Here is a 45,051-nt window from a genome sequence, read left to right as displayed (position 1 = left end):
ATGGATTTTTATTTTACTCGACATTATTATATGAAATCTCTACGAATGAGTAAACAAGATATTAAAGATGAATTTAAAAATATGGATGGAGATCCACAAGTAAAAGGTCGAATTAGAAGAATTCAGATGGAAATGTCAAGAAAAAGAATGATGGCAAATGTTCCTGATGCTGATGTTGTTATTACAAACCCGACACATTACGCAATAGCTTTAAAATATGACAAAGAAGTTGATTCTGCACCTAAAATGATTGCAAAAGGAATTGATTTTATTGCAGTAAAGATAAAAAATGTAGCAAAAGAGAATGATATTCCAATTATTGAAAATCCTGCATTAGCAAGAGCTTTGCATGACCAAATTGAATTAGAACAGCAAATTCCAAGTGAATTTTATAAAGCATTAGCAGAGATATTTTCTTATGTATATGAATTAAAAAAGAAAAGGTAAAGTTTGAAAATTATAATACTTTTATTTATTTTATTAAATCTTGTTTATGCAAAAAAAGATTTTTATTATAGTTTTATAAACTCTAGTGGAGCGCAGATTTCAGAAAAGAGAAAACAGACTATTCGAGATGGATTTGATATAATAGAAAATGCAAAACTTCTTGCACGTGATGGTAAAATTGATGAAGCTTATAGTTTAATCAAAGATTACAAAGAAAAAAATAAAATTAATGTATTGGATTCAGATTTAACTATTTTATACTCTGAATTATCTTTAAAAAAGAAATCAAAAAGGTATTCATTAGAAGCTGCTACTTTACTAGAAAATGCTATTAATTCGTCTTCAATTAATCAATTTGATTTAGCAAAAGCATATATGTTATTGGTTGAATTAAAATTAAAAGTTAATAAAACTAAAGATGCAAAGTATTTTGCACAAATTATTATAAATAATTTTGATGATGAACTTACTAAAACATATGGAAAAATTCAACTTGCAAAAGTTTATAAATATCAAAGATCTTATCCTAAAGCTATTAAAATTTTATATTCAATTTTAGCAAAAACAAATGACCAACTTGTCGCAACAGTAGTAGCTAATGAACTTTTTGATGTATATATAGCAAATGATAATTTTGAAAAAGCAAATAAGTTGATATCAAATGTTTTAAAAAATAATATAGAATATTATGCAAATGATTCTTATTTAGCAAATGAAAAAGTAACTAAATTAATTAAATCAAATATGCCTGAACATGCAGCTGAAATATTAAAAGAGTTATTAAATAAAACTACAAAAGAAGAATCAATTGAAGATTTTAAATACAAATTAGCAAATACATATATGCTTATGTATGATAGAACTAACTTTTACTTAGAAAAAGCAAAAGAGTTATATAAAGATATTATTAATGATTATGCACAAGGTTCGTATGCTACAAAATCTAAAATGTTTATTGATGAAATTTTAATGAGACAAGGAAGAATTAAACCAGCTGTTATTGCAGCTAAATACCAATCTTCTGAAGCAATGCAGCAAAAAGCTTTATTACAAGAGTTAATAAATGATAAGCAAGATAAGAAATACAAACTTATTTTGAAATCTAAAAAAATCTATAAAAAGATATCAAATCAAATAGCAAAGAGATTTGGATATGATACAATCGATTCAATATTTGATGAAGTTAATATTGAGATGATAAAAGAGTTTTTAAGTTCTGAAAAATGTTTTGAATTAAATAAAGCATTAAAAAGTTCAAGAAGTGAAACTTTAGAAAAGTTGATTGAAGATGAAACGATAAAGTTTCAATTTTTTGAATGTTTAATTGAAGTGCCTTATGAGAAAGCATATTTACAAGTGAAAAATATTTTTAATACAAGTAGGGATCCTAACATATATTTATACTTAGAGCGAATGGCATACTCTTTAAATCTAATTGAGGACTCTTTAGATTATTCAGCAAAAGTAGAAATGGTAGATAATAGAGATGTTTTAATTAAAGAGTTTTTATATAGGTATCAAATACTTAAATCAAAAGGTGATAGTTTATCTTTAGACAAGTTCTTTTCTTATACTAATAAAAATTTAGATTTTATTGAATTAAATAAAAATAATCCAGTAATTGTAGACTTTTTTTACGATTATTATTTGTATTTGCTTAAAAAAGATGACATGAAAAGAGCAAATGAGATTTTAAATAGATTGTATTTGAAGCAAAAAGAATTAAAAGCAAATATTTATTCTCCTTTTGTTGAAATGGAATTATCTAAATTATCAAAAGATGGAAATAATTTACAAGAATCTATAGATTATTTATTAGAAGCAAAAGAGAATACTAGAAGATTAAAGCCAAATGATGAAGCTAAAATTTATTATGATATTTTAAAACTTTATGATACAACAGGAAATAATATAAAAAAAGATGAATACTTACTAAAATGTAAAGAAGTAAAAGATACAAAAGATAGTTTATATAAAAAAATGTGCGATGAGATGTAATGGATATTGAAAACTTTATCAATAATATCGACTCTACAAATCTCTCAATTGCATTTGGAAGAATTAAAAATATTTCAACAACTACAATAACAGCAACTGGTTTAGAAGTTGCTGTTGGTGATATAGTTAAAATAGAATCTGTTCAACATTCATCAACTGTTTTAGGTATGGTTGCATCAATTTCAAATGAGACTTTTACTATTGTTCCTTTCTCTTTTATTGAAGGGTTCAGAATTTATGATAAGGTTTATTTACAAAAAGAAGGCTTGTCTGTAAAGTGTGGATATGGTCTTTTAGGACGGGTTGTAAATGCATTAGGTGAACCAATTGATGATGCCGGAAAGATTCGAGATTTAGAAGAGAGTTCAGCAATTAATAAACTTTCAATGCCTCCTTTAGAACGTGGAATAATTGAAGAGAGATTTTCTACTGGTGTTAAATCAATTGACTCAATGTTAACATCTGGAAAAGGTCAAAAAGTAGGAATATTTGCAGGTTCTGGTGTTGGGAAATCAACACTTATGGGAATGATTGTAAAAGGTTGTGAAGCTCAGATTAAAGTTGTTGCTTTAATTGGGGAAAGAGGAAGAGAAATTCCTGAATTCATTCATTATAATCTAGATAATAATTTAGAGAATACTGTAATAATTGCAGCAACTTCTGATGAATCAGCATTGATGAGAAAATATGGTGCTTTTACCGCTATGGCTGTTGCTGAATTTTTTAGGGATAAAGGTCATGATGTTTTACTTATGATGGATTCAGTTACAAGATTCGCAATGGCTCAAAGAGAGATTGGCTTAAGTACAGGAGAACCTCCTGTTAGCCGTGGTTATCCACCTTCTGTATTTTCATTACTTCCTCAATTAATGGAAAGAGCTGGAAATAATAAAAAAGGTTCAATTACAGCATTTTTTACTGTATTAGTTGATGGTGATGATATGAATGACCCAATAGCAGATCAAAGTAGATCTATTTTAGACGGGCATATTGTTTTAACAAGAGAATTAACAGAACAAGGTTTTTATCCTCCAATTAACTTACTTAAATCTGCTTCAAGGGTAATGGATAAAGTAGTTGATAAACAGCATTATAATGACTTTTTAAAGTTAAAAAGAGTATTATCTTTAATAAAAGAGAATGAAGTTTTAGTTCGTGTTGGTGCATATAAACAAGGTATGGATCCAGAACTAGACAATGCAATGGCGAAAAAAGAACTAATACGAGAGTTTTTAGTTCAAGGAACTGATAAAAAATACAATTTCAATGAAATTGTATCAATGTTTAGAAAGGTTTTACAATGATTAATCAAACAGAACAAACATTATTTAGATTATCTAATTTAAACGCAGAACAAACAAGAATATCGTATCAAATGGCTACAGGAAAAAAGATTGATAATGGAAGTGAAGATGCTTCAACTTATTCAAGAGAAATATTTGTTGATGATAGAATAAGAACTTATGAAGGTCTAAAAACTCAAATTGAGAGAACTACTGCACAAAATAATGTTTCAGATTCTACAGTTGGAGAGATGAAGAAATTATTTGAATTAGCTAAAACAGAATTAATAAAAGCAAGTACAGATACAACAAGTGATGAGGGTAGAAAATCAATTGCACTTAATATTGCAGGTATTAAAGAAAATCTTTTAGATTTAGCTAATACACAGGTTGAAGGAGAATATCTATTTTCAGGTTCAGATTCTTCAATAAAACCATTTACTGAAGATAGCTCGGGAAAAATATCATATCAAGGTGATAATATTTCAAGAAAAATTGCTGTAGATGATGGTTCTTATAGAGAACGTGGTATTAATGGTTATGATGTGATGACTTATCCTTCAAGTACTGCATATGTAGGAGAAACTTTTAATTTCAAAGAAAGTGATACTATAATTGATGAAGATGGCTCAATCTGGGAATTTGTTCCTGGTTCTGAGGCAATTCCTGAAATTCCTGCTAGTGGTGGGAATCCTGCTGTGCCTGCTGTGCCAGAAGTTTTAGATAGTATTCAGAAATTTGACGAGTCTGGAAATACAATCGATACAAAATTTATTTCATCTAATGATGAATTAACTCCTCCAACTTATCAAATTGATGATATTGGAACAGATGATGGAACTAAGTTTGAAGCAAGATCTAGTATTTTTGATTTACTAGATACTTTAACTAATACATTAAATAAAGTTGATAGTACAGGGAATAGTTTAACAGATGAAGAAGCTAGTGCTTTATTAGCAGAAAATCAAGGAAACTTTTCTGAAGCTTATGATGCTTTAAATGTATCGCATTCTGAATTGGGAGCTAAAAATAAAATGTTTGAACTTTCACTAGAAAGAGTAAGTGCAAAATTAACGCAGTATAATATTTTATCTCAAGAAATTGGTGCAGTAGATTTAGCAGAAGTTGCTATTGAATCTAAAAATTTAGAGTTAACTTATACTGCATTATATTCAACAATTCAAAAAACAAATGAATTATCATTAGTAAATTTTTTAAAATAGTTAAATAAAAATAGTATATGAACATAAGAAAGATATTTAGTAAAGATTTATTTGTTGTTGCATTATTTGTAGCAATATTAACAATTATTATTGTTCCTTTATCTAAAGGGGTTTTAGATTTTTTTCTAATAATCTCTTTATCTTTATCATTACTTATATTACTTATCTCTTTATATATACAAAAGCCTGCGGATCTTACTACTTTTCCTACTATTATATTAATCTTAGCACTTTTTAGGCTTTCTTTAAATATTGCAACTACCAGGTCTATTTTAAGTGAAGGTCATAATGGTCCTGATGCTGTAAGTTCCATAATTTCAGCCTTTGGAGATTTTGTTGTTGGCGGAAATATGGTTATTGGTGTAATCATATTTATTATTCTTGTACTTATTAACTTTATGGTTGTAACAAAAGGTGCTACAAGAGTTGCAGAGGTAACTGCTAGATTTACATTAGATTCAATGCCTGGTAAGCAAATGGCAATTGATGCTGATTTAAATGCTGGGTTTATAGATGATAAACAAGCTCAAATAAGAAGAAAAGAATTAATTTCTGAAGCAAACTTTTATGGAGCTATGGATGGGTCATCTAAGTTTGTAAAAGGTGATGCTGTTGCTGGTATCATTATTACTTTAGTAAACTTAGTTGGTGGTTTACTAATTGGATTATTTCAACATGATATGACAGTAGCTCAAAGTGGTGAGATATATACAATTTTAACAATTGGTGATGGATTAGTAGCTCAAATTCCTGCACTTATTTTATCAACTGCAACAGCTATTATTATTACTCGTTCGAATATGGATGAAGAAAAATTTGCAAATCAATCTATTAATCAATTAATTAAAGATAGTAAATCTCTTATCTTAGTTGGTATTGGGATGGTTTTATTTTCATTAATTCCAGGCTTCCCAACTGGTATATTAGTAGTAATGGGATTACTATTAGTATTTATTGGTTATACAATTGGAATGATTAATGATGAAAAAGACAATACAATTACTAGGTTTTTCAAACCAGAATCTGCCAAACCAAAAGTTGATGAAAATGTTGATACATTAAAAGATAGAAAAAAACAAGCAGCTGTTCCTAATGAAGAACAGTCACTAGAAACTATTATGAAGCTTGAAGTATTAGAGTTAAAACTAGGTATTAGACTTTTACAATTAGTTCAAGGTAATTCTGAATTACTTGATAAAATTAAAGCAATTAGAAAGACAATTGCAACGGAATTAGGTTTTGTAATTCCACAAATCAGAATTTCAGATGATGCAACATTAGCACCTAATGAATATAGATTATTTTTAAAACGAATACCATTAGTTAGTGGAAAAGTTGAGATTGAAAAACTACTTGCTATGGGTGGATTAGGAAATGAGAAACTTCAAGGACTAAAAGTAAAAGAGCCTGTGTTTAATTTAGAAGCTACATGGATAAAACCTGAATTAAAAGAAGAAGCATTAATGAAAGGCTTTACTGTTGTTGACGCTCCTACAATTATCTCAACACATATTTCTGAAATAATTAAAAAGCATGCAGAAGATATTATTACAAGACAAGATATTGTAGATATTATTGATAGACTTAAAAAAGATTTTCCTATTGTAATTGAAGAGGCTATGAAGGTTACTTCTTATGGAGCTTTATTAAAAGTATCAAAAGACTTATTACATGAAAAAATACCTATTGTTGATATGCTTACAATAATTGAAGCAATTGCTGATATTGCTGAATTTACAAAAGCACCTGATATTTTACTTGAGCATGTTAGGTCTAAATTATTTAGGTTAATTACTGAAAAGTTCAAAGATAACGATGGTGTTTTACATATTATTACAATAAAGCCTGAATTAGAACAACAGTTTATTGGGAAGTTACAAGAACAACATGGTGTTTCTCAATTAATGTTATCAATTGCAGAGATTAATAACCTAGTTACAAAAACAAAAGAGTTATTAGATGAAATTGAAGTAAAAGGTTTCTCAAAAGTTACTATGGTTGTAGATCCTGTTTTAAGAAAACGAGTATCAGAAATTTATGAAAAGTTTGGTTTACAAGTTGCTGTATTATCTCATGCTGAACTTGATTCAAAAGCAAACTTTGCAATTGAGGGAACTTTAAACTTTTAGCCATGTTTTTAATTAAATACTTTATTCTATCAAGCATTTTTTTAGTTTCATTATTTTCAAATGTGCAGCTTAGTATTCCAAAAGATGTTGTACGAGGTGAAGCATTATTCTTTACAATTGAAATCACAGGAAAAGATGTATCTTTTCCTGATTTTAAAAATACTTCTTTATCTTCTATTCAAGAAGTATCTAGTTCAACTTCAACAAATATTATAAATAATCAAATTACAAAAAAAGTAAAAAAAATTTATTCTATGTACCCTACAAAAGATTTTATATTTCCTGCTTTAAAATTTATTGTTGATAAAAAAGAGTATTTTTCAAAACAGAGAAGTATAAGCTTAAAAAATGCAGAAAAAACGATTTCATCAGATTTTGATTTATCATTAAAAGCGGATGTCAAAGAGTTATATGTAAATGAAAACTTTATTTTAACTTTGATTTTTAAATATAAAAAAAATGCAAATATAGTAGATTTATCTTTTGAAAAACCTAACTTTGAAAATTTTTGGTATAAGCAATTGGATAGTTCAAAACAGTACGAAGAGGGTGAGTTTGTTATCCAAGAATTAAAATTTTTATTATTCCCATTAAAAAGTGGTATTATTAAAATAAACCCTTTAAAAATCAATGCTCAGATAATAGAAGCAAATAACTCTTTTTCTTTCTTTTCAAATGCAACATCAAGTGTAAAAATTTATTCAAATGACTTAGAATTTAATGTAAAAGAGTTACCTTCGAATATAAACTTAATTGGTAAGTTTGATATAAAAGCTAAAAGTGATAAAAGGCAAATCAATCAAGGTGAGGCAATATCTTTTAAACTAGAAATTAGAGGATATGGAAATATTGACGATATAGGTGATATAAAACTTGATTTAAAAAATGCTACAGTTTATGAAAATAAACCTATCGTAAAAGCTGAATACAAAGAGAATAAGTATCAAGGTATATATACAAAAGTATTTTCTATTATTCCAAATAAATCTATGACAATTCCTAAAATAAATTTAGAATACTTTGATAAAGAATTAGGTGAGGTAGTTTTAAAACAAAGCGATGCAATAGATATTAAACTTTTAAATACAAGTATTGTAAAAAAGCCTGAATTAATACAAAAGCTTAATATCGAAATTAAAGAAAAAGAAGTAGTAAAAGTAATAGAAAAAGTTTCTACTAAAGATAGAATAATATTTTTCTTCTTAGGTCTTTTTGTCGGATTATTAATATTGGGTTTATATTTATATGCTATAAAATACAAGAATAAAAATAAACTTGATGAAACATCTTTATTAAAGAAAATCAAAAAGTCAAAAAATAAAGATGAATTATTAAAACTTTTAGTAGTTTACATAAAAATTGATTCTTCTTTGGATGAATTAATTTTTAAAATAGAAAAAAATGATGATATTAAATTACTAAAAAAAGATATTATTATAAAAATAAAAGAATTGAAATTATAAGGATAAATTAGATGAAAATAGTTATATTTTGTTTTATATTAATTAACAGCTTATTTGCAGCAGAATATTATGCAAAATTAGAGCCAGTAGAAAGTTATAAAGTTAAAGCAGCAGTTGCTGGAAAAGTTGTTTTTTCAAATAGCAAAATGGAAGGGTTAAAAGCAAATAACTCAACAATAATTCAATTAGATTCAAAAGTTAACCAAATGGAGTTACAACAATCAAGAAGTAAATTAAAATTTATTAATGAAATGATTAAAATTGAAACTAATAATTATAATAGGTTAAAAAAAGTTTCTTCAAAATCAGCTTTTGAAAAAGATACACAAAAACTAAAAATAATCAATTTACAATCTTCAAAAGCTGATATGATTATTAAAATTGAGAATCTAAAAGATACTATTAAAAATAAAAAATTAATTGAAAAATCAAATTATATCTCTATGATTTCTGTAAAAGAGGGGGATTATGTAAATCCTGGTACTTTACTTTATGAATCAAAAGATTTATCAAAAGCTAAATTAGAGATATTTGTACCTATACAAGAAGTTACAGGCTTAAAAGAAAAAGCTGTTTATCTTGATGGTAAAAAAAGTGATGTAAAAATTAATAAAATTTACAATATTGCAGATACTCAACATATCTCTTCATATAAAGTACAACTTTTAGTACCAAATGTGAAAGTATTTTCTAGATTGGTGAAAATTGAATTCAAATAAAAAAGTAGCATGTCCTATGGACTGTTACGATGCTTGTCAAGCTGAAGTTGTTGATAATAACATTAAAGGTTCAAAAGATAATATAGTAACTAGTGGGAAACTATGTGTAAACTTCGCACAGTTATTAAAAGAAGATAATCTAAAAAATCCGATTTTTGATAATAAAGAAATTTCTCTAGATGAGTCTTTAGAAATATTGAGTGAAAAATTAAAAGAAGCAGATTCTTCAAATACTTTGTTTTATACAGGTAGTGGAAACTTAGGAGTTTTACAAAACTCAACAAAAAACTTTTTTACTCAATATGGTTCTGTATTAACTAAAGGAAGTTTATGTGATGGTGGGGGTGGACTTGGAATTGAACAGGGAAGAACTGCTGTAGTTAACCCTCCTATTGAAAAGCTTATTGACTCAGATATTATTATTGTTTGGGGTAGAAACTTTTCTGTAACTTCTTCACATATGTATAATCTTGTAAAAGATAAAACATTTATTACAATAGATCCTATAAAAACTGATATTGCTAAAAAATCTAAAATACATATGCAGATTAATCCTAAAACTGATTATGAATTGGCATTATTACTTACAAGATTTACACACATGCAAGATATGGAAGATGAAGAGTTTTTAGAAGAGTATACTGAGGGTTCTGAGTGGTTTTTTGATATTACTAGAAATCGTCCAGTTGTTTCTTATGAAGCAACTACAGGAATACCTTTATCTCAAGTAAATGAGCTTTTAGAATTAGTTGAGAATAAAAAAGTATCAATTGTTGTAGGCCTTGGAGTACAAAAGTATTTTGAGGGAGCTCAAATTTTGAGATGTATTGATTCCTTTGCTGCATATCTTGGCGTTCATAAAAAAGATTCAGGTGGTGTTTGGTACTTAAGTGACTCTGGCTATGGATATGAAAACCAAGTGAAAATTGCAGGGAAAAATAAAAAAGTCTCAGTGGCTGAAGTTGATTTTTCTTCTTATGATTTAGTATTTATTCAAGGTGGAAATCCTGTAGTTTCAGCTCCAAATACTAAAAGTGTAATTGAGGGTTTAAAAAATAGCTTTGTGGTTTGTTTTACAACAACATATAATGACACTTGTGAATATGCAGATTTAGTTATTCCTTCTTCTTCTTTTCTCTCTAAAAGAGATGTAAGACTATCTTATGGACATGAATATAAAGCATTTTCTGAAATAGTTGAGCCAGCACTTGAAAATACAATAAGTGAATATAAACTAGCTACATATTTAATAGAAAAGTTTGGATTTAAAAGTTTAAAATCAGAAAATGAAATAATAGATTATTATAAAAATACAAATGTAGTTCACGAAGAGTTTGAAACATTTGAGTTTATTGAAGAGTTAGATATTGAACCTTTATATAAAAATAAAACTTCTTCAAATTTTTATCTGATTACAGGAAAGAGTAAAAACTCTTTAAATTCTCAATTTACAATTGATAATCATGTATATTTACATCCATCAAGTGGCTTTAAAAATGAAGATAATGTAAAAATTACTTCACCTTATGGAGAGGCTGTTTTTACTGTAATGATAAGCGAAGATATAAAAGAGCAGTGTGCATTTTTTTATACTGGAAATAAAAAAACAAACTATTTAACACCAAATAAAGCTGATGAAGAATCTTTTTCTGCAATGTTCCAAGAGGTTTTATTAGAAATTGAATTATCGTAAGTTATTTACTGAACATAAAATAATTCGTGATTTATCACTAGTTCAATTTATCGCATATTTTGGAGCATGGTTTTCAAATGTTGCGATTTATACAATGCTTGTAGATTTTGGTTCTTCTGAATTAGCAATAGCAACAGTTACAGCTATGCACTTTTTACCTGCTGTTTTAATAGCTCCTTTTTCAGGAGCTATTATAGATAGATTTAAAATCAAACCTTTAATGCTTTCTTTATTAGTTGTAGAATTTATAATGACTTTACTTTTTTTAACAATTGAAAACCAAAGTCAAGTATGGCTTTTAATGATATTTATATTTATTAGAATGAGTGCTGCTTCTATATTTTTCTCAACGGAAATGTCACTTTTAGCAAAACTTTTAAAAGGTGAGGCCTTACAAAAAGCTAATGAAATACACTCTATTATTTGGTCATTTTGTTATGCTGCAGGAATGGCTGTAAGTGCACTAATAGTAAATTATATAGGAATAAAAGCTGCATTTATAGTGGATTCTTTATTCTTTCTTTTAGCATTTATAGCCTTTTATAGAATTGATTTTGTTGTAAGACCAAGTATTGTTAAGGATAAAATATTTACTTTAATTAAAGATGGCTTTTTATATATAAAAGAGAATAAAATAATCATGCATTTGATAATTCTACATGCTAGTGTTGGATTAACTTCTTTCGATACTTTGATTACGCTTTTAGCTAAAAGTGAATATAAGTATGTAATCTCAGTACCACTTGCAATTGGAATATCAAATGCTACAAGAGCAATAGCTTTAATGATAGGACCATTTTTTATCTCAAAATATGTTAATAAGAATAACTTACATTATTTATTAGTTCTTCAAGGAATTATGATAATGATATGGGGATTAACTCAATTTAATTTTTATATTTCACTTATTTCTTTATTTTTTGTAGGACTTTTTACAACTGTACTTTGGTCTTTTACATATGCCTTACTTCAAGATAAATGTGAAGAGAAATATTTAGGTCGAGTTATATCTTATAATGATATGTTTTTTATGATTTCTTGTATTGTAACTACCTTATTTATAGGATTAATGGCAAGTTTAACTTCCCTTGCTATAATTACTATTCTATTAGGCGTAGGATTCATTATTTTTGCCTATTATTATACTAGGATATTAAAATGGATATAAACGAAAAAATATTATTACTTGCAATATTAAAGAAAAAAGATGATGAAACATTAATGGATGTTGTTTCAACTTTAGAAAATACTCAACTTTTTACATTAAAAGAGGGTAAAAAACTACTTAAAAAATTAAAAAGTGAAGAGTTTCTTACTGATGGAATTTTGACATTAAAAGGTGAACTTATTGCAAAAGAAGTAGAGCAAGAATTTAAAATATAGCACTTTAAAATAAATACAAGGGAAATAAATGATTTTAGACTACAAAGATATTAATGATTTAAACAGATACAAAATAATGTCAGATACTGTTATTCCAAGACCTATTGCTTGGATTGTTACTGAAGATGAGGGTGTTTTAAATGCAGCTCCTTTTTCATATTTCATTCCAATTTCTACAAATCCTGCTTTGATTATTGTGGCAATTGGTGAAAAAGAAGAGGGTGTTCCAAAAGATACTTTAGCAAATATTCTAAAAAATAAGAAAGCTACTATTTGTTTTGTAAATAAAGATAATGCTGAGCAAGTAAAAAAGTGTGCAATACCTTTAGGAAAAGAAATCAGCGAAATTGAAAAGTTTGAAATTGATGTAAATGAAATCATGGAAGAATATCCACCAATGATTAGTTCATCTCAAAGTGCATTATTATGTGAATACTATAGTACTGTAGATATTCCAGGTGTTACAACTCCAATTATTTTAGAAATTAAACATCAATATTTAGAAGATGGAAGATTAGATGAAAAGTCACATGTAAATGTTGAAAATATTGGAAGATGTGGAGCTACATTTAAAGCTTTAGTAGATTTATAATATTAAAAAAAGAAAAATTAAAAGGCACAAAGCCTTTTAATTAATTTTTATACTTCTGTGTTCCCACAGTGAGCACATTTTTTAGCAGCAATTGGAATTTCCATTGCACAATCACCACAAACTTTTGTAGTTGGCTCTGCTGGAACTTCTTCTTCCTTCTTTTGCATTTTATTGTAAGATTTAATAAACATAAACATTACAAACCCTAAAATCACAAATGAAATTGTATCGTTCATAAATAAACCAAGTTTAATAGCTGGAGCTCCAGCTTCAGTTAATTTAGCCATTGTTTCATATGTTTTACCATCAAGTGCAATAAATAGTTGAGAGAAATCAACATTACCTAATAATAGACCAACTGGTGGCATAATCACATTTGCAACAAGTGATTTAATTAATGTAGCAAAAGCTGCTCCAAAAATAAATCCTACTGCCATATCTACCATATTCCCTTTAATAAGGAATTCTTTAAACTCTTTTAACATATATGTCCTTTAATAATTTTTGAGATTATATTTAAAAATTCTTATTATAATATTAAATAAATAAATAATGTATAAATAACTCGTAAGTTACAGTCAGGTTACAAGAAAATAATTCTTATTTTAATTTAAAACTTTTTCATTAATATTGTAAAAAAGATTCTGGAGTAGATGTGAATAATATAAAATTAAGAAATAAAATCCTTTTAATACTAGTTCTTCCAATTTTAAGTATTATATTTTTGTCACTTTCAATATTTGTTGATAAATATTATGAACAAGAAAAAATGAATAAAACTAATGATTTTATTCAATTGTCATTTCAAGCAAGTAATCTTATTTCAAGCTTACAAGAAGAACGATATTTTGCACTTAAATATATTAGCAGTTATGGCAATAAATATATTAATGAGCTAAATTCCCAAAATAATAAAACTAATATTAGTATAGAAAAATTTGAAAATTTTTTACTCAATTTCAATTCAGATTTATTAAGTGAACGATTGAATAAAAGTATTAATATGCACAAAAAGAATATGAAAGAATTAGCTGATTTTAGAATTAAAATACATAAACAATCTACAAGTAAAGATGAAATTACAAGATTTTATTCAAATGAAGTTGAACTATTAAATTCTTTTTTAGAAAATCTTATTTTAGTTTCAAATGATGGAATTATTTCAAACTATGCGGAAGTATATATCTTTTTATCCAAAATAATAGAAAGTTCATTTCATGAAAAATTACTATTAGAAGAGATTTTAGAAAAAGGGAAAATCTCAAATTCGGAATCTTTGTTATTAAGTTCTTTTGTAATTGAACAAAAAACTTATCAAAAAATTTTAAAGAATAATAGTATGAATAATTTCTTACAACTTAAAAAATGTACTACTTGTAATGGCGTAAAAGAAATAAGAAAATTGATATTCCAAAAAGATGAAAAAAACTCTTTATTATCAACAATAAAAGAGCTTTCTGGATATGGAGGCTTAATACATGACTTTAAGAATTATCTACTAAAGAATGATCAAAAATATTTAAAAAGATTTGAACAACAACATACAAATCTTTTAAGAGTACTTAAAAAATATAAAAGAATTAAAGGAATTACAAAAGAAGAAAAAAAACTTTTAAAGAAAATACAAAGAGTTTTTGATAGTTACTTATTTGAAATTAGCGAAATAGAAGAATATAGAAAAACTAAAAGTGTACTTGAAATTGATTCACTCATTAAAATTGATGACAATATTGCAATAAATGCAATTTCTAAATTAGAAAATGAAATCTATGGAGTTAGTTTAATTAATTGGACAAATCTATCATCTAAACGAATTACTATTTTAAAAAAAGAAAAGAAGAATGTTCATTTAAAACTATTAGATATTATTGATAATAATATTAGTAAAATCCAAAGTGTTTATTTACAATATATTATTATAATTATTACAATTTTTATTTTTGTATTCGCTTCTGCGTTGTTTATGACAAAGAGGATTTCAAATATTATGGATATCTTCCAGAAAAACTTAAATGAGTTCTTTGCTTATGCTTTAAGAGAAAAAGAGAGTATTAAACTTAAAGAAGTAAAAGGTAAAGATGAATTTGCTGTTATGAATTTAAATATGAAAAAAAGAGTTGATGAAATAGAACAAATAATAGAACAAGATAAAAAAGTTGTAAATGAAATTTCAGATGTAATGGAAAAAGTATCAAATGGCTTTTTTTCGTATTCTATTCATAAGATAGGTGCTACTAATGAAGTTGAATCATTACGAGTAATTATAAATAAAATGTTAAATAGAACTAAACTAAAAATTGATAATATAAATTTAGTTTTATCTAATTATACAAGAAGTAAGTATACTTTTTCGCTTGATGATAAGCAGTTAAAAGGTATGTATGGGGATATTGGTACTTTATATACATCCACAACATTATTAGGACAATCCTCTTCTGAATTAATTGCAATGATTACAAATGCAGGTAGTTTGTTAAATAAAAGTACTCAAACTTTAACTTTTTCTTCAAAGAAGTTATCAAAATCAGCTCAAGAACAAGCTTCATCTTTGGAAGAAACAGCTGCTTCTTTAGAAGAAATTACTTCAAATATTAAAAATAATAATGAAAATATAAATAGAATGTCAATAATTGTCGATGAACTAAATACCGCATCAAAAGATGGTAATAATTTTGCTATTCAAACGGTAACATCTATGGATAATATTAATGATAAAGTATCCCTTATTAATGAAGCTATTTCAGTAATTGATAAAATTGCCTTTCAAACAAATATTCTTTCACTAAATGCAGCTGTTGAAGCAGCAACTGCAGGTGAAGCTGGAAAAGGTTTTGCAGTTGTTGCTGCAGAAGTTAGGAATTTAGCAAATAGAAGTTCAGATGCTGCAAAGGAAATAAAAGATTTAGTTCAAAGTGCAAAAATTGAATCAAATGAAGGTAAATTAATTGTTGATAATATGATTAATGGTTATGGAGTATTAACTAATAAAGTTAACGAAACAAAAGATATCATTGCTAATGTAATAAGTTTTTCAAAAGAACAAGAACTTGGAATTATACAGATTAATAACAGTATTAATTTATTGGATCAAAAAACACAAGAAAATGCATCAACAGCTCTTAATATTGATATCTTATCTAAAGAAGCTTCTCTTTTATCTGATAAGTTATTAGATTTAACTTCTCAATCAGAGATTGAAGATATTTATATAAATATGGTTCAAGATATGGATTTACGAAATGAAGTATCTACTTATAAAAATGATCATATTAATTTTAAAGTAAAATATTTTGATACTTTAGATAGCTTTAAAACTTGTAATGTGACAGATTGTAAATCTTGTAATATGGGAAAATGGATAATTGAATGTGAGAATAAAAAAAGAAACTTTGTAAACACTAATCAATGGCAAGAACTAAAAAATGTTCATGAGTTAGTACATAATAATATTCAGAAATATTTAGATGAAAATGCAGCTGGAACTACTAATGCTATTTTAAGAGAAACAGCATTTGAAATAGAAAAGTCAACAATTAAAGTGTTTAATTCTTTAAATAAAGTATTAGAAGTTAATTCAAAAAATAAAAGTGTATAAAAGGCTAATTAAGCCTTTTATACGAAGTTTTTATTTTACAACTTGATGTAGTTTTGAGCATTTACTTAAGAATGTATCCATTCCACACATGTCATTATACATATCATCAAATGAGTGAAAATGTGCATCATAAACATAAACAAAGATTTCATCACCTTTTTGTAAATAGTTAGTTTTTCCAAACTCTGCATATGCTGTTGCGCCTGCTGCTATTAAAATACCTTTTGCGTCTTTTGCATTTTTTGTAAATTGTGTTAACTCTTCTAATGGTCCACAATCTTCTTGTGAATTTAATTTATTTATCATCCACTCTTTTAATTGATTAAAAAAGTAAGAATATGATTTAACAGATGATGTCATTCCATAATCATGAACAATTCCATCTCTTTTAATAAATGAAGCAATATGATATTTACTTAAAATTCCATCTTCTGTAAAATTATCAATTTCTATTAGTTCTTGAGAAATACCTTTTGTATTATTCCCCCAGTTTTTCTTTGTACTTAGCTTATTTCCATCTTGAATTCTAATTGAACAATCATTGAAAGCTGAAAAATATTTAGGAATAATATCTTTGAATTTTCCATCTTCATATACAAAGTCACAAATTAAAGCAACTTCTGCTTCTACTTGTAAGTTTTCAGCCTCTCTACCGTGAGTTATAATAGTTTCATCACATATAGGGTAAGTTCCTAAAAAACTTTCATGACCTTTTATATAAAAAGGAAACATTCCTTTTGGTGCATTTTTTTCTTCAGTTTTAATTACATCAAATTCATCTGCTTCTCCAGCTTCACCTAAGTGATTTGCAAAGTTTCCTGCAACTGCGAAACCTAAATAATCTTTTAAATCTTCTAATAACATTTATAATTTTCCTGTATTATTATTTATAATGAAATATAACATTAATCATTTTTTCTTAACGTCAAAAATGAAACATAGTTTTTTACTCTAAGGATAGTTTTATAGTAAGTAGTTTTGTAAGGATTAAGTAGTAATTATAAAGGCATAAGCCTTTATAATTAAATTGATCTCCATTTAGCAGGACCAGTAGTATGAATTGAAACACCCTCTGTATCAACTGCAACAGTAACAGGCATATCAACTACATCAAACTCATAAATAGCTTCCATTCCCATTTCTTCAAATGCAAGAACTTTAGCATCTTTAATTGATTGAGAAATTAAATACGCTGCACCTCCTGTTGCAATTAAGTACATAGATTTGTACTCTTTAATTAAATCAATAGTTGGTTGCTTTCTCTCAGCCTTACCAATCATACCCATGATTCCAATTTCCATCATATCTTTAGTAAATTTATCCATTCTAGTTGATGTAGTTGGTCCCGCAGGTCCTACTTTTTCATCTCTAACAGGATCAACTGGTCCAACGTAGTAAATAAATCTATCTTTTAAATCTACACCATTTGGAAGTGGCTTACCAGCATTTTTGTACTCAACAATTTTCTTATGAGCAGCATCACGTGCTGTTAAAATTTTCCCAGTTAATAATAAAGTATCACCTGATTTAAATTGAGATAAGTTCTCTTTTGTTAAATCTTCGATATTTACTTTTTTAATAGAATCTAATGGTAATTCAATATCTGGCCAAATATCTAAATCTGGCTTAGCAAATGTAGCAGCTCCCTCACCACCTTTTAATTTAAAGTGAATATGCCTTGTAGCTGCACAGTTAGGAATCATAGCAACAGGTAAAGATGCAGCATGACATGGGTAATCTAAAATCTTAACATCAACAACAGTAGTTAAACCACCAAGTCCTTGTGCTCCAATACCAATTTTATTAATATCTGTGTAAAGTCTTAATCTTAATTCTTCTAATGCATTTTGAGGACCTCTTGCTTGTAGTTCATGAATATCAACATGACCCATTAAAGATTCTTTTGCAAGAAGCATTGCTTTTTCAGGGTTTCCACCAATACCAATACCTAAAATTCCAGGAGGACACCAACCAGCACCCATTTCTCTTACATTTGCCATAACCCAGTCATAAACTGAATCTGATGGATTTAATACTGCAAATTTAGATTTGTTTTCACTCCCACCACCTTTAGCAGCAACCGTAATATCTATTTCATCAGAATTATCAACAGTTACATGAATAACAGCTGGAGTATTATCTTTAGTATTTGTTCTTGCACCTGCAGGATCAGAAACAACTGAGTATCTTAATGTATTATCTGGATTAGTATAACCTTTAGCAACTCCAGCGTTTAATACATCTACTAATTCTCTTGTAATTTCTAAATCAGCTTTTAAACCAACTCTTACAAAAATATTAACACTTCCTGTATCTTGACATAATGGTCTATGTCCTAAAGCACACATTTTTGAGTTAATTAAAATTTGTCCTAATGCATTTTTTGCAGCTTCAGATTGTTCATTTTCATAAGCTTCCACTATTGATTTTACGAAATCTTCTGGGTGAAAATATGAAATATATTGACATGCGTCAGCAATACTATCTATTATATCTTGTTCTTTTATTACGCTCATTTGTTTCCCTTTTTGCTTAGAAATTTTAATATTATACCAATGCACTCATGAAAGTGCTCTTTCTTTGATAGAATATTTTATGTTTTTAATATCTTATGTTTAGTTTTGTTATATTTTTAGTTTTTTATTACAATATCTGCTTTTAAAGAATTTTCTATTATCTCTTTAGAATTTAATATATCATTGCTTTTTATTTTCTTTAAAGCTTCATCTTTTGTATAACCATAATAAAGCCAACGCTTTAAAAGTCTTTTTTCTATCTCTTTTATATCTACATCAAGCATAATACTTAAATCCCAATACTCTTTTAATTTACACCAAGTAGGTCTATTTAAAAGTAAATAATTACCTTCAATAATTATAAAATCAAGATCATTTTTAATCTCTACAGCTGCTGCAATTGAAATATCTTGTTCTCTATTAAATAAAGGAGCTAGAATGTTTCCTTCTTTTTGTAAGCGTTTAATTAAAGATAAAAAACCATTAATATCAAAAGTTTCATAAGAACCTTTTCTTGAAAGTAAATTCTTAGACTCAAGGATTCTATTATCTAAGTGAAATCCATCCATAGCTATAACTTCACATTTATAATCTTTTTTAGCAAGGTATTTTAAAAGTTCATTTGAAAATGTTGATTTACCAGAACCAGGAGTTCCTACTATTGAGATAAGATGTCTTTTTTTGTTTTTTGGAAGTTTTTGTAGATGCTTAAAAATAAGATTAAAATTGTTTTCATTTTGATACATATAAAACCTTATTTGTAAAATAGAAAAAACAAAAGGCAAAGCCTTTTGTTTAAAAGATTAAGAGAAGAATCTGTCTTGAACTCTATCTTGTAATTTTGTTCCAGAGAAGTTTGCTCTTTGAACTAATTCCCAGAAATATCTGTAAGTTGCTCTATCGTGTAACTCACCATCATACTGGATTGGTCCCCACTCAGCATCTTGTGCAGCAATTAAAATATTTTGCGCAGCTTCTAATTCTGTAAAGTCTGGTTTCATTGCATCAACAATAGCTTGCACTTGTGTTGGATAAATTGACCACATTCTTAAGAATCCGAACTCATTTCTTGCTTTTTCAGCATCTTTATAAGTTTGGTATGGGTTTTTTAAATCAAGTGTAACATTGTGACACGGAATAATATGGTTTTGTAAAGCAGCTTGAACAACTTTTGCTTTAGCAGCACCAATTAATCTGTGATCAAATTGACCTGGAGATCTCATGTTTGAAGCTGGAATTGCTCCTTGGTAACCAGAAACAAAGTCCATTAAACCAAAGTCAAGAACTTGTACCCATGGTAAAGTTGCAGTTTTTTCAACATCCATTAAAGCACCATGTGTTTCAATTAAAACGTGAATTGGAATTTCTCTTGAAATTCCAGCTTTTTTAGCTGCTTCTTGAATATATTCAACTTGAGTTTTAGCATCTTCATAAGAAGTTGATTTAGGAATAGTAATATATGCTAATTTTTCACCAGCACCTGGTACTAAAATATCAATATCTTGTCTCCAATCTGGATGATCAAAATCATGGATTCTTGTTCCTGCCATTGCATATTTATTAGCATCAGAGTTAACAACTCTTACAATCATTTCAGCATGCTCAACTTCTTTACCAGTTTCAGCTCCATCTTCACAATCACAAGTAATATCAAATACAGGTCCTAATTTTTCTTGCATAGAAAAACCTTTTAGGATTAGCTTTTCGCTACCTGCAAAGTGCTCACAAGATGGGATAATTGGTAAGTTGTCTCCAGAACCAAATAGGGCTTCGTTAGGGTGTGTCATAATATTTTCCTTTTATTAAATTTAATTTTTTTATTCTTTGTTTATTTAGCTGTTTTTCTTTTAGGAATAACAACAGTGTAATCTAAATCAAGTACTACATTCTTTAAGTACTTTCCATCTTCACCTTTAGGATTAGATATTTCATCAGATTTTTGATTAGTAACAGCAACTGTTCTTAATCTTAATAATCCAATATCTTCTCTTTTATGGTCAATAGTTTCAATAACTTCAGTATATGCATAAATTGTATCACCTGCATAAGTAGGGTTTGCATGTGCTCCACTATTTATTGCATAGATCCATTGTGCATTTTGAAAACCATTAAATGATAATGCTCTTGCCATTGAAATAACAATACCACCATACATAAGTCTTTGACCCATAGGTGAGCTTTTCATCATATGGTCATTGAAGTGTACTTTTGCATTGTTTTGGTATAACTTAGTTGCAAGTGTATGATCACTATTATCAACTGTAATACCTTCTGGATGATTTAATCTCTCACCAGCTTCATAATCTTCAAAGAAGTATTTTCCACCAGTTGAATCAGTATTTACACACTTGATTTCTGGAAGGTTAATCACATCAGCAATAGGTGTAGTTTTTTCAAAAGTTGGAACTTCATTAATACCTGTAGAAGTTCCTTTATCTTTTTTATGAACCATAACCCATCTTTTGAAGTTTAATACTTCTTCATTATTCTGGTTATATCCAATAGAGTGAACATAAACAACTCCACTTTTACCATTTGAATTTTCTTTTAATCCAATTACAGTAGATGTCATAGATACCGTATCTCCAACATATGTTGGATTAGGGAATGAAATCTCTGCATAACCTAAGTTAGCAATTGCATTTAAAGATACATCTTGAACAGATTTACCAAATGTTAAGTGGAACATTAATGTATCATCAACTGGTCTTTTTTCATATCCCATTTCTTTTGCAACTAAATCAGATGAGTTTAGTGCAAATCTAGAACCAGTGAAAGCGATGTATAAAGATACATCACCTTCACTAATTGTTCTAGGTAGTGGGTGTACTATTTTTTGACCAATTGAAAAATCTTCGAAAAAGTTTCCAACGTTAATTTTAGACAATATAATCTCCTTATTTATTAAATAGGTTTTGACCTAATGATTTATATGTTTCATATAATGTAATCATTTTCTTAGCCCATTTAATTCTTGAACCATCAACTAATCTATCATTATGATAAATTACTTCCTTACCATCTTTTTTAGCAGCTTCATATTTGTTAATCATAACTTCATAATCTTCAACTTCAACTTGTTTAGGAGTAAAGATATCATTAATATATTCAATTTGAATTGGGTGAACTAATGACTTACCATCAAATCCTAAGTTAAATGCATCTTTAGTTGAATCTTCACAAGCAAACTCATCATGGATATCAAAGTGAGGACCATCAATAACTGTTTGACCATACGCTTTTGCAGCAAGTGCAATTTGCGAAAGGTAATTAAACATTGCTTTTGAACCTTTTTTAATATCAATTTGAAGTCTATTTGCAAGTTTATTAGAACCTACAACAATAACTTCAACTTTTGGACTTGCTGAACAAATTTCTTGAATATTTAGAACTGATAATGGTGTTTCAATCATAATCATTAAAGATAATTCAGGATTTACTTCTTCAATTAATTTAACTGCTTCAAGTACTTGAGCTCCAGTTTCAATCTTTGAGAATAATAAACCATCGATTTCAATCTCACCTGCTAGTTCTAAATCTTTTGCAATATCTTCGCTTCCTAAGTTATTAATTCTTAGAATTCTTTCTGAATCACCAAATTTTGAACCACTCTCTTTATAAACATCTCTAATTGTATTTCTAGCAACATCTCTTTGCTCAGAAAGAATAGCTTCTAAATCAAAGATAACAGAATCTGCTAAAACAGTTTTTGCTTTTTCAACATTGTGTCTATTATAAGATGGTACAAATAACATAGATCTTCTAGCTTTGTACTCTTTAATCTCTTCACCAGTCTCTTTTGAATGGTAAATATCATGTAAGTTTTTAACTAATTGTTTTCTTAAAACTTTACCATTTTTAGTTCTTGGATAATCGCTCATTCCAAAAATAGTTTTAGGTGCTTTATATTTAGCTAGATTTGCTTGAGAAAATGCTAATACCTCAGCTTCTTGTTCAGCGCTTAATTCTTCATGTCCAATTACAGCAATTGCAACAATTACCTTATCTTTTCCAATTTCTAAACCAAAAGCAACACAATCTGCAACTAGATCATGAGTTTTTACAACTCTTTCAATTTCGTGTGGAGATACTCTAAATCCGAATGTATTAATAATATCATCTTTTCTACCAATGAACCAGATATAACCATCTTCATCTCTTTTAGCGTAATCACCTGTAAAGAAGTAACCATTATGCTTAGCTTTTCTAGTCTCTTCTTCTAATTGCCAGTACTCTAAGAATAAACCTGGATCATCTTCACCAATAGAAATCATACCTTCTTCACCATCTGCTACTTCTTCTAAAGTATCAGGGTCAAGTAATTTTACAGTATGTCCTGGTTGAACAAAACCTGCACTTCCAGGTCTAATTGGATTATTTTTTGAATGTGAAATATAGTAAGAACACTCACTCATTCCAATTGCTTCAAAAATATCTTGCTTAAATCTATCTCTCCATAATCCAATCATTTCATCAGATAAGTGCTCACCAGCAGACATACAATATCTTAATGATGGACAATCAGCAGCTGTAAATTCAGTTTTTTGAATAATTTGTCTATAAATAGTTGGAACGCCTATAAAGATAGTACATTTATGTTTTTTAATTAATTCAATCCATGTTCCAGCATCATTACCACCTTCGTAAGCAATAACAGTATGACCATTAAATAATGGGTCCATTAATGCAGAACCTAATACATAAGTCCAGTTAAATTTACCAGAGTGCATGATTCTATCATTCTCTTTAAAATCAAACCAATACTCAGTTGCAGGAGTTCTTCCTACTAATGATCTATGTGAATGTAATACACCTTTTGGATAACCAGTAGTCCCTGAAGTATATACTAAATATGCAGGTTCACCTGATTTTGATTTATAATGATTTGGTGTTTTATCTGTTGTTTCTAAAATTTCACTAAATGAGTAAACTTTCATTCCTTTTGGAATATTTAACCCTTCCGTTGAATCAATTCCAGCAACAATAATTGTTTTTAAATTATCAAGGTTTTCTAAATATGGTACTAAGTTATCATACATAGAAGCTGATAATACAATTGCACTTGCTTGTGAATCTTCTGCTAAGTATTTAACTTCAGAACCTGATAATAAAGTTGAAGTAGGTACTGCAATAATTCCAGCTTTAATCGCTCCAAAAAATGAAATAGGGTAAGCAAGTGAGTTTTTTAAACATACTAAAACTCTATCTCTTGCTTCAAATCCTAAACCAGTTAAGAAGTTACAAATTTGATCAGATTTCTCTGCTAATTCTTTATAAGAAATTTCATCAGTACCTAAATTATCATCTTCAATAATCATAGCAGTGCTGTTTTCTTTAGCTGTTCCTACATGTTTAGATGTACAAGCAACACCAATGTTTAAGTATTCTGGTACTTCAATTGTTATATTTGAACTCATTGTTATAACTCCTTATTAAATTTGACCGTAAGGCCAGTTTTCTTTAAATGTATGTATTGGCATTTTATTAAGAACTGATAATGCAAAAATTTCATCTTCTTTTTCTAAACTTCTAAGTGCATAAGCTCTTAAAATATTTTGTAAAGATTTACCAAACATTGGTGGATCTAACATTTCACCTTTATATCTAATAGCACCAGATAATAATGCATCAGCTTTAATAGCTTCTTTTAAGATTTCTACATCTTTTGCGATCTCTTTAGGAGATGGTGTAAATGCAACCTTACATACATTAATATGATTTGGAGTAATAACTTGTTTACCAGTTAATCCCATTGCATATTCTCTTTGTGCATGAGCATAAACATGTCTTGATGCTTCATCACCATGAAGATCTAACCATCTTCTAATATCTTTCTTTTCAACACAGTGATCTGGTAATGAGTGTGGTGTTAATAAAACTTCAACTCCACCAATAACACCTTTACCTTTAACTCTTGCTTCCATAGTAAGAATGTTAAAGAATGTTTCTAACTCATCAATCCAACCTTGTGGTGTGATTTTATAAGCCATTGCTTTAGAGAAATCATGGATACCAAATACAACATGTTTAACAGTTGAATGTTCCATTAATCTATCAGCAATTTGAAGAGACTTTGGATGCTCAATAATTGGTTGAATAGTTAAATTACTTCCAATTGAAACTAACCAAGAAGATAAATCTCTAATCTCAGCAGAACCATAAACTTCTCCAGCTTTTGCTAAAACAATAGAATCCACATATTGGTGAATTTGTTTTAACATTTTTAAATCTTCTTCATACTCATCTGTTCTAAATGGATTTATTCTCACAGCTATTTGGAAATTTCTTTCAGGAAACTTTGGAAGTTCTTGAATTAATAACTCTCTTGACATAGCTTTTTGTCTACAACCATCTTCTAAATCAAATAATACAGTATGTGCTTTTGTTTTATAAGCATGTTTTTGTAATCTTAATTTAGCTTGCTCCATACTTTCGTATGTACCATCAAGTGGATTGAATTTAATTGGTGGGTAATAAATTTGAATACCAGGCCAGTATCCACCAAGAACCGGTGTTAAATCATCGTTTGCTGTTAATTTAGATAAATCTATTGCAGAAGTCATTTTTTATCTACCTTTCTTTTTGTTGATTTTGTGCTTTTTTAATCACTGTTTGTAACTCTATAAGTATATAGAATAAAACTGATGTGAAAGTTATACATTATTTAAAATGAATTGTTTTTATGTAAAAAAAAATAGTGTTTTAACTTAAGTTTAAATTCAAAAAACTCTAGTAAATACCTTTAATTGGGGAAAGTAAACTTAAATGAGAGGGTAAATATAGTTAAAATGATATGAAAAGCCATGTAAAATTAAGGATAAAAAATAATAAAAATTTGTAAATTTGCAAATTCTTTTGTAAATTTAGCTAAATTCTCTAAATTTAGTAAAATTTAAAGAATTTAAAATTAACTATATTTCCTGTAAAAATGAAAGCTTTTTAAAATACTTTTGTAAAAATGGTTTTGATACTTTTTCAAAATCATTTTTATCTTTATATAGATTAATATAAAACTCAAAATCTATATCTCTATTTTTTAAAGCTTCTATTGAAAGTAGGGTGTCATTTATGCATCCTAGTTTTGATGGGGTAATTAAAATACATTCACTTTCAAACTCTTTTATTAAATCTATAATAAATAAGTCCTCTTCTAAAGGTACAAGAAGTCCTCCTGCTCCTTCAATTATTAAAATATCACATAAAGAAGATAAATACTCTTTTTTCTTTTTTAAAAAATCTAAAGAGATTGTAGTTTTTTCTTTTGCAACATAAGGAGCAGCAGGAAGTTTAAATTGATAAGGAACGACATCTTCTATAGATACATTAAATTGTGGATTTAGCTCTTTTGTTAATTTTAACATTTTAGAACCATCAATAGGTTCATTTACAACACCAGTTTCACAAGGCTTAAAATATCCTACCTTAAAGCCTTTACTTGCAAAATATCTTAAAAATTTTTCACAAGCATAAGTTTTTCCAACATCGGTATTTGTAGCACTAATAAAAATTGATTTATTTTTGTAGTAGTTTATCTCTTTATTCATATAATTTCTTTTTTGGTATAATATTTTCTATATTAAAAATTAGAATGATATTTTATCATAAAAAAGGTTTTAAGTGAGTAATGAGATTGAAATAGAATTAGATGATGATTTAGATTTACAAGAGCCAAAAAAATATAAAGTTTTTTTATTAAATGACGATTATTCAACAATGGATTTTGTTATTGATGTATTAGTTAAGGTATTTAGAAAAAGTGTAGATGAATCAGCAAATATTATGTTAAACATACATAATAATGGAAGAGAAGTATGTGGTGTTTATACACACGAAATAGCAGCAACTAAAGTTGGACAAGTTAAAACTCTAGCTCGTGAAAAGGGTTTTCCTTTAAAAGCTGTAATGGAAGAAGAATAAAATGATAAGTAAAGAATTAAGAAGTATTTTCTCACAAGCTGTGGGTTATGCAAAAAGTAGTAAACATGAGTATTTAACATTAGAACATATTTTTTTAATGTTATTACATGATGAATCTATAGAAAATTTATTTATAGATTTAGGGGTAGATTCAAATAAACTATTTGATGATACAAAAAAATATATTGATGAGAATACACCAAAATTACCAGAAGATATTGAAGATGAACCTTTAGAAACTATTTCACTAACTTCTACAATTGAGTATATGGTAGCACATACTCAAACAAGTGGAAGAGGAAATGCAACAGTTGAAGATATGTTTGTAGCAATTTTAAAAGATGAGAAGTCTTATGCTCTTTATCTTTTAAAAACTTTAGGTATTGAAAGAATTGATATATTAGAAGAGATTTCACATAAAGAAGAAGATGAAGTAGTTGAAGAAGTAGAAGATAAGAGTAATAAAGTATTAGATAAAAACTCTACAGAATTAGTATCTGTTGCACAAAAAGGTGAGATAGACCCAGTTATTGGAAGAGAAAAAGAGATTTCAAGAGTAATTGAAATTTTAAGTAGAAGAAAGAAAAATAATCCAATATTAGTAGGTGAACCAGGTGTTGGTAAAACTGCTATTGCTGAGGGACTTGCTTTACAAATTGCACAAGAGCAAGTACCTGAATTTTTACATGATGCAAAAGTATTCTCTTTAGATATGGGTTCTATGATTGCAGGAACTAAATATAGAGGAGATTTTGAAAAAAAATTAAAATCTTTACTTCAAGAAGTTGTAAAAGTTCCTAATGCAATTTTATTTATTGATGAGATTCATACAATAGTTGGAGCTGGAAGTGTAGGTGGTTCTGCAATGGATGCTTCAAATATTTTAAAACCAATGCTTTCAAATGGAAAATTAAGATGTATTGGTGCTACAACCTTTGCTGAGTATAGAAATGACTTTTCAAAAGATAAAGCACTTTCTAGAAGATTTGCTAAAGTAGATGTAGAAGAACCATCAATTGAGGATTCAATCTTAATCTTAGATGGATTAAAATCAAAATATGAAGAATTCCATGGTATTAAGTATTCAAAAACAGCAATTAGAAGTGCAGTTGAATTAAGTAAAAAGTATATTACTGATAGATTTTTACCTGATTGTGCAATTGATGTAATTGATGAGGTTGGAGCTTCAAAGAAAATCTCTTTAGTTGCAACTTTAAAAACAAAATCTAAGAAAAATATAACAGTTTCTCAAGAAGATATTGAAAATACAGTTGCAAAAATGGCTCATATTCCAGCTAAAAGTGCAACTAAATCTGATTTATCTTTATTAAAATCTTTAGAAAAAAATATGCAAAAAAGAGTTTATGGACAAGATGATGCAATTACAACTATTGTACAGTCTATTAAGAGAAATAAAGCAGGACTTGGTTTAGATAAAAAGCCAATAGGAAGTTTCTTATTTACAGGACCTACTGGTGTTGGTAAAACAGAAGTTGCAAAAGAGTTATCTTTACAATTAGGTGTTCATTTTGAAAGATTTGATATGAGTGAATATATGGAGGCTCATACAATTTCAAGACTTATTGGAGCACCTGCTGGATATGTTGGATTTGAACAAGGTGGATTATTAACTGAAGCCATTAGAAAGCATCCTCATACAGTACTTTTACTTGATGAAATTGAAAAAGCACATCCTGATTTAATGTCAGTTTTATTACAAGTTATGGATAATGCAGAGTTAACTGATAATGCAGGAAATAAAGCTGATTTCCAAAATGTAATACTTGTAATGACATCAAATTTAGGAGCTACTGAAGCAAATGTTATGGGATTTGCAAAAGATGATAATCTAAATGAAAATAAAGCAATAGCAAAATTCTTTGCACCAGAGTTTAGAAATAGACTTGATAGTGTTGTTTCTTTTGAAAGTTTATCAATTGACGTTGTAACAAAAGTTGTTGCTAAATTTATTAGTGATTTAGAAGAGCAATTAAGTGATAAAAATATTAAAATTAAAATAACAGTAAGAGCTAAAAAAGAGCTTGCAAGTATTGGTTATGATAAAACAATGGGGGCACGACCACTTAATAGAGTGATTTCTGATAAAATTAAAAATGTATTAACAGATGAAATTTTATTTGGAAAACTTAAAAAAGGTGGACTTGTAAATATCGACTTTAAAGAAGAATTTATATTTGAATATATCGTTTAATAACACGATTTATATACAATTGTAAATTAAGATAATTAAAGTTTAATTACTTTCTTAAGATAAAGAAAGTAAAATTCGAAATTATTTTATAAAAGGATCAAAACAAATGACAAAGATTTTAATAAGTTCTGCAGTTGCAGTTTTACTATTAACAGGATGTGGTGAAGATAAAAAAGTTACAACTGAAGTAGCTAAAGCAGTTGAACCTGTAAAAACTGAAGTAGTAAAAGTTACTGAAGATACAACTACTGTTGTAAAAGAAGCTACAGCAGAAGTTAAAGAGACTGTAATGAAAGCAGCAACTGAATTAAAAACTACTGTAAATGAAGCAGCTACAAAAGTTGTTGAAAATACAACTGCAGCAGTTAAAGAAACTACTGCAAATGTAGTTGAAACTGCAAAAACAGCAATTGCAACAGGATCTATGGATTCAAAAGAAATTGCAAATGCATCAGTTGCTGCAGTTACAGCTAAAGCTGTTGAAGTAAAAGACTCAGCAAAAGAAGTAGTTACTTCAACAGTTGAAAAAGCAAAAGAAACTACAACAGCAGCTGTTTCACAAACAGTTGAAAAAGCAAAAATGGCAGTATCAGATGCTACAGAAAGTGCTAGTGCAAAAGTTACAGATACAGTTGCAGCAGTTACTGCTACAAAAGAAGCAACAAGTGAAAAAGCAGAAGCAGTTAAAACTGAAGCAGTTGCAAAAGTAGCAGCTGCAGCACCTTCAATTAATGCACAAGCATTATTTGGTGCGTGTGCTGGTTGTCATGGTCAAAATGGTGAAAAACCTGCATTAGGAAAATCACAAGTTATTCAAGGTTGGGATAAAGCAAAAGTTATTGAAGCTTTAAATGGTTATAAGGATGGCTCTTATGGTGGAGTAATGAAAGGTGTTATGAAAGGTCAAGTTGCGACTAAATCAGATGCTGAAATTGATGCATTAGCAGAATTTATTTCTAACTTATAATATATAAAGAAGGAACTCCTTCTTTATATAAACTTCTTTTTAGATATAATCTTTATAAAAATAAGGTTTATATTTGAATATCTACCCTTTAGATAAAAACTCATATATTTTTCCAAACCCAATTTATGCTGATGATAAAGGCCTTTTAGCTTATGGTGGTGATTTAAATCCTTCTCGTATTATGACTGCATATTTAAATGGAATATTCCCATGGTATAACGAATCTGATCCAATTTTGTGGTGGAGTCCAAATCCTAGATGTATATTAGATTTTGAAGATTTTAAAATATCAAAAAGTCTTAGGAAAGTTATAGATAAAAACATATTTGAAATTAAGTTTGATACAAATTTTACTCAAGTTATGAAAGAGTGTAAAAATATAAATAGAGAGAATCAAAAAGGTACATGGATTCAAGATGAATTAATTGAGGCATATACTAAACTACATGAAATGGGCTTTGCACACTCTTTTGAAGCTTATTTCAATGGTGAATTAGTTGGTGGTGGATATGGTATTAATATAGGAAATATTTTTTGTGGGGAATCTATGTTTGCTAAAAAAACTGATGCTTCAAAAGTTGCATTATATTTTTTAGTACAAAGATTAAAAGAAAAAGGTTTTTCTTTTATAGATTGTCAAATACCAACTCCACATTTATTATCTTTGGGTGCAAAAACAATAGATAGAAATGAGTTTATTTTAAGTGTGAAAAAATCATCTGAGAATTTAAAAGAATTCTAAATAATAAAGGAAAATTATGGCTGGTAATAATGAAAATAATCCCTTACATGGAATAAAACTAGAAATGATTCTAAATGAATTAGTTGATGAGTTTGGATGGGAAGAGTTAGATAAAAGAATAAAGATAAACTGTTTTTATAATAACCCATCTATAAAGTCATCTTTGAAGTTTTTACGAAAGACTCCTTGGGCTAGAACTAAAGTTGAAAATTTATATATTAGAACTTTTAAAAAATCATAATATATAAAAACTAATGAAGATTATACTAATATACATATTCAAAAATTTATAGGATATTTAAAATGATAAAAAAAATAGATACAAATAGTGAAGAGTTTCAAACTGAATTTGAATTAACAAAACAATTTACAGATAAAGTTGTTAAAAATTTTAACTTTGCATATAATCCAAATGATGAAGTAAATGAATCAATTCAAATGGGACTTGCTAGAAATAAAATGATATATGGAAAAAGGTATTGTCCATGTTTTATGGTTATTGGTGAGATTAAAGAGGAACAAAAAGCAGCTGATAATAGGTTATGTCCATGTAAACCAGCTCTTGAAAAAGAGATTCCAGAAACTGGAAATTGTCACTGTGGAATTTTCTGTACACCTGAATTTGCAGATAAAAGTGCAAAAGAAGAAGATTTACATGATGCAATCGCAACTCATTCAAGAGGAATTACTAAAGAAGAGTGTGAGCAGTTATTATTAAAACAAGAAGTAAATTCTCAAGAACTAGAATCATTATTAGAAGCACGAGACTTAGGTTTTGTAAAGTTCAATCTTATTGATACAAGAGAGTGGATGGAATGGGTAGGTACAAGAATTAAAGGAACAGATTATTTAGTTCCTACAACATCATTTTACCAAGCACTTGAGAGAGTTGATGACCAAAAAGATACACCTGTTATTGTTTACTGTTTAAGTGGTAGTAGATCTGCTTATTGTCAAAGAATTATGCTTGACTTAGGATATAAATCTGTTGCAAACTTAGATTATGGAATTTCAACGTTCCAAGGTGAAAGAGAAAGTGGAGAAGAATAAAATAGTTTAATTACTAAAACTTTTATTACTCTTTGGATGAATCTTTTTAGGATTCATCCTTTTTATAGTAAGATAAATTTTCTTTATTATCTTCAGTATATTTTTTTAATAAATGCATAATTGATATGAAAAATGTCACCATCGCAGGTCCAATAATCATCCCCCAAAATCCAAATGTTGAAAGTCCAGCTACAATTGAAAAGAATATTAAAATCTCATTTACCTTTGTAGGAGTTTTTACAACTTTTTGATTTATATATTTTATGATAATTGGTTTAGCAAAAGTATCAGCAAAAACTGAAATCATTAGTATTGAATAAACTGCTATTACAATAGCATTAGTAATTGAACCTGTCATTGCTTCATAAATTACTACAGGTAACCACATAATAATTCCTCCAATAACAGGAATTAATGATGCAAAACCATATAAAACACCAAGTAATAATCCATCATATCTATAAAATGTTAGAAAGAATCCAAATAAAAAGCCTTGAAAAATCGCTGTAATTAATATAGAGTATAAAACTACTGTCATTACATTTGATGATTCATAAAAAAGAGTAATGGAATCATCTTTTTTTATTGGTAATAATCCTTTTACAAACGTAGATAAACCTGTTGCATAAAGTGTAAAGAAAAAGAAAAATATTAAAATCATAACCATATCAATCATAAATCTAGCAGAGTTTTTACCTAAGTAAGCACCAACTGATAGTATGTTTTGAACAACTTCTCTTACATCTATTTTTGCTAAGATTTGAGTTAATTGTTCTTTTAAAAATAAGAAATCATCTGAAATATTTTCAACCCAGAATTTAATATTATCAAAAAGTCCAAATAAAGCTTGCTTATCTACATGATTAAAGAAGTTAGCAAAGGCAAAAATACAATACATTACTGGAATAAAAAATATTCCTGCAAGTGTAACTGTCATAATAACTGAAGATAAAGTTCTACTTTTTAATCTATTCTCTAGAAACAGTGTTAAAGAGTTTGTAGCAACTGCTAAAAGTAGGGCAACAAACATTGCTTTTAAAAATGGACTAAATAGCTCCACCATAAAAAATATTGTAATAGCTGCTATGAAGATTAAAAAGTAAACTGGTTTCAAAATAAACTACCTTCCTGATCTAATTTTTCGCTTGCTGGATATGAAAGTCTAAACATTTCATAAGTTTTTATTGAAGCAACTCTTCCTCTTGCAGTTCTTTCTATAAAACCATTTGCAAGTAAGTATGGTTCAATTGCATCTTCAATTGTACCCTCATCTTCACTAAGTGCGGCAGCCATAGTTGAAAGTCCCATAGGTTTGCCTTTATTTGAAACTAGAAGTTCAAGAAGGTTTATGTCCATTTCATCAAAACCACTTTCATTTACTCCTAGTTCATCTAGTGCAAATTTACATCTTGCTAAATTTATACTCTCTTCATTTTCTACTTCAGCAAAATCTCTTACACGTCTTAGAAGTCTTAATGCAACCCTTGGAGTTCCTCTACTTCTTCTTGAAATTTCATCTGCTGCATCATCTTGACAATATTTATTTAGTTTTTCTGATGCAATTTGTATGATCTTTGCTAATTCTTGATGATTATAAAATTGCATTCTAAAGTGCATTCCAAACCGTTCACGTAAAGGATTTGAAAGCATTCCTGCTCTTGTTGTTGCTCCAATTAGTGTAAATCTTGGTAAATCAATTTTAACAGTTTGTGCAGCAGGTCCTGAACCAATTATGATATCTAATCTATAATCTTCCATTGCAGGATAAAGTATCTCTTCAACAGCAGGTGATAATCTATGTATTTCATCAATAAATAAAATATCACCTTCTTCTAAGTTTGTTAAAATTGCAGCTAAATCTCCTGATTTTTCAATCATAGGTCCTGCTGTAATTTTAATATTTGTATTCATTTCATTTGATATTAAATACGAAATAGTTGTTTTTCCAAGTCCAGGAGGTCCATAGAATAATATATGGTCTAAAGCTTCATTTCTTTTTTTAGAAGCTTCAATAAAAACTTTTAAATTTCTTTTTATCTTTTCTTGACCAATGTAATCATCCCAAGAAGAGGGTCTTAAACTTATCTCATTATTATCTTCTTCAAAAGATACAGATTCAACTTCTACTATTCTTTCCATACTCTAGTATTCTTCGTCTTTTGAAGGGAATGATGAGTCTTGAACATCACTTCTATATTGATTTACAGACTCTTTTACTAATTGAGCACCATTTAAATAGTGTCTTACAAATTTTGGTTTAAAATCTTCAAAGAAACCTAACATATCTGACCAAACTAATACTTGACCATCTGTTACATTTCCTGCACCAATTCCAATAATAGGTATATTAACAGCTTCCGTAATTTTTAAAGCAGCATCACTCATAACACCTTCAACAACAATAGCAAAAGCACCTGCTTTTTCAACAGCAATTGCATCACGAATTAATTGTTCTGTATCTTCTTGTGTTTTCCCTCTAACTTTATATCCACCCTCACTTCTTACATATTGTGGCATAAGACCAATATGTCCCATAACAGCAACTGAGTTAGATGTAAGATGTTTTATAATATCTGCTCTATCTTCTCCACCTTCAATTTTAACAGCAGCAGCATTTGTTTCTTGATAAACTTTTACTGCATTTTCTAAGGCTTGATTTTCGTTTATATATGTACCAAATGGCATATCTAAAATAACAAAAGCTTTAGGAGCACCTTTACATACAGCTTTTGTATGATAAATCATTTGATCAAGTGTAGCTGAAAGAGTATCTGGCATACCTGCAAAACTCATATTTAAACTGTCACCTACTAAAATCATATCTGCAACTTCTTCAAAAAGTTTTGCAAAAAGTGCATCGTAAGCTGTTATCATTGTAAGTTTTTTATTGTTTTTAGAATTCTTAATTTTTGTTACATTCATTTTTTCAAAATCATTTTTTATAATACTCATTTTATATTTATCCCATTATTTAACTTAAGAGATATTTTATCACAAAAATCTTTTTTATAAATAAATAGCAGTATAAAGAACCTTTATAAAGTCAGATTAAACATGAGTTTAGATAATATACAAGCTATTAATTAATTAGGATATATTTTAATGAGTGAAAATATTGATAAAAAACTTGTAGGTTATATTACAGCCTCATACCCAGATAATAACTTTACAGTGGATTTAGCCTTAAGTATGAAAGAAGCAGGAGTTGATACTTTAGAATTAGGAATTCCTTTCTCTGATCCAGTTGCTGATGGTCCAGTTATTGAAAAAGCTAATTTAATTGCATTAAATAAAGGCTTTAAGTTAAAAGATCTTTTTGAAGTATCTTCAAAAACAGCACCACATATGGATACATTGTGGATGGGATATACTAATCCTTTTTATAGATATGGAATTGAAAAGTTTTTACAAAAAGCAGATGAATTTGGAATAAAAGGAACTATTATTCCTGATTTACCTTTTGAAATGGCAGAAAATCTTTTACCTTTATATAAAAAATATAATAAAGCAAATATTTCATTTGTAGCACCAACTGATAGCCAAGAGCGAATTAAAGAGATTATCACTGATAGTCAGAAATTTATTTATATGGTTGCTTATGCTGGAATAACAGGTAGTGGACAAAGTGAAGATTTATCAAAAATTATTGAAAATGTAAGAAAATATTCTAAAACACCTTTATATATTGGTTTTGGTGTTGATGAAAATACTTGTAAAGAAAAATCTAAAGGTGTTGATGGAGTAATTGTTGGAAGTGCTTTTGTTAAGCATATTATAGATGATTCTTTATCAAACAATGAAAAAATTTCAAAAATCACTGCAATAGCAAAAGAAATAAAAGAAAAAATAAACGAATAATTATGCATATTTTAAACAAAGATATTGAGTTTTTAGAAGAGCAAAGAGATTGCTCTTATTTTGAAGATAAAATATCTGATATTAGATATAAATATATGTTCTCATGTCCTCCTAGTTCTTATCAAGAGATGTTAGAGCGAGGTTGGAGACGTTTTGGGAAAATGCATTTTGTACCAGAATGTAGATCTTGTACAAAGTGTGTTTCAATGCGAATTGATGTTGCAAACTACAAGTTTTCAAAATCTGAAAATAGAGTTATAAATAAAAATAGAGATACAAAACTCTATATTAGACCTCCTTCTATGACAATGGAGCATTTAGAGTTATATGATAAGTATCATGAGTTTATGAATAGAAAAAAAGACTGGCCTTACTCTCCAATTGATGCAAATGAATATTCAAAATCTTATGTAGAATCTAAAGAAGAGTATGCAAAAGAGTTTTTATATATGAAAGATAATAAATTAGTTGGTGTTGCTTTAGTTGATATTCTACCTAATGCCATCTCTTCAATTTATTGTTATTATGATCATGATTATGCAGACTTATCATTAGGAAAATTTTCAATTTTAGCACAAATAAAAATTGCAAAAGAGATGAATGTTCCTTATATATATTTAGGTTATTGGATAAAAGATCATTTTTCTATGGGTTATAAAGAATCTTATACACCTTTTGAAATATTAGAGAATAGACCTAATTTAGATGAAGAAACTATATGGAAAAAATATGAATTATAATATTGTTGTGATTGTAAGTATTGTTATTTGTGCTATACTTTCTTTGTTATTAAGTTATTATGGAGTTCTTATAATTTTAGATGAAGATAGTTCTCTTTTTAAAATAACTCAATTAATCGTAGCTATAGTGTCAATGACAACATTTTATGCTCCTATAAAACATTTATTATTAAAGTATATGGATGTAGATGAGAGTGAAAGTGAGAATATAAATGATTAAATATTTATTTCCTTTTTTATTTATTTTAACAATTGTAAATGCAGAAAATATTAATACACAAGATGAAGAATTAGCTGATGAATACCCTATTGAAAATATAGATGAAACAAGAATTGATCCATCTGTTGATTGCTTGATTTTACAAGATGAAAACTCAATTATTTGTAAATTTGAAACAAATCGATCTACTAGTGATCAAGATATTGTAGTTCAATGGATTGATCCACAAGGTGATGTTTCAAGAAGTAGAAATATGATAGTTCCAGCAGGTCATGCTTCAATTTATGATTATAGATATATTAATGGTAGACTTTTAGGCTCTTGGACTTTTAAAGTTTTAGAAAATGATAAAGAGTATACAACTGATTTTGAATTAAAATAGTTAATTGTATAAGAAAATTCTTATACAATTAATCTTGTTATATTATAAGCAATAAATGAGAATATCCAGGCAGTTGCTGTCGTAAATACAAATAAATAAACTAAATACTTCCATCCCCCAGCTTCTTTTGCAAAAACCATTGATGCAGCTAAACAAGGTAAATATATCATTACAAATACTATAAATGATATGGCTGATGCAAATGGAATATTGTTTTTAATCTTTTCAAGTAAACCTTTAGAGTTCTCGTCATTATCCTCACCTAAACCATATAAAATACCTAAAGTAGAAACAACAATCTCTTTTGCTGCTAATCCTGTTTCAAGTGCAATTGACATTTTCCAATCAAAGCCTAATGGAGCAAAGAATGGCTCTGAAAACTTACCAATTTTTCCTAAGTATGAGTTTTCTAAGTTATATAATGCAAGTTTACCACTAAGATAACTTTGCTCTTCTTCACTCATTGCTTGCTCGATTTTAACTGAGTATTGTTCTTCAATAAGTGGATATTTTGGATAGTTTGATGCAAACCAGATTAAAATTGATGCCGCTAAAATATATGTTCCTGCTTTCTTTAAATACATATAAGCTTGATTTGAAACTGTATGTCTGATTAGTTTAAACGATGGCATTCTATATTTTGGCATTTCCATAACAAAAGGTTCATCTTCACTTTTAAATACTACAATTTTTAATACTTTTGCAGCAACTAAACCTAATAATGCACCTGAGATATAGATTATAAATATTACATTTCCTGCGTTTTCAGCTGAGAAAAAGGCACCAGTAAATAAAACATAAATAGGTAATCGTGCACCACAAGACATAAATCCTATAATAAATAGTGTAAGTAATCTATCTTTTTCATTTTTAAGTGTTCTTGCTGCCATATAAGCAGGAACTGAACACCCAAAACCTGTAACTAAAGGAATAAATGATTTCCCATGTAAACCAAATTTATGAAAGAATCCATCAAGTAAAAAAGCAACTCTACTCATATACCCAGTTGTCTCAAGTAAGGCAATTCCAAAGAATAAGATTACAATATTTGGTAAAAATAAAATAACAGCTCCAACACCTGCAATTGCTCCATCTGCGACAATAGAAGCAAATTCATTATCTCCTAATATTTCTTTTGTAGAATCAATTAAAGATGCAAAAAAACTATCAATCATATCCATTGGAATATTTCCAAGAACGAAAGTCAATTGGAATAATCCCCACATTAAAAATAGGAAAATTGGAATACCAAATATTTTATGAATTAAAAGTCCATCAATTTTTTCTGTAAGTGTTTTTTGCACTGAAACTTTTTGTTTAACAGTCTCAGTAACAGCACCTTTTGCAAAAGCAAACTTTTCATCATTAAAAATATCTTCAACATTTTTTGTATTATAATGGATATTTAAATGCTCAAATGCATTATTTAAAATAGGCTGTAATTTAACCCAAATTGGTTCATCATGAAATACTTTATAAGTTTGTTTATCTTCTTTTAAAAGTTTTAAAGCTAACTCTCTATATGTACAATGAGTTTTAAAACCAGTCTCTTTAAAAAGCTTTGAAATATTTTCTATTTCTTCTTCAATTACATCTGAGAAGATAAGTTTTGTAGGAAGTTTTTTATCTTCAAATTTTGTCACAATTGCTTCAATAACTTCATTAATACCGATATTTTTCGCAGCACTTGTTTTAAAACAAGGTTTTCCAAGAATTTTACTTAATTGTTTTTCATCAATTTGAATATCTTCTTTTTGTGCTTCATCTATCATATTTAAAGCAATAATCATTTTTTTGTCTAATGCTAATAATTCCGATGTTAAATATAAGTTTCTTTCTAAATTTGTTGAATCTAGAACATTTAGAATAATATCGTATGGCGAATTATCTAAAAACTCTTTTGTAACTTTTTCTTCAAGTGTATATTCATTTAGTGAATATGCTCCTGGTAAATCAGTAATTTCAATTTTATAATCTTTATACGTTAAAAAAACTTCTTCTTTAGCAACAGTAACTCCTGAAAAGTTACCAACTTTTAATCTCGCATTTGAGATTGAATTAATAAGCATTGATTTTCCAACATTAGGTTGTCCAACTAATGCAACTTTTATTGTTTTATTGTTCATCTTCTATCTCTATTTTCGCAGCTTCTGAAAATCTTATAGCTACTTTTGTATTTTTGATTTTAACTTCCATTGTACTTCTTGCAAGAGTTATCTCTTCAACTGTTACTTTAGAACCTTTTACCATACCAAATGAATAAAATCTATTTTTTAATTCACTTTCACAATTTACAGCCTTTATAACTGCAATATCTCCGATATTTAACTTATCTAGAGTCATTTTCTACCTTTTTAAAACTAATAATGATTATTATAACAAAATTTAACTTCTCATATCTTGATTAATATCAACTATCATTATGATGATTAATATTAAATGATAATAATTACTATTTGTTATTTTAAAAAACTTTAGATATACTACTTTAAATTAGATAATTATAAGAGGCATATTTACATGATTAATAGTGAAGAAGCGATTGAAGAGTTAAAAAAAATTGTTAAACAAAAAGGTCTTAAATATACTGAACAAAGAGAAATTGTACTTAGTATTTTAATTCATGCAGAAGATCACTTAAGTGCAGAAGAAGTTTATAATGAAATAAAAACAAAGCATACTGATTCAAATATCGGTATTGCTACAGTATATAGAGCACTTAGTTTTTTAGAAGAAGTAGATTTAATTACATCAATTACTTTTGGTAGTGATGGTAAAAAATATGAAAGCAATGCAAAATCACATCATGATCATTTGATTTGTACTGAATGTGGAAAAATAGTAGAGTTTTTAGATGATGAGATTGAAAAAAGACAAGAAAGAATTGCAAAGAAAAATAAGTTTAAAATTACAAATCATTCTATGCAATTATATGGAACATGCGAGGATTGTCAATAATATATTAAGAGTTTCCTCTTAATATATTTTAAATACTTTTATAAAATTTCTTCTTTTATATTTTCAACCCAATTTTTAATTCTTTCATCTGTTAAATCATCTTGATTATCTTCATCAATTACTAAACCTACAAATTTTCCATCTATTTCAGCTTTAGAATCATCAAACTCATAACCTTCAGTTGATGTAAATCCAACAATCTTTGCACCACTTGTACTTACTTGTTCATAAATAATTCCTAAGGCATTACAAAAATCATCTGGGTAACCATCTTGATCTCCTAAACCAAATAAAGCAAGGGTTTTATCAACTAAGTTAATTGTTTTAAATGAATCCCAAGCTTCATCCCAATCATCATTTAATTCTCCTTCACCCCAAGTAGAACCACCTAAAATAACTCTTTTATAATCATTTATTTTAGCTACATCAGTTTGGCTTAAATCAAATACCTCAATATCTCCTAATTCACTTGCAATTTTACTTGCGATTTCTTCTGAATTTCCTGTACTACTTCCATAAAATAATGCTGTTGACATTTTAACTCCTATATATTTTTTCTAATTATTGACCTTAAAGAATAAGGTATCGCTTTTATTTGATATGTTTTATATTTTAATTCATCTACAAAAACAGGTATATGTCTTGTAAAATCATTGTCTTTTGGATAAATCAAATATACTTGATTAAATTCACCTTTGTTTATCACTTTTATTGCATTATCTACTTCATTTTGTATATTTGGATTTTTTCTTTGGATATTTTTCCATGAAGTATATATTTTTAATGCGCAAACATCTTTTTGTTTTATTGATATTGAATCAGCTAAATCTTTTACTTCTTTGTCTTTATGTAATTTTCTTAATTTTTCTAAAACAAATTCATGAAAAAGTAAATTTTTATCTATTAATAGTTGCATTTTATTATTAATAAAACAGTGTGATATTAATTTTGCAGCTGGTAATAAGTTTTTACTATTTACAATAATTAACTTCTTTGTTTTTGAAGAAGTATAATTGTTTATAATATTCGTAGAATTTATACAAATATTAAACTCTTTATTTTTTGGTTTTATTCTTATATTGCATTGTGGTAATAGTACTTTTATCTTTGATTCAAATGCAATTTTTAAAGGTAAAACTGCTAAAGATTTTTGCTCATATTTACTAAATGTACATACAGAATTTAAAACAAAATTACTAAGATGTAAAAATAATTGTCTTAGTTTAAACTCAGAATCAAAAGTATCAAAATCTTTTGATAACAACTCTTTATTTCCATCAAATCCTACAAAATCATTGTAATTCATCCTACTTTCCTTTACAATTAGCGTAGCAATCGTTACAGTCTTTAATTCCCATAACTTTTACATACTCTTCATATACACAAGATACTGATCTTTTTGCACATACAAAAGGGATATTTTTCTTTTTGGCTTCATTTTTATATTTAAGCATAGTATTATGATTTAAAAAAGAAGTAAGCATTAAAATACAGTCTGTATCTATTGGAACTTTTTTTCTAGGAGCAGAGGATTTTTTTCTAGCATCCCAGTGATTTATTGTTTTTGCTCCAAGACTTTCTAACATGGTTGAAATGTGTGAGATTTTATCTCCACCTATAATTAATATACTCATAATTTATCCCTGCCTTAGCAAGTGCAACCAGTTGGTTTTACTAAGTCTTTTTTATTTGATATCTCTATTTGATACATATTTAATCCTTGTATTGATAATCATTATTGTAATGTTATCAGCGCGAAGCTTAAATATTAATTAATATTGATAATAAATATCATTAATGTTTTAAGATTAAAAAATAAATTGAATTTGTATTAAAAAAGTTTGTGAGAGTTTATAAAAGAAAATAGGTTATAAAACCTACTTCTTTTTTGTGCCTTGTGGAGAGTATTTAAAGAATACAAATAAAACTGCAAGCATTACTAATACTGTTAATACTGACATAAAACTAAGTTCTACTTCTGAACTTGTTCCATCTAATGTTCTTTGGTAATCTTTAGGCATAAATAAAAACAATGTTGATAAAAGCATAAAAGAAGCTGTTGTAACTGCTATTAAATGTGCAATAACCTTATGTAGTTTTGTAATATAGAAATCTTTTACCATTTTCCAAGTTAAAAAACCTGCAAGTAATACGATTCCAAGTACGATCATTTCTTCATATTGTGGTTCCAATATTAATATCCTTATTATAAGTTGTTGTATTCTATGTATAATCTACTTAAAAAATACTTATTTTTATTTATTAAAATCTTTTATAAAATCTCTTAAAATCTCTGCATGGTCAAAAACAAGTTTTTCAAAAGGTATATCTTCTAGTTTATAAATATAAACATCTTTTGCATCATCTGCAGCTTTTGGAATCCCATAAGCCTTACATACAAAAACGCAAGAGACACAATGAAATCTTTTATCTCTTAATGGATTTGAATAGACACCTAAAAGTTTTTCTATTTTAACATCAAGTGTAACCTCTTCCTTCATTTCTCTTATAACTGCATTTTCAACACTTTCTCCAATATCTACAAAACCACCTGGAATTGCTATGCCTTTTGGTTCATTTAGTCTTTGAATTAATACAATGCCTTGAAAAACATCTTTTTCATCATATAGTTTTATTATTCCATCACTTGCTAGATGTGGAGTTTTAAGTTCAAAATTAGCGATAATATATCCTTTGTAAAAAGAAATATTTTAGCATAATATAGATGATAAAACTACAATTAAATACAAGGTAATTAATTATATCAAAATTTAAAAAATTAAATTAAATATAAAATAAGATAAACAATTGTAATATATTGTAAACAATTATATTAAAAGGTATTTAAATGCAAATAATTATATATAATCAAAAAGGTGGTGTTGGTAAATCAATGATTGCAACACAGTTAGCACTTAGTTTTGATACAACTATTGTAGAACTAGATCCATATGGAATGCTAAGTGATACTTTAGGTAAGGACATAGTTTATAAAGTAGGATTAAATGAAAATGTTCCAAATATAAAAGAGGGCGATGTTATTTATGATTTTGGTGGTTTTGATGATTTAAGACTTGATGAAGTTTCAAAAAATGCTGATTTAATTATTATTCCTTTTAATCCAACAATAAATTCACTAGGAACAACACTAAAAAGTTATAAAAGAGTTAAAGAACAAAATGTACCAATATTATTTGTAGTAAATGCAGTTTTAAACGATAAAGATGTGGAAGAGTCTATAAATTTTATTAAAGAGAATACGCAAGATGATATTGAGTATTTTGTAATTCCTCATACAAGAGCATTACAAACAGTAGAAAATGAAGGAGTAAGTATTATAGAGTTTGCAAATACAAGTGGATTAAGAAAACATACTTATAGAAAAATTAGTGCTACAATGAAAGATTTAGTTAAAACAATTGAAGAATACTTATAGAAATTTTTAAAAAGGTATATTATGGCAAGAGCAAAATTTGAAAACTTGAAAAATATAGAAAATAAAGAGACTTTTACACATAAAGATTTACAACAAAAAAAAGCAGGACGTCCAAGTGGAAGTAGTGTAAAAAAAGAGCAGTCAAATGCTTCTTTAACAATTGCATTAACTCCAAGTCAAAAAGAAGAATTAGAAAAATATGCAAAAAAAGAGTATAGATCAGTTGGAAGTGTAATCAAAATGCTTCTAATTAAAAATGAAATTATAAGTATAAATGAATAAGGATTAAATATGGAAGAGATGAATATACAATGTCCATACTGTTTACAAGCTATAACCGTTTTAGTAGATACTGGAGTTTATGAATATACAACATTAATTGATGATTGTGAGGTCTGTTGTAGGCCAATTGAAATATCTTATAGTGTTGAAGATGGCAGAGTTTCCTCCCTTTCATATAATAGTATAGAGGGTAATGAATTTTAAAATATTTATTAATTAACAAAAAATACCTATGAAAAATATCTGAGTATTGTAAAGTATCAAAAATATTTACAAAAGAGGTATATAGTTTTGAAAAGAGCAGTTGTTTTAATGAATATGGGTGGACCAAATAATGTAGAGGAAGTAAAAGTTTTTTTAAGAAATATGTTTAATGATAAATATATTATTGGCGCACCACAACCAATTAGAGCAATGATTGGTGAATTAATTATCTTTAAAAGATTAAAAGAGTCTCAAGAAAACTATAATAAACTAGGTGGGATGTCTCCTATTGTAGGACATACTAAAAGATTAGTAAGAAGACTTAATAGAGAACTTGATGCAGATGTATTTCATGAAATGAGATATACACCTCCTTTTGCAAGTGAAGTAATGCAAAAACTTGTAGATTATGATGAAATCTACGCTATTCCTATGTATCCCCATTATTCAAGTACAACTACCAAATCTTCAATTGAAGATTTTATGAAAGTTGCTAAAAAGTATAATCTAGATAAAAAAGTAAAAACAATTGATAGTTATTATGAAAATAAGAATTATAATAAAGCAATAGTTGAGAGAATTAAACAAACACTAAAAGAGGGTGAAAATTCAGAAGATTTTGAGCTGATTTTTTCAGCTCATGGTTTAACACAAAGAATTGTTGATAAAGGTGATTTATACCAAAAGCATATTTTAGCAAATGTAGAATGTGCTAAAAAAGAGTTAGAAGAGCAAGGTGTTAAGTTTAAAAATATACATGTAGCTTATCAATCAAGACTTGGACCAATGGAGTGGTTAAGACCTTATTTAGAAGATAAATTAGCAGAAATAGAATCAAAAGTAATACTCTATCCAATATCTTTTACAGTTGATAACTCTGAAACTGAATATGAACTAGATATGGAGTACTTAGAAGTAGCAGAAGAGTTAGGACTTGAAGATTATCGAGTTGCAAAAACACCGAATCATCATCCATATTTTATGGAAGCAATAAAAGAGATATATGAAAGTATGAAATAAAGATTTATAACTTGTACATTGT

Annotated in this window: 46 protein-coding genes; 27 read left to right on the top strand and 19 right to left on the bottom strand. The window is 27.7% G+C overall.

The genetic code is table 11. The features are described from left to right. The 11 genes from GBG18_RS08705 to GBG18_RS08655 form a co-directional block, all read left to right on the top strand. A partial coding sequence (locus GBG18_RS08705) for an EscU/YscU/HrcU family type III secretion system export apparatus switch protein (protein WP_193311104.1) occupies window positions 1-447 on the top strand: 447 nt, incomplete at its 5' end. A gap of 3 nt (window positions 448-450) precedes the next feature. Further along, window positions 451-2,445 (top strand): hypothetical protein, encoded by a 1,995-nt coding sequence (locus GBG18_RS08700; protein ID WP_152190263.1) that lies wholly within the window; start codon window positions 451-453, stop codon window positions 2,443-2,445. Then, window positions 2,445-3,749, top strand: a complete 1,305-nt coding sequence (gene fliI / locus GBG18_RS08695) for a flagellar protein export ATPase FliI (protein ID WP_152190261.1) — start codon at window positions 2,445-2,447, stop codon at window positions 3,747-3,749. The genes GBG18_RS08700 and fliI overlap by 1 nt, the downstream gene beginning before the upstream one ends. After that, window positions 3,746-4,951, top strand: a complete 1,206-nt coding sequence (gene flgL / locus GBG18_RS08690; protein ID WP_152190259.1) for a flagellar hook-associated protein FlgL — start codon at window positions 3,746-3,748, stop codon at window positions 4,949-4,951. Before fliI ends, flgL begins: the two co-directional genes overlap by 4 nt. 17 nt (window positions 4,952-4,968) lie before the next feature. Further along, on the top strand, window positions 4,969-7,080 hold the full coding sequence (flhA, locus tag GBG18_RS08685; RefSeq protein ID WP_152190258.1) for a flagellar biosynthesis protein FlhA: 2,112 nt from the start codon (window positions 4,969-4,971) through the stop codon (window positions 7,078-7,080). A gap of 2 nt (window positions 7,081-7,082) precedes the next feature. Beyond that, window positions 7,083-8,543 carry a BatD family protein gene (locus tag GBG18_RS08680; protein ID WP_152190256.1) on the top strand — a complete coding sequence of 487 codons (1,461 nt, stop codon included), beginning with the start codon at window positions 7,083-7,085 and terminating at the stop codon, window positions 8,541-8,543. Between the two features lie 11 nt (window positions 8,544-8,554). Then, window positions 8,555-9,262 carry an efflux RND transporter periplasmic adaptor subunit gene (locus GBG18_RS08675; protein ID WP_152190254.1) on the top strand — a complete coding sequence of 236 codons (708 nt, stop codon included), beginning with the start codon at window positions 8,555-8,557 and terminating at the stop codon, window positions 9,260-9,262. Continuing rightward, window positions 9,249-10,955 carry a molybdopterin-dependent oxidoreductase gene (locus tag GBG18_RS08670; RefSeq protein ID WP_152190252.1) on the top strand — a complete coding sequence of 569 codons (1,707 nt, stop codon included), beginning with the start codon at window positions 9,249-9,251 and terminating at the stop codon, window positions 10,953-10,955. Before GBG18_RS08675 ends, GBG18_RS08670 begins: the two co-directional genes overlap by 14 nt. Further along, window positions 10,942-12,123, top strand: a complete 1,182-nt coding sequence (locus GBG18_RS08665; RefSeq protein ID WP_152190250.1) for an MFS transporter — start codon at window positions 10,942-10,944, stop codon at window positions 12,121-12,123. Before GBG18_RS08670 ends, GBG18_RS08665 begins: the two co-directional genes overlap by 14 nt. Next, complete coding sequence (locus GBG18_RS08660) at window positions 12,114-12,338, top strand: hypothetical protein (protein ID WP_152190248.1); 225 nt, start codon at window positions 12,114-12,116, stop codon at window positions 12,336-12,338. Before GBG18_RS08665 ends, GBG18_RS08660 begins: the two co-directional genes overlap by 10 nt. 28 nt (window positions 12,339-12,366) lie before the next feature. Further along, a complete protein-coding gene (locus GBG18_RS08655; RefSeq protein WP_152190246.1) occupies window positions 12,367-12,930 on the top strand; it encodes a flavin reductase family protein in 564 nt (187 codons plus the stop codon). A 47-nt stretch (window positions 12,931-12,977) separates the two neighbouring features. On the opposite strand, the gene mscL is transcribed toward GBG18_RS08655, so the two are convergent. Beyond that, window positions 12,978-13,415 carry a large conductance mechanosensitive channel protein MscL gene (gene mscL, locus GBG18_RS08650; RefSeq protein WP_152190244.1) on the bottom strand — a complete coding sequence of 146 codons (438 nt, stop codon included), beginning with the start codon at window positions 13,413-13,415 and terminating at the stop codon, window positions 12,978-12,980. Window positions 13,416-13,585: 170 nt separating this feature from the next. Between mscL and GBG18_RS15830 the strand changes: the two genes are divergently transcribed. Further along, the gene (locus GBG18_RS15830) at window positions 13,586-16,525 is read left to right on the top strand and encodes a methyl-accepting chemotaxis protein (RefSeq protein ID WP_152190243.1); all 2,940 of its coding nucleotides are present in this window, start codon (window positions 13,586-13,588) and stop codon (window positions 16,523-16,525) included. Window positions 16,526-16,555: 30 nt separating this feature from the next. Here GBG18_RS15830 and GBG18_RS08640 read toward each other — a convergent pair whose 3' ends face one another. The 8 genes from GBG18_RS08640 to bioD all read right to left on the bottom strand — a co-directional run bounded on the left by GBG18_RS08640 (window position 16,556) and on the right by bioD (window position 26,585). Continuing rightward, window positions 16,556-17,389 carry a DUF5718 family protein gene (locus tag GBG18_RS08640; protein ID WP_152190241.1) on the bottom strand — a complete coding sequence of 278 codons (834 nt, stop codon included), beginning with the start codon at window positions 17,387-17,389 and terminating at the stop codon, window positions 16,556-16,558. Window positions 17,390-17,547: 158 nt separating this feature from the next. Next, window positions 17,548-19,041, bottom strand: coding sequence for a fumarate hydratase (locus GBG18_RS08635; protein WP_152190239.1), 1,494 nt, complete (start codon window positions 19,039-19,041; stop codon window positions 17,548-17,550). A 116-nt stretch (window positions 19,042-19,157) separates the two neighbouring features. After that, complete coding sequence (locus tag GBG18_RS08630) at window positions 19,158-19,787, bottom strand: nucleoside/nucleotide kinase family protein (RefSeq protein ID WP_152190238.1); 630 nt, start codon at window positions 19,785-19,787, stop codon at window positions 19,158-19,160. 57 nt (window positions 19,788-19,844) lie between these two features. Continuing rightward, window positions 19,845-20,828, bottom strand: coding sequence for an HpcH/HpaI aldolase/citrate lyase family protein (locus GBG18_RS08625; protein WP_152190236.1), 984 nt, complete (start codon window positions 20,826-20,828; stop codon window positions 19,845-19,847). Window positions 20,829-20,869: 41 nt separating this feature from the next. Next, entirely contained in the window at window positions 20,870-21,928 is a 1,059-nt protein-coding gene (locus GBG18_RS08620) for a MaoC family dehydratase (RefSeq protein ID WP_152190234.1), read from the bottom strand. Window positions 21,929-21,938: 10 nt separating this feature from the next. Continuing rightward, window positions 21,939-24,458: an aldolase/citrate lyase family protein gene (locus GBG18_RS08615; protein WP_152190233.1), complete on the bottom strand. Its 2,520-nt coding sequence runs from the start codon at window positions 24,456-24,458 to the stop codon at window positions 21,939-21,941. 15 nt (window positions 24,459-24,473) lie between these two features. Next, entirely contained in the window at window positions 24,474-25,604 is a 1,131-nt protein-coding gene (locus tag GBG18_RS08610) for an HpcH/HpaI aldolase/citrate lyase family protein (RefSeq protein ID WP_152190231.1), read from the bottom strand. Between the two features lie 348 nt (window positions 25,605-25,952). Then, window positions 25,953-26,585, bottom strand: a complete 633-nt coding sequence (gene bioD, locus GBG18_RS08605; RefSeq protein WP_152190229.1) for a dethiobiotin synthase — start codon at window positions 26,583-26,585, stop codon at window positions 25,953-25,955. A 73-nt stretch (window positions 26,586-26,658) separates the two neighbouring features. Here bioD and GBG18_RS08600 point away from each other — a divergent pair, with 73 nt between their 5' ends. From GBG18_RS08600 to GBG18_RS08575, 6 genes are all read left to right on the top strand, one after another. After that, window positions 26,659-26,958 (top strand): ATP-dependent Clp protease adaptor ClpS, encoded by a 300-nt coding sequence (locus GBG18_RS08600; RefSeq protein ID WP_152190227.1) that lies wholly within the window; start codon window positions 26,659-26,661, stop codon window positions 26,956-26,958. Window position 26,959: 1 nt separating this feature from the next. Then, the gene (gene clpA / locus GBG18_RS08595) at window positions 26,960-29,170 is read left to right on the top strand and encodes an ATP-dependent Clp protease ATP-binding subunit ClpA (protein ID WP_152190225.1); all 2,211 of its coding nucleotides are present in this window, start codon (window positions 26,960-26,962) and stop codon (window positions 29,168-29,170) included. 106 nt (window positions 29,171-29,276) lie between these two features. Then, window positions 29,277-30,137 carry a c-type cytochrome gene (locus GBG18_RS15710; RefSeq protein ID WP_308418457.1) on the top strand — a complete coding sequence of 287 codons (861 nt, stop codon included), beginning with the start codon at window positions 29,277-29,279 and terminating at the stop codon, window positions 30,135-30,137. 73 nt (window positions 30,138-30,210) lie between these two features. Next, entirely contained in the window at window positions 30,211-30,879 is a 669-nt protein-coding gene (gene aat, locus GBG18_RS08585) for a leucyl/phenylalanyl-tRNA--protein transferase (protein ID WP_152190223.1), read from the top strand. Window positions 30,880-30,895: 16 nt separating this feature from the next. Next, the gene (locus tag GBG18_RS08580) at window positions 30,896-31,120 is read left to right on the top strand and encodes a VF530 family protein (RefSeq protein WP_152190221.1); all 225 of its coding nucleotides are present in this window, start codon (window positions 30,896-30,898) and stop codon (window positions 31,118-31,120) included. A gap of 62 nt (window positions 31,121-31,182) precedes the next feature. Beyond that, complete coding sequence (locus tag GBG18_RS08575; protein ID WP_152190220.1) at window positions 31,183-31,929, top strand: ferredoxin-thioredoxin reductase catalytic domain-containing protein; 747 nt, start codon at window positions 31,183-31,185, stop codon at window positions 31,927-31,929. 46 nt (window positions 31,930-31,975) lie between these two features. Here the strand turns inward: GBG18_RS08575 and GBG18_RS08570 are convergent, their stop codons facing one another. The 3 genes from GBG18_RS08570 to panB are packed head-to-tail and all read right to left on the bottom strand — an operon-like array spanning window position 31,976 to window position 34,881. Beyond that, window positions 31,976-33,043: an AI-2E family transporter gene (locus GBG18_RS08570; RefSeq protein WP_152190218.1), complete on the bottom strand. Its 1,068-nt coding sequence runs from the start codon at window positions 33,041-33,043 to the stop codon at window positions 31,976-31,978. Next, the gene (gene ruvB, locus GBG18_RS08565; RefSeq protein WP_152190216.1) at window positions 33,040-34,068 is read right to left on the bottom strand and encodes a Holliday junction branch migration DNA helicase RuvB; all 1,029 of its coding nucleotides are present in this window, start codon (window positions 34,066-34,068) and stop codon (window positions 33,040-33,042) included. The genes GBG18_RS08570 and ruvB overlap by 4 nt, the downstream gene beginning before the upstream one ends. A gap of 3 nt (window positions 34,069-34,071) precedes the next feature. After that, a complete protein-coding gene (panB, locus tag GBG18_RS08560; protein WP_152190214.1) occupies window positions 34,072-34,881 on the bottom strand; it encodes a 3-methyl-2-oxobutanoate hydroxymethyltransferase in 810 nt (269 codons plus the stop codon). Between the two features lie 150 nt (window positions 34,882-35,031). Here panB and trpA point away from each other — a divergent pair, with 150 nt between their 5' ends. The 4 genes from trpA to GBG18_RS08540 are packed head-to-tail and all read left to right on the top strand — an operon-like array spanning window position 35,032 to window position 37,129. Further along, a complete protein-coding gene (trpA, locus tag GBG18_RS08555; protein ID WP_152190212.1) occupies window positions 35,032-35,787 on the top strand; it encodes a tryptophan synthase subunit alpha in 756 nt (251 codons plus the stop codon). A 2-nt stretch (window positions 35,788-35,789) separates the two neighbouring features. Beyond that, window positions 35,790-36,527: an arginyltransferase gene (locus GBG18_RS08550; RefSeq protein ID WP_152190210.1), complete on the top strand. Its 738-nt coding sequence runs from the start codon at window positions 35,790-35,792 to the stop codon at window positions 36,525-36,527. Continuing rightward, the gene (locus tag GBG18_RS08545) at window positions 36,517-36,747 is read left to right on the top strand and encodes a hypothetical protein (RefSeq protein WP_152190209.1); all 231 of its coding nucleotides are present in this window, start codon (window positions 36,517-36,519) and stop codon (window positions 36,745-36,747) included. The genes GBG18_RS08550 and GBG18_RS08545 overlap by 11 nt, the downstream gene beginning before the upstream one ends. Then, window positions 36,740-37,129 (top strand): hypothetical protein, encoded by a 390-nt coding sequence (locus tag GBG18_RS08540; RefSeq protein ID WP_152190207.1) that lies wholly within the window; start codon window positions 36,740-36,742, stop codon window positions 37,127-37,129. Before GBG18_RS08545 ends, GBG18_RS08540 begins: the two co-directional genes overlap by 8 nt. 20 nt (window positions 37,130-37,149) lie before the next feature. Here the strand turns inward: GBG18_RS08540 and feoB are convergent, their stop codons facing one another. Then, window positions 37,150-39,255, bottom strand: coding sequence for a ferrous iron transport protein B (gene feoB, locus GBG18_RS08535; protein WP_152190205.1), 2,106 nt, complete (start codon window positions 39,253-39,255; stop codon window positions 37,150-37,152). Beyond that, the gene (locus GBG18_RS08530; protein ID WP_152190203.1) at window positions 39,245-39,472 is read right to left on the bottom strand and encodes a FeoA family protein; all 228 of its coding nucleotides are present in this window, start codon (window positions 39,470-39,472) and stop codon (window positions 39,245-39,247) included. The genes feoB and GBG18_RS08530 overlap by 11 nt, the downstream gene beginning before the upstream one ends. A 177-nt stretch (window positions 39,473-39,649) precedes the next feature. Between GBG18_RS08530 and GBG18_RS08525 the strand changes: the two genes are divergently transcribed. Then, window positions 39,650-40,087, top strand: a complete 438-nt coding sequence (locus GBG18_RS08525; RefSeq protein WP_152190201.1) for a Fur family transcriptional regulator — start codon at window positions 39,650-39,652, stop codon at window positions 40,085-40,087. Between the two features lie 38 nt (window positions 40,088-40,125). On the opposite strand, the gene GBG18_RS08520 is transcribed toward GBG18_RS08525, so the two are convergent. From GBG18_RS08520 to GBG18_RS08500, 5 genes are all read right to left on the bottom strand, one after another. Further along, window positions 40,126-40,623, bottom strand: a complete 498-nt coding sequence (locus tag GBG18_RS08520; RefSeq protein WP_152190199.1) for a flavodoxin — start codon at window positions 40,621-40,623, stop codon at window positions 40,126-40,128. Window positions 40,624-40,631: 8 nt separating this feature from the next. Further along, the gene (locus GBG18_RS08515; protein ID WP_152190197.1) at window positions 40,632-41,393 is read right to left on the bottom strand and encodes a hypothetical protein; all 762 of its coding nucleotides are present in this window, start codon (window positions 41,391-41,393) and stop codon (window positions 40,632-40,634) included. Window position 41,394: 1 nt separating this feature from the next. Then, window positions 41,395-41,721: a DUF2325 domain-containing protein gene (locus GBG18_RS08510; RefSeq protein ID WP_152190195.1), complete on the bottom strand. Its 327-nt coding sequence runs from the start codon at window positions 41,719-41,721 to the stop codon at window positions 41,395-41,397. A gap of 243 nt (window positions 41,722-41,964) precedes the next feature. Next, a complete protein-coding gene (locus tag GBG18_RS08505; RefSeq protein ID WP_152190194.1) occupies window positions 41,965-42,279 on the bottom strand; it encodes a hypothetical protein in 315 nt (104 codons plus the stop codon). A 63-nt stretch (window positions 42,280-42,342) separates the two neighbouring features. Beyond that, on the bottom strand, window positions 42,343-42,726 hold the full coding sequence (locus GBG18_RS08500) for an NUDIX domain-containing protein (RefSeq protein ID WP_373279293.1): 384 nt from the start codon (window positions 42,724-42,726) through the stop codon (window positions 42,343-42,345). A 209-nt stretch (window positions 42,727-42,935) separates the two neighbouring features. Between GBG18_RS08500 and GBG18_RS08495 the strand changes: the two genes are divergently transcribed. From GBG18_RS08495 to hemH, 4 genes are all read left to right on the top strand, one after another. Then, on the top strand, window positions 42,936-43,523 hold the full coding sequence (locus GBG18_RS08495) for a ParA family protein (protein ID WP_152190190.1): 588 nt from the start codon (window positions 42,936-42,938) through the stop codon (window positions 43,521-43,523). A 21-nt stretch (window positions 43,524-43,544) separates the two neighbouring features. After that, window positions 43,545-43,805, top strand: coding sequence for a hypothetical protein (locus GBG18_RS08490; RefSeq protein WP_152190188.1), 261 nt, complete (start codon window positions 43,545-43,547; stop codon window positions 43,803-43,805). A 9-nt stretch (window positions 43,806-43,814) separates the two neighbouring features. After that, window positions 43,815-44,009, top strand: coding sequence for a zinc ribbon domain-containing protein (locus GBG18_RS08485; protein ID WP_152190186.1), 195 nt, complete (start codon window positions 43,815-43,817; stop codon window positions 44,007-44,009). Window positions 44,010-44,096: 87 nt separating this feature from the next. After that, window positions 44,097-45,029: a ferrochelatase gene (gene hemH, locus GBG18_RS08480; RefSeq protein WP_152190185.1), complete on the top strand. Its 933-nt coding sequence runs from the start codon at window positions 44,097-44,099 to the stop codon at window positions 45,027-45,029. Window positions 45,030-45,051 lie beyond the last annotated feature (22 nt).

The organism is Poseidonibacter ostreae (assembly GCF_009208075.1).
Lineage (GTDB): Bacteria > Campylobacterota > Campylobacteria > Campylobacterales > Arcobacteraceae > Poseidonibacter > Poseidonibacter ostreae.
Note: the sequence above shows the minus strand (reverse complement) of the source record. Positions and strands in the feature narration are given on the sequence as shown.

Excerpts from the sequence above, each read along its gene's own strand:
- fliI (WP_152190261.1), top strand. The coding sequence starts at position 2,445 with ATGGATATTGAAAACTTTATCAATAATATCGACTCTACAAATCTCTCA.
- flgL (WP_152190259.1), top strand. The coding sequence starts at position 3,746 with ATGATTAATCAAACAGAACAAACATTATTTAGATTATCTAATTTAAAC.
- flhA (WP_152190258.1), top strand. The coding sequence starts at position 4,969 with ATGAACATAAGAAAGATATTTAGTAAAGATTTATTTGTTGTTGCATTA.
- GBG18_RS08680 (WP_152190256.1), top strand. The coding sequence starts at position 7,083 with ATGTTTTTAATTAAATACTTTATTCTATCAAGCATTTTTTTAGTTTCA.
- GBG18_RS08675 (WP_152190254.1), top strand. The coding sequence starts at position 8,555 with ATGAAAATAGTTATATTTTGTTTTATATTAATTAACAGCTTATTTGCA.
- GBG18_RS08660 (WP_152190248.1), top strand. The coding sequence starts at position 12,114 with ATGGATATAAACGAAAAAATATTATTACTTGCAATATTAAAGAAAAAA.
- GBG18_RS08655 (WP_152190246.1), top strand. The coding sequence starts at position 12,367 with ATGATTTTAGACTACAAAGATATTAATGATTTAAACAGATACAAAATA.
- mscL (WP_152190244.1), bottom strand. The coding sequence starts at position 13,415 with ATGTTAAAAGAGTTTAAAGAATTCCTTATTAAAGGGAATATGGTAGAT.
- GBG18_RS08640 (WP_152190241.1), bottom strand. The coding sequence starts at position 17,389 with ATGTTATTAGAAGATTTAAAAGATTATTTAGGTTTCGCAGTTGCAGGA.
- GBG18_RS08635 (WP_152190239.1), bottom strand. The coding sequence starts at position 19,041 with ATGAGCGTAATAAAAGAACAAGATATAATAGATAGTATTGCTGACGCA.
- GBG18_RS08630 (WP_152190238.1), bottom strand. The coding sequence starts at position 19,787 with ATGTATCAAAATGAAAACAATTTTAATCTTATTTTTAAGCATCTACAA.
- GBG18_RS08625 (WP_152190236.1), bottom strand. The coding sequence starts at position 20,828 with ATGACACACCCTAACGAAGCCCTATTTGGTTCTGGAGACAACTTACCA.
- GBG18_RS08615 (WP_152190233.1), bottom strand. The coding sequence starts at position 24,458 with ATGAGTTCAAATATAACAATTGAAGTACCAGAATACTTAAACATTGGT.
- GBG18_RS08610 (WP_152190231.1), bottom strand. The coding sequence starts at position 25,604 with ATGACTTCTGCAATAGATTTATCTAAATTAACAGCAAACGATGATTTA.
- bioD (WP_152190229.1), bottom strand. The coding sequence starts at position 26,585 with ATGAATAAAGAGATAAACTACTACAAAAATAAATCAATTTTTATTAGT.
- clpA (WP_152190225.1), top strand. The coding sequence starts at position 26,960 with ATGATAAGTAAAGAATTAAGAAGTATTTTCTCACAAGCTGTGGGTTAT.
- GBG18_RS15710 (WP_308418457.1), top strand. The coding sequence starts at position 29,277 with ATGACAAAGATTTTAATAAGTTCTGCAGTTGCAGTTTTACTATTAACA.
- GBG18_RS08580 (WP_152190221.1), top strand. The coding sequence starts at position 30,896 with ATGGCTGGTAATAATGAAAATAATCCCTTACATGGAATAAAACTAGAA.
- GBG18_RS08575 (WP_152190220.1), top strand. The coding sequence starts at position 31,183 with ATGATAAAAAAAATAGATACAAATAGTGAAGAGTTTCAAACTGAATTT.
- ruvB (WP_152190216.1), bottom strand. The coding sequence starts at position 34,068 with ATGGAAAGAATAGTAGAAGTTGAATCTGTATCTTTTGAAGAAGATAAT.
- panB (WP_152190214.1), bottom strand. The coding sequence starts at position 34,881 with ATGAGTATTATAAAAAATGATTTTGAAAAAATGAATGTAACAAAAATT.
- trpA (WP_152190212.1), top strand. The coding sequence starts at position 35,032 with ATGAGTGAAAATATTGATAAAAAACTTGTAGGTTATATTACAGCCTCA.
- GBG18_RS08550 (WP_152190210.1), top strand. The coding sequence starts at position 35,790 with ATGCATATTTTAAACAAAGATATTGAGTTTTTAGAAGAGCAAAGAGAT.
- GBG18_RS08545 (WP_152190209.1), top strand. The coding sequence starts at position 36,517 with ATGAATTATAATATTGTTGTGATTGTAAGTATTGTTATTTGTGCTATA.
- GBG18_RS08540 (WP_152190207.1), top strand. The coding sequence starts at position 36,740 with ATGATTAAATATTTATTTCCTTTTTTATTTATTTTAACAATTGTAAAT.
- feoB (WP_152190205.1), bottom strand. The coding sequence starts at position 39,255 with ATGAACAATAAAACAATAAAAGTTGCATTAGTTGGACAACCTAATGTT.
- GBG18_RS08530 (WP_152190203.1), bottom strand. The coding sequence starts at position 39,472 with ATGACTCTAGATAAGTTAAATATCGGAGATATTGCAGTTATAAAGGCT.
- GBG18_RS08525 (WP_152190201.1), top strand. The coding sequence starts at position 39,650 with ATGATTAATAGTGAAGAAGCGATTGAAGAGTTAAAAAAAATTGTTAAA.
- GBG18_RS08520 (WP_152190199.1), bottom strand. The coding sequence starts at position 40,623 with ATGTCAACAGCATTATTTTATGGAAGTAGTACAGGAAATTCAGAAGAA.
- GBG18_RS08515 (WP_152190197.1), bottom strand. The coding sequence starts at position 41,393 with ATGAATTACAATGATTTTGTAGGATTTGATGGAAATAAAGAGTTGTTA.
- GBG18_RS08510 (WP_152190195.1), bottom strand. The coding sequence starts at position 41,721 with ATGAGTATATTAATTATAGGTGGAGATAAAATCTCACACATTTCAACC.
- GBG18_RS08495 (WP_152190190.1), top strand. The coding sequence starts at position 42,936 with ATGCAAATAATTATATATAATCAAAAAGGTGGTGTTGGTAAATCAATG.
- GBG18_RS08490 (WP_152190188.1), top strand. The coding sequence starts at position 43,545 with ATGGCAAGAGCAAAATTTGAAAACTTGAAAAATATAGAAAATAAAGAG.
- GBG18_RS08485 (WP_152190186.1), top strand. The coding sequence starts at position 43,815 with ATGGAAGAGATGAATATACAATGTCCATACTGTTTACAAGCTATAACC.